55 protein-coding genes and 1 pseudogene (1 of these 56 cut by a window edge) are annotated in these 56,992 nt (G+C 65.6%); 26 read left to right on the top strand and 30 right to left on the bottom strand.

Annotated features, from left to right (window positions below; genetic code table 11):
* From ING98_04010 to ING98_03945, 14 genes are all read right to left on the bottom strand, one after another.
* Window positions 1-111, bottom strand: the 5' end (the start) of a protein-coding gene (locus ING98_04010) for a hypothetical protein (GenBank protein ID MCA3101014.1). Its footprint begins 414 nt before the window's first position; 111 of the gene's 525 nt are visible here — the first part of the coding sequence; it begins with the start codon at window positions 109-111; its stop codon lies off the left edge, out of view.
* A complete protein-coding gene (locus ING98_04005; protein ID MCA3101013.1) occupies window positions 108-1,595 on the bottom strand; it encodes an FAD-dependent oxidoreductase in 1,488 nt (495 codons plus the stop codon). The genes ING98_04010 and ING98_04005 overlap by 4 nt, the downstream gene beginning before the upstream one ends.
* Window positions 1,595-2,323, bottom strand: coding sequence for an aspartate/glutamate racemase family protein (locus ING98_04000; GenBank protein ID MCA3101012.1), 729 nt, complete (start codon window positions 2,321-2,323; stop codon window positions 1,595-1,597). The genes ING98_04005 and ING98_04000 overlap by 1 nt, the downstream gene beginning before the upstream one ends.
* Before the next feature lie 64 nt (window positions 2,324-2,387).
* Window positions 2,388-3,395, bottom strand: a complete 1,008-nt coding sequence (locus ING98_03995; protein MCA3101011.1) for an NADPH:quinone oxidoreductase family protein — start codon at window positions 3,393-3,395, stop codon at window positions 2,388-2,390.
* 10 nt (window positions 3,396-3,405) lie between these two features.
* Entirely contained in the window at window positions 3,406-4,536 is a 1,131-nt protein-coding gene (locus ING98_03990) for a CoA transferase (protein MCA3101010.1), read from the bottom strand.
* 19 nt (window positions 4,537-4,555) lie between these two features.
* Complete coding sequence (locus tag ING98_03985) at window positions 4,556-5,224, bottom strand: 3-hydroxyacyl-CoA dehydrogenase (protein ID MCA3101009.1); 669 nt, start codon at window positions 5,222-5,224, stop codon at window positions 4,556-4,558.
* Between the two features lie 6 nt (window positions 5,225-5,230).
* Window positions 5,231-6,106, bottom strand: coding sequence for a 3-hydroxyacyl-CoA dehydrogenase family protein (locus ING98_03980; GenBank protein MCA3101008.1), 876 nt, complete (start codon window positions 6,104-6,106; stop codon window positions 5,231-5,233).
* Window positions 6,107-6,137: 31 nt separating this feature from the next.
* Window positions 6,138-7,106: a tripartite tricarboxylate transporter substrate binding protein gene (locus ING98_03975; GenBank protein ID MCA3101007.1), complete on the bottom strand. Its 969-nt coding sequence runs from the start codon at window positions 7,104-7,106 to the stop codon at window positions 6,138-6,140.
* Between the two features lie 84 nt (window positions 7,107-7,190).
* Complete coding sequence (locus ING98_03970) at window positions 7,191-8,357, bottom strand: acyl-CoA dehydrogenase family protein (protein MCA3101006.1); 1,167 nt, start codon at window positions 8,355-8,357, stop codon at window positions 7,191-7,193.
* A gap of 1 nt (window position 8,358) precedes the next feature.
* Complete coding sequence (locus tag ING98_03965; GenBank protein MCA3101005.1) at window positions 8,359-9,105, bottom strand: SDR family oxidoreductase; 747 nt, start codon at window positions 9,103-9,105, stop codon at window positions 8,359-8,361.
* An 8-nt stretch (window positions 9,106-9,113) separates the two neighbouring features.
* Complete coding sequence (locus ING98_03960) at window positions 9,114-9,881, bottom strand: enoyl-CoA hydratase/isomerase family protein (protein ID MCA3101004.1); 768 nt, start codon at window positions 9,879-9,881, stop codon at window positions 9,114-9,116.
* A gap of 4 nt (window positions 9,882-9,885) precedes the next feature.
* Window positions 9,886-11,556 carry an acyl--CoA ligase gene (locus ING98_03955; GenBank protein MCA3101003.1) on the bottom strand — a complete coding sequence of 557 codons (1,671 nt, stop codon included), beginning with the start codon at window positions 11,554-11,556 and terminating at the stop codon, window positions 9,886-9,888.
* Between the two features lie 11 nt (window positions 11,557-11,567).
* Complete coding sequence (locus tag ING98_03950; protein MCA3101002.1) at window positions 11,568-12,347, bottom strand: enoyl-CoA hydratase/isomerase family protein; 780 nt, start codon at window positions 12,345-12,347, stop codon at window positions 11,568-11,570.
* Window positions 12,344-13,594, bottom strand: coding sequence for a CoA transferase (locus tag ING98_03945; GenBank protein MCA3101001.1), 1,251 nt, complete (start codon window positions 13,592-13,594; stop codon window positions 12,344-12,346). The genes ING98_03950 and ING98_03945 overlap by 4 nt, the downstream gene beginning before the upstream one ends.
* Window positions 13,595-13,746: 152 nt before the next feature.
* Here ING98_03945 and ING98_03940 point away from each other — a divergent pair, with 152 nt between their 5' ends.
* From ING98_03940 to ING98_03930, 3 genes are read left to right on the top strand one after another with little or no spacing between them, the layout of a single operon-like run.
* Entirely contained in the window at window positions 13,747-15,339 is a 1,593-nt protein-coding gene (locus ING98_03940; GenBank protein MCA3101000.1) for a sigma 54-interacting transcriptional regulator, read from the top strand.
* Window positions 15,336-17,408 carry a CoA transferase gene (locus ING98_03935; protein MCA3100999.1) on the top strand — a complete coding sequence of 691 codons (2,073 nt, stop codon included), beginning with the start codon at window positions 15,336-15,338 and terminating at the stop codon, window positions 17,406-17,408. The genes ING98_03940 and ING98_03935 overlap by 4 nt, the downstream gene beginning before the upstream one ends.
* A gap of 13 nt (window positions 17,409-17,421) precedes the next feature.
* Window positions 17,422-18,645: a CoA transferase gene (locus tag ING98_03930; GenBank protein MCA3100998.1), complete on the top strand. Its 1,224-nt coding sequence runs from the start codon at window positions 17,422-17,424 to the stop codon at window positions 18,643-18,645.
* A 30-nt stretch (window positions 18,646-18,675) separates the two neighbouring features.
* Here the strand turns inward: ING98_03930 and ING98_03925 are convergent, their stop codons facing one another.
* From ING98_03925 to ING98_03905, 5 genes are all read right to left on the bottom strand, one after another.
* A complete protein-coding gene (locus ING98_03925) occupies window positions 18,676-19,281 on the bottom strand; it encodes a CBS domain-containing protein (GenBank protein MCA3100997.1) in 606 nt (201 codons plus the stop codon).
* Window positions 19,282-19,428: 147 nt separating this feature from the next.
* Window positions 19,429-20,418, bottom strand: a complete 990-nt coding sequence (locus tag ING98_03920; protein MCA3100996.1) for a tripartite tricarboxylate transporter substrate binding protein — start codon at window positions 20,416-20,418, stop codon at window positions 19,429-19,431.
* 49 nt (window positions 20,419-20,467) lie between these two features.
* Window positions 20,468-21,367, bottom strand: coding sequence for an alpha/beta fold hydrolase (locus ING98_03915; GenBank protein ID MCA3100995.1), 900 nt, complete (start codon window positions 21,365-21,367; stop codon window positions 20,468-20,470).
* Window positions 21,368-21,424: 57 nt separating this feature from the next.
* Window positions 21,425-21,934 (bottom strand): hypothetical protein, encoded by a 510-nt coding sequence (locus ING98_03910; GenBank protein MCA3100994.1) that lies wholly within the window; start codon window positions 21,932-21,934, stop codon window positions 21,425-21,427.
* Window positions 21,935-21,954: 20 nt separating this feature from the next.
* Complete coding sequence (locus ING98_03905) at window positions 21,955-22,614, bottom strand: sigma-70 family RNA polymerase sigma factor (protein ID MCA3100993.1); 660 nt, start codon at window positions 22,612-22,614, stop codon at window positions 21,955-21,957.
* A gap of 138 nt (window positions 22,615-22,752) precedes the next feature.
* Between ING98_03905 and ING98_03900 the strand changes: the two genes are divergently transcribed.
* The 6 genes and pseudogenes from ING98_03900 (at window position 22,753) to ING98_03875 (ending at window position 26,798) form a co-directional block, all read left to right on the top strand.
* A complete protein-coding gene (locus tag ING98_03900; GenBank protein ID MCA3100992.1) occupies window positions 22,753-23,112 on the top strand; it encodes a nitrile hydratase subunit beta in 360 nt (119 codons plus the stop codon).
* On the top strand, window positions 23,109-23,462 hold the full coding sequence (locus ING98_03895; GenBank protein ID MCA3100991.1) for a nitrile hydratase subunit beta: 354 nt from the start codon (window positions 23,109-23,111) through the stop codon (window positions 23,460-23,462). The genes ING98_03900 and ING98_03895 overlap by 4 nt, the downstream gene beginning before the upstream one ends.
* 37 nt (window positions 23,463-23,499) lie before the next feature.
* Complete coding sequence (gene nthA, locus ING98_03890) at window positions 23,500-24,198, top strand: nitrile hydratase subunit alpha (GenBank protein MCA3100990.1); 699 nt, start codon at window positions 23,500-23,502, stop codon at window positions 24,196-24,198.
* A 65-nt stretch (window positions 24,199-24,263) separates the two neighbouring features.
* Window positions 24,264-25,211, top strand: a complete 948-nt coding sequence (locus ING98_03885; protein MCA3100989.1) for a GTPase — start codon at window positions 24,264-24,266, stop codon at window positions 25,209-25,211.
* 124 nt (window positions 25,212-25,335) lie between these two features.
* Window positions 25,336-26,226 carry an aminotransferase class IV gene (locus ING98_03880; protein MCA3100988.1) on the top strand — a complete coding sequence of 297 codons (891 nt, stop codon included), beginning with the start codon at window positions 25,336-25,338 and terminating at the stop codon, window positions 26,224-26,226.
* Between the two features lie 221 nt (window positions 26,227-26,447).
* Window positions 26,448-26,798: pseudogene (locus tag ING98_03875) on the top strand (type II toxin-antitoxin system VapC family toxin).
* Window positions 26,799-26,837: 39 nt separating this feature from the next.
* Here ING98_03875 and ING98_03870 read toward each other — a convergent pair.
* Genes ING98_03870 through ING98_03860 form a run of 3 tightly spaced genes read right to left on the bottom strand, consistent with a single transcriptional unit; the run spans window position 26,838 to window position 29,826 of the window.
* Window positions 26,838-27,818 carry a tripartite tricarboxylate transporter substrate binding protein gene (locus tag ING98_03870; GenBank protein ID MCA3100987.1) on the bottom strand — a complete coding sequence of 327 codons (981 nt, stop codon included), beginning with the start codon at window positions 27,816-27,818 and terminating at the stop codon, window positions 26,838-26,840.
* The gene (locus ING98_03865) at window positions 27,815-28,852 is read right to left on the bottom strand and encodes a tripartite tricarboxylate transporter substrate binding protein (GenBank protein ID MCA3100986.1); all 1,038 of its coding nucleotides are present in this window, start codon (window positions 28,850-28,852) and stop codon (window positions 27,815-27,817) included. Before ING98_03865 ends, ING98_03870 begins: the two co-directional genes overlap by 4 nt.
* Window positions 28,849-29,826: a tripartite tricarboxylate transporter substrate binding protein gene (locus ING98_03860; protein MCA3100985.1), complete on the bottom strand. Its 978-nt coding sequence runs from the start codon at window positions 29,824-29,826 to the stop codon at window positions 28,849-28,851. Before ING98_03860 ends, ING98_03865 begins: the two co-directional genes overlap by 4 nt.
* A 149-nt stretch (window positions 29,827-29,975) precedes the next feature.
* Between ING98_03860 and ING98_03855 the strand changes: the two genes are divergently transcribed.
* The 7 genes from ING98_03855 (at window position 29,976) to ING98_03825 (ending at window position 36,470) form a co-directional block, all read left to right on the top strand.
* Window positions 29,976-30,677 (top strand): 3-oxoacid CoA-transferase subunit A, encoded by a 702-nt coding sequence (locus ING98_03855; protein ID MCA3100984.1) that lies wholly within the window; start codon window positions 29,976-29,978, stop codon window positions 30,675-30,677.
* Window positions 30,674-31,366 carry a 3-oxoacid CoA-transferase subunit B gene (locus ING98_03850; GenBank protein MCA3100983.1) on the top strand — a complete coding sequence of 231 codons (693 nt, stop codon included), beginning with the start codon at window positions 30,674-30,676 and terminating at the stop codon, window positions 31,364-31,366. Before ING98_03855 ends, ING98_03850 begins: the two co-directional genes overlap by 4 nt.
* Before the next feature lie 12 nt (window positions 31,367-31,378).
* Window positions 31,379-31,915, top strand: coding sequence for an acetyl-CoA carboxylase biotin carboxyl carrier protein (accB, locus tag ING98_03845; protein ID MCA3100982.1), 537 nt, complete (start codon window positions 31,379-31,381; stop codon window positions 31,913-31,915).
* Entirely contained in the window at window positions 31,912-33,297 is a 1,386-nt protein-coding gene (locus ING98_03840; protein ID MCA3100981.1) for an acetyl-CoA carboxylase biotin carboxylase subunit, read from the top strand. The genes accB and ING98_03840 overlap by 4 nt, the downstream gene beginning before the upstream one ends.
* 29 nt (window positions 33,298-33,326) lie before the next feature.
* Window positions 33,327-34,808: a biotin carboxyl carrier protein gene (locus ING98_03835; protein MCA3100980.1), complete on the top strand. Its 1,482-nt coding sequence runs from the start codon at window positions 33,327-33,329 to the stop codon at window positions 34,806-34,808.
* Between the two features lie 67 nt (window positions 34,809-34,875).
* Window positions 34,876-36,027 (top strand): thiolase family protein, encoded by a 1,152-nt coding sequence (locus tag ING98_03830; GenBank protein MCA3100979.1) that lies wholly within the window; start codon window positions 34,876-34,878, stop codon window positions 36,025-36,027.
* A gap of 32 nt (window positions 36,028-36,059) precedes the next feature.
* Window positions 36,060-36,470, top strand: a complete 411-nt coding sequence (locus ING98_03825; protein ID MCA3100978.1) for a Zn-ribbon domain-containing OB-fold protein — start codon at window positions 36,060-36,062, stop codon at window positions 36,468-36,470.
* 204 nt (window positions 36,471-36,674) lie between these two features.
* Here the strand turns inward: ING98_03825 and ING98_03820 are convergent, their stop codons facing one another.
* From ING98_03820 to ING98_03810, 3 genes are all read right to left on the bottom strand, one after another.
* Window positions 36,675-38,141, bottom strand: a complete 1,467-nt coding sequence (locus ING98_03820) for a hypothetical protein (protein ID MCA3100977.1) — start codon at window positions 38,139-38,141, stop codon at window positions 36,675-36,677.
* Between the two features lie 89 nt (window positions 38,142-38,230).
* Complete coding sequence (locus ING98_03815) at window positions 38,231-39,616, bottom strand: amidohydrolase family protein (protein ID MCA3100976.1); 1,386 nt, start codon at window positions 39,614-39,616, stop codon at window positions 38,231-38,233.
* On the bottom strand, window positions 39,573-39,932 hold the full coding sequence (locus ING98_03810) for a hypothetical protein (GenBank protein MCA3100975.1): 360 nt from the start codon (window positions 39,930-39,932) through the stop codon (window positions 39,573-39,575). Before ING98_03810 ends, ING98_03815 begins: the two co-directional genes overlap by 44 nt.
* A gap of 276 nt (window positions 39,933-40,208) precedes the next feature.
* Here ING98_03810 and ING98_03805 point away from each other — a divergent pair, with 276 nt between their 5' ends.
* Together ING98_03805 and ING98_03800 are read left to right on the top strand one after the other, a co-directional pair.
* A complete protein-coding gene (locus ING98_03805) occupies window positions 40,209-40,460 on the top strand; it encodes a type II toxin-antitoxin system Phd/YefM family antitoxin (protein MCA3100974.1) in 252 nt (83 codons plus the stop codon).
* Window positions 40,457-40,879 (top strand): type II toxin-antitoxin system VapC family toxin, encoded by a 423-nt coding sequence (locus ING98_03800; GenBank protein ID MCA3100973.1) that lies wholly within the window; start codon window positions 40,457-40,459, stop codon window positions 40,877-40,879. The genes ING98_03805 and ING98_03800 overlap by 4 nt, the downstream gene beginning before the upstream one ends.
* 46 nt (window positions 40,880-40,925) lie before the next feature.
* On the opposite strand, the gene ING98_03795 is transcribed toward ING98_03800, so the two are convergent.
* The 3 genes from ING98_03795 to ING98_03785 are packed head-to-tail and all read right to left on the bottom strand — an operon-like array spanning window position 40,926 to window position 41,636.
* Complete coding sequence (locus ING98_03795; GenBank protein MCA3100972.1) at window positions 40,926-41,063, bottom strand: hypothetical protein; 138 nt, start codon at window positions 41,061-41,063, stop codon at window positions 40,926-40,928.
* Entirely contained in the window at window positions 41,060-41,353 is a 294-nt protein-coding gene (locus ING98_03790) for a type II toxin-antitoxin system prevent-host-death family antitoxin (protein MCA3100971.1), read from the bottom strand. The genes ING98_03795 and ING98_03790 overlap by 4 nt, the downstream gene beginning before the upstream one ends.
* Before the next feature lie 31 nt (window positions 41,354-41,384).
* Window positions 41,385-41,636 carry a hypothetical protein gene (locus ING98_03785; protein ID MCA3100970.1) on the bottom strand — a complete coding sequence of 84 codons (252 nt, stop codon included), beginning with the start codon at window positions 41,634-41,636 and terminating at the stop codon, window positions 41,385-41,387.
* 101 nt (window positions 41,637-41,737) lie between these two features.
* On the opposite strand from ING98_03785, the gene ING98_03780 reads away from it, so the two are divergent.
* Complete coding sequence (locus tag ING98_03780) at window positions 41,738-41,971, top strand: AbrB/MazE/SpoVT family DNA-binding domain-containing protein (protein ID MCA3100969.1); 234 nt, start codon at window positions 41,738-41,740, stop codon at window positions 41,969-41,971.
* Window positions 41,971-42,387: a type II toxin-antitoxin system VapC family toxin gene (locus ING98_03775; GenBank protein ID MCA3100968.1), complete on the top strand. Its 417-nt coding sequence runs from the start codon at window positions 41,971-41,973 to the stop codon at window positions 42,385-42,387. The genes ING98_03780 and ING98_03775 overlap by 1 nt, the downstream gene beginning before the upstream one ends.
* 50 nt (window positions 42,388-42,437) lie before the next feature.
* Here the strand turns inward: ING98_03775 and ING98_03770 are convergent, their stop codons facing one another.
* A complete protein-coding gene (locus ING98_03770) occupies window positions 42,438-42,959 on the bottom strand; it encodes a hypothetical protein (protein MCA3100967.1) in 522 nt (173 codons plus the stop codon).
* 19 nt (window positions 42,960-42,978) lie between these two features.
* A complete protein-coding gene (locus ING98_03765; protein MCA3100966.1) occupies window positions 42,979-43,596 on the bottom strand; it encodes a sigma-70 family RNA polymerase sigma factor in 618 nt (205 codons plus the stop codon).
* A gap of 809 nt (window positions 43,597-44,405) precedes the next feature.
* Here ING98_03765 and ING98_03760 point away from each other — a divergent pair.
* The 6 genes from ING98_03760 (at window position 44,406) to ING98_03735 (ending at window position 56,800) form a co-directional block, all read left to right on the top strand.
* Complete coding sequence (locus ING98_03760; protein ID MCA3100965.1) at window positions 44,406-46,157, top strand: N-6 DNA methylase; 1,752 nt, start codon at window positions 44,406-44,408, stop codon at window positions 46,155-46,157.
* Between the two features lie 269 nt (window positions 46,158-46,426).
* Window positions 46,427-49,207: a hypothetical protein gene (locus ING98_03755; protein ID MCA3100964.1), complete on the top strand. Its 2,781-nt coding sequence runs from the start codon at window positions 46,427-46,429 to the stop codon at window positions 49,205-49,207.
* 4 nt (window positions 49,208-49,211) lie between these two features.
* A complete protein-coding gene (locus ING98_03750; protein ID MCA3100963.1) occupies window positions 49,212-53,378 on the top strand; it encodes a helicase in 4,167 nt (1,388 codons plus the stop codon).
* Between the two features lies 1 nt (window position 53,379).
* Complete coding sequence (locus ING98_03745; protein MCA3100962.1) at window positions 53,380-55,602, top strand: hypothetical protein; 2,223 nt, start codon at window positions 53,380-53,382, stop codon at window positions 55,600-55,602.
* Complete coding sequence (locus tag ING98_03740) at window positions 55,583-56,437, top strand: hypothetical protein (GenBank protein ID MCA3100961.1); 855 nt, start codon at window positions 55,583-55,585, stop codon at window positions 56,435-56,437. The genes ING98_03745 and ING98_03740 overlap by 20 nt, the downstream gene beginning before the upstream one ends.
* A gap of 120 nt (window positions 56,438-56,557) precedes the next feature.
* Entirely contained in the window at window positions 56,558-56,800 is a 243-nt protein-coding gene (locus ING98_03735; GenBank protein ID MCA3100960.1) for a transposase domain-containing protein, read from the top strand.
* Window positions 56,801-56,992 lie beyond the last annotated feature (192 nt).

The raw sequence follows: 56,992 nt of genomic DNA, 5'->3' as shown, positions 1-56,992 counted from the left end.
GGAAAGGACGCCGGGCACAGTGGCCATGATCGCCAGGTGGTCGAGATACCACGCATCCCACTCGGCCTGGCGGCTGGCGTCGACCAGCCCGCTCTGACTCATGAAGATCATCGTGACTGCTCCGCTCTCTGTCCCGCATTGCGCCCTGCAATACGTCCGGAAATGAAGGCCCAGCCCAGGTGGTGTCCATGCCCCTCGAGCAGCAGTCCGCCCTGTCCGGTAGAGCCGGCCGCGTACAGGCCGGGGATCGGCTGCCCCGAGGCCCCGACCACCTCCAACTGCTCGGAGACCTGCAGGCCACCGTCGGTGAACACCACGTAACCCTTCACCGGACCGAGGGCATGGAACGGCGGCTGCACCAGGGCCGGGCGGCTGCCGCGCTCGCCCCCGTTGTATTGCGCGAGCGTCTCGACGAGGCCATCGCCGTCGATCCCCATCGAGCGGGCGAGTTGCTCGACCGTATCTGCACGATGGAAGATATCCGCGCGATTGCGCCGGTAGTCGTCGAGGTAGGCGTAGGCAACCCCGGGCGCCGTCGACACGAAGAAGGGCCAGGCGGTGAAGCGCTGCGCGAGCGCCTGGTCGAAGACGATCCACGCCTTGCGCTCGCCCTGGTGGACGATGTCCTGGGCGGGCTTGCCGAGTTCATCGGTGAAGCGGCGGCCGGCATCGTTGACGAGGATCGCTCCTTCCGTGAACAGATCAGTCGACGGACCGAGCGCGGTGGTGAGGAAGCTCATCAGGAAGGGGCGCAGGATCCATTGCGGCAGCACGTCCATCGACCACGCGATGAGCCGGGCGATCGGCCGGGCCGGCGGCAGGCGCTGGATCAGGTTCGGCCGCGTCGGCGGTATGAAGCGCATGATCGGGCCGCGAACGATGTCGCCATTGATCACCCGCGCGCCCACGGCCATGGCCATCCGGTGACCATCACCGGTGCTCGTTGCATTCACGGCATCGACGTCGGCGACTGCCTCCGAGGCGAAGCGCGCCTTGAGGTCGGTTGCGCCGCTGTAGTCGCCGCTCGCCAGCACCACGCCGCCCCGGGCCAGGAACCGATGCAGGGTGCCGTCGGCGGCGCGCGCCTCCACGCCGAGGACTGCACCATCATCGGTGATCAGACGCTCGGTCTTCATCGAGCAGCGAATATCGACGCCGAGGCGCTTGCAGTGGCGTGAGAGGTGATACGCAAAGGACTTCGAGTTCGGCACCACGTTGTGCATGCGGGCGACGCGGTGCGGCGGCTCCGGCATGGGGCCGACGAAGACCACGCCGAGCGAAATGAGCCACTCGAGCATCTCGGTCGTGTTGTCTGCCAAGAGGCGCCGCAGGGCGAGGTTGTCGCGCGGCGCGAGCGCCCCGGCATGGAGGCCGAGGTCCTCGAAGTGGGCCTGCGCAGAATCCTCGATGCCGGCACGCCGCTGCAGCGCCGTGGAGGTAGCCGTGACGGAACCCACGGACCATGATGTCGAGCCCCCGGGCGCGGCATTCTTTTCCAGCAGGATGACCCTGCGGCCGGCAGCTGCGGCCTCGGCCGCTGCCGCAAGGCCGGCGCCGCCACCGCCGATCACCAGGACATCGGTGTGCGCATCCATCACGCGGCCGGCGTCGAGGCAGCGCGTTCGGCACTCATGTTCATCAGGCGACCGAATCCGGCGCGTGGCTCCACGCCCAGCAGGCCGAGTGCCGCCCACAGCGTCGCCTGCGTCGTCGTGATCACAGGCTTGCCCGTGGTGGCCTCGATGCGCTCGATGACATCGAGCGTCATCCAGTTGGTGCACGCGAGCACGATCGCATCGGCGTCGGGCCGGGCGATCCTGCAGCCCAGTTCGTAGGCCGTCTCCGACGACAGCCGGCCGATCTGCAGGTTGTCTACGTAGCCGAGCGAAGCGGTTTGCAGGACCTCGAAACCGCTCGCCTGCAGGAAATTGCATGCCACGCCGTTCATCGTGTCGTCGTAGGCCGCACCCATCACCACACGCCGGACGTCCATGCGGTGCAAGGCCTTGACCAGCGCCGTGGTGGTCGTGGTCGCAGGCTTGCCGGTGGCCGCCTCGATCGTGCCGATCAACTGCTGGTCGTAGCCCAGGCCGTTGAGCAGGCTGGGCAGGGTCGCCCCGAGCACGATCAGGTCGACATCGGCCGAGGCCAGCAGCTTCGCCTGCCCCTCCATGTCGGCGACGATCCGGCGCACCGATTCCGGCGTGACCTGGGTGAGGAACAGTCGTCCCACGTGCAGCGTCACCGCGTCGGGAAGCGTGCGATGGAACTCGGTCTCTACCGAGGTGTTCGAAGAGGGAACAAGAAGCCCGAGTCGTGCCATCTGGAAGTACTCCTTCGAATTGGGATGGGCCCGCTTCACCTGTGCCGGGGAGCGGGCCGGTGACTCAATCTGCCGCCGGCCCGCACAGGTCGAGCACGACCTTTCCGAGGACGCTGCGGTCCTGTACCGTGCGCAGTGCGGCGCGATAATCCTGCAGCGGGAAACTGGCCATGATCGACGGGCTCAGGCTGCCACGCTCGAACAATCGATACAGTTCGTCCTGCACCTGATCCACCCTGTCCGGCGCCCGGTCTCGGTAGTCGCTGACCTGCAGCCCGATCAGCGAGATGTTCTTGACCAGCAGCAGTCCCGCCTTCACCTCGGGGATCCGGCCCTCTGCGAAGCCGACGATCACCAGCCTGCCGCACCAGGCCAGCGTGCGCAGGCTCGCATCGAACACATCGCCGCCTACCGGGTCGATGACCACGTCGACCCCGCGCTTGCCGACGGCGGCGTACACCTGCTCGCGCAGCGCGTCCCGCAGCGAGGGTCGGTCGGTACGCACGACGTGATGCGCGCCCTGCGCGGCGACGAACCTGGCCTTGGCCTCGGATCCGACTGCGGCAACCACGGTCGCACCGAGCACACGTGCCACCTGCACCGCTGCGAGCCCCACGCCGCCGGCTGCGCCGGTCACCATCACGATCTCGCCCGGCTGCGTCCGCGCGCGCTCGACCAGCGCGAAGTGGGCAGTCAGGTAGGTCAGGCCCATCGCGGCGCCTTGCCGGTAGCTCATGCTGGCAGGCAGCGGGTGGCACTGGCGTTCGGGTACCAGCACGCGCTGGGCGAACGCTCCATGCTCCACATGCGCCATGATGCGGTCACCGGATCGCAGTCGACGTACGCCAGGCCCGGTGGCCACTACCCGCCCCGCGAGGTCCTTGCCTGGCACGAACGGGCACTGCGGCAGGTTCTGATAGGTTCCCCCGATCACCATAAGGTCGGGGAAGTTGATGCTTGCGGCATGCACCTCTACAAGCACTTCGCCCGGGCCAGGCGCAGGTGGCTGCGCCCGGTCGCGCAACTGCAGGGTGTCGACGGGCCCGTGGCTCTCGACGACCAGGGCTAGCATCGCGACGCCCTCATGGGGAACCATGCCCGGGGGCAAGCAGGTAATTGCCTTCACCCAGGGCCGGGTAACCGGCGTCGAGCACCGGGGCACGGAACGCCTCGTCGACGGGTACCGGCAGGGCGGCAATGGCACGCCCATCGCCTTGCAGTGAACGCGAGAAGATGCCGCGCGCGGCGAAGTGCGAAGAAGCGAGGGCCTCGGCCAGCGTCGCCACCACCGAGCAGCACACTTCGCGCCCCTCGAACCGCGCACGCCAGCCGTCGGCCGTGTCGAGCGCGATCAGCGCGGCCACGCAGGCGCGCGTCGCCGCCGGATCGCGTGCGTCATCGCGGGCCTCGGTCGGAACGCCGACGACCTCGCAGAACGTCGCCCAGAACTTGTCTTCCAGGGGCGCGGCCCCGATGAATCGATCGTCGCGTGTGCGGTAGATGTTGTAGCGGGGGCTGCCGCCAGTCACGAGCTCGCCGCCCGGCTGCGGCCACTGGCCGGCGGCATGCGCATTGCCCAGCGCCCAGTACATGAACGTGAAGACATTGTCGGCCATGGCGATGTCCAGCCGGCTTCCCTTGCCGGTGCGGTCACGTTCCCGCAGCGCGAGGAGGATGTTGAGCACGGCGGGATAAGTCCCTCCCGCGATGTCCGCGATCAGCGCTGGAGGGAGGATCGGCGCACCGTCGGCACCGGCCGACAGTCCGAGCATGCCTGCCTCGGCGATGAAGTTCAGGTCGTGCGCTGCCACATCCACCCGCGGTCCGTGCTGGCCGTAGCCGGTGATCGCGCAGTAGATCAGGCGCGGATTGACGGCGCTCAGGGCGCTGTAGCCCAGGCCCAGGCGATCCATCACGCCGGGACGGAACTGCTCGAGCACGACATCGGCCGAGGCGATCAGCGGTGCCAGCCGATCGACCGCACCGGCGGCCTTGAGATCGATGGCGACGCTGCGCTTGCCGCGGTTGAGCAGCGCGAAGTTGACGCTGTCATCGCCGAAGCGCGGCACATACGAGCGCATCTCGTCGCCGCGGCCCGGACGCTCGATCTTGATCACCTCGGCGCCAGCCTCGGCGAGGATGAGGCTGGCGAGTGGTCCCGGAAGCAGCGTGCTGAAGTCGAGCACGCGCAGGCCTTTCAGTGGCTGGCTCATCGGAGGGGTCTCGAGTGCGTCATGCGGGCCCGTCCTGCGTCGAGCCGGCACGGCGGCGGTGGGCGACCGTCGCACGGCGCGCCGGCGCGTAGCCGGTGTCGCCCGTCTGCTCGAACAGGGCCTGCGAGACCTGCCAGTGCGCAGCCAGCCCGCTGTCTTCCAGCAACTTGATCGGACCCTGCGGATAGCCCAGCCCGAGCCGCAGCGTGGTGTCGAGGTCGTCGGCCGTGGCCAGGCCTTCATCGAGCCGGCGCAGCGCAGCGTTGTAATAGGGACGTACGAGGCGGTCGACGATACGACCGACGAAATCGCCGCACACGGCGACTTCGAGCCCGGCCGATTCGAGCACGCTGCGTGCAGCCTCGATGACTGCGTCAGGCGTGGCCGGCTGGCGCACCAGTTCGACCAGGTTGCTCGGCGGCAGGTCGCCAAGCCGGAAGCGGGAGAAGCCCACGACGCAGGATCCCTCCTGCCCACGCGACTCGCCGGTGTACTCGCCCAGGCATTCGGTGCAGAGTTCGACCAGCACCGCGACGCGGTCGCTGGCTGGGGCAAGGGCCATGGCCGCCGCGCCCGCGCCAGGCCCGAGAATGACAACCACCTCGCCTTGTGCAGCGCCGCCGGTCAGCAGTGGGTGGTCGGCCGCGAACGCGGGGCTGGGTCCGGTGGACAGGATGGTGTAGGGCATATCGGTTCAGCCTCCGAACATCGCGTTGGTCTCGTAGGTGTAGAACCCCTGGCCGGTCTTGCGCCCGAGGTGCCCGGCCGCGATCATCCTGCGCACCAGTGCAGGCACCGCGGCGCGCGGTTCATGGGTCGATGCGAACAGCGCTTCGGCAACCAGCAGATGCGTGTCGAGCCCGACCAGGTCGAGCAGTTCCAGCGGGCCCATCGGGTAGCCCAGTGCACGCTTGATGGCGAGGTCGATGTCGCGCGGCTGCGCCACCCCCGATTCGACCAGGCGTATCGCATCGTTGTTGAACGGCACCAGGAAGTAGTTGAGGATGAACCCGGGGTTGTCTCGGGTCCTGACCGGGGTCTGTCCCATCGCCTTGCAGAACGCCCAGGCGGCGTCGAACGTGTCGCTGCTGGTGCGGATGCCGGGCGACATCTCGACCAGCTTCATCAGTTGCGCTGGCAGGCAGAAGTGCATGCCGACGACGCGATCGGCGCGGCCTGAACCTGCCGCGATCTCGGTGATCGCGAGGGTCGACGTGTTCGACGCGAACAGCGTGCTGGCCGGACATACCGAATCGAGCTGTTGCAGCACCGCGTGCTTGGTCTGCAGGTCTTCGAACACGGCCTCGATGACGATATCGCATTCGGCCATGGCACCGATCTCGGTGGTGCCTTCCAGGCGGGCAAGGATGGCGTCGACCTCTGCCTGGGTCAGCTTGCCCCGCTGGACCGATTTCGCGAAGAAGCCTTCGGTCTGCTTGCGAGCGCGGTCCAGCGCCGCCTGGCGGGTGTCGTAGACGATCGTGCGAAAGCCTGCACGGGCGGCGACGATGGCGATGCCGGCACCCATCGTTCCGCTGCCGGCGATGCCGACGGTCCGGATGTCGCTCATTGCTGCGTCCTTTCCTCTTTCTGCGGCTCGGTCAGTCCGCGCTCAGCTGAAGCTCGCGGACGACTTTCGACCAGGTTGCAAGTTCGGTGCGGATGAAGGCGGCGAACTCCTCGGGTGTGCTGCCGACGCCCTCGGCGCCGACGGCCAGCAGGCGCTCCCTCATTTCCGGGGGAGCCAGGACTTTCGCGACCGCGTCACGAATACGCCGAACGACCGGCATCGGCGTGCCGGCCGGCACCATCACGCCATTCCACTCGATGGCTTCGTAACCGGGCACACCCGACTCGGCGACGGTCGCGACATCCGGCAGCATGGCCGCGCGGCGCGCACGGGTCACGCCGAGCGCGCGCAGCCGGCCGCTCTGAATGTGCTGGAGGGCTGCGGGGATCGTGGCAAACAGCAGCGAAGTCTCTCCCGCGAGCAGCGACACCACGGCCGGTCCGCCACCCTTGTAGGGCACATGGACCATGTCGGCGCCGGTCCGCTGCATGAACAGGCCAGCCGCGAGGTGGTTTGCCGTGGCGTTTCCCGCAGACCCGAACGTCAGTTGCGCGGGGCGCGCCTTGGCCAGGGCCAGCAGTTCCTTCACCGAGCGTACCGGCAGCGCCGAGTTGACCACCAGGACCATGCTCACCACGGACACCTGCGTGACCGGGATCAGGTCTTTCTCGGAATCGAACGGCATCTTCTTGATCATGCTGGGGTTGGCACCGAACGCGATGTTCGGCACGCCCCAGGTCAACCCGTCCGGCGCGGACTTTGCCGCAAGGTCAAGACCGATGGTCGAGGATGCGCCCGGCCGGTTGTCGACCACCACCTGCTGTCCGAAGTCGTCCGCCAGCCGCGGCGCGATGGTTCGCATGACGACGTCGGTCGAACCGCCGGGGGCGTACGGTACGATGATCCGCACCGGTTTTGAAGGGAATGCGGGCGCCTGGGCCAGACAACCGGTCGAAGCGATAAGCCCTGCAAACAGCAATGATGTCTTCAGATGATCCATCTGTGATCTCCTCCAGCGTTCGCGTGGACCGGCCAGGAGTCTGTTGCTCCCGTGGATGCTTTCTGGGCCGGCGTCGACCTGCAGCTACTTCTGCATGAAACTCCGCCCGATCAGCTGGCGGTGGACCTGGTTGGTTCCTTCCCAGATCTGGGTGATCTTTGCATCGCGCATCAAGCGTTCCACGCGATAGTCGCGGATGTATCCGTAGCCACCGAACAGTTGCACTGCATCGGTCGTGATACGCATGGCCAGGTCGGACGCCCGCAACTTGAGCATCGACGCTTCGATGCCGAAGTCGGTCGCTTCGGCGTCGACCAGCGCCGCGACATGCCACAGCCAGCGCTCGCACATGGCCAGGTCGGTGGCCATGTCGGCCAGCATGAACTGGATACCCTGGAATTCGACGATACGGCGCCCGGACTGCCGCCGCTCGTTGATGTAGGCGACTGCGTCCTCGAAGGCGGCGCGCGCGATGCCCAGGGCATGGGCCGCCACGCTCGGGCGCGACTTGTTGAGCGAGGCCAGCAGGATGCGCAGGCCGTCACCGGGCGCACCCAGCAGGTTTGCCTTCGGCACGCGGCACGACTCGAAGCTGAGGGCGGCGGTGCTCGAGGCGCGCAGGCCCATCTTGTCTTCCTCGCGGACCACCGACAGCCCTGGCGTACCTTTCTCGACGATCAACGCGGAGATGGCTGCCTTGCCGTCTTCGATCGTGCTCCATTTGCCGAAGACCAGATAGAGGTCGGCATGGGCGCCGTTCGTGATGAAGATCTTGGAACCGTCGACCACGATCTCGTCGCCATCTGGCGTGAACGACGTGCGCATGCCGGTGGCGTCGGAGCCCGCCGATGGCTCGGTGATCGTAAGGGAAGCAAGGCCACCCTCGACCATCACGGGCAGCAGCCGCTGCTTCTGCTCTTCGGTTCCGAAGTCGATCAATGGCTTGATCGCGTGGAAGTTGGTCGCCCAGATCACGCCCGTGGACGCACAGGCTCTGGACAGTTCTCGCACGCACTCGAGATAGGCGGTATACGACATCGGCGCACCGCCATAGGCCTCGGGGATGAACATGGCGTTCAGGCCCAGCGCGTTGATCGCGTCGACGTTGTCCTGGGGAAAGACGCCCGTTCGGTCGATCTGCTGCGCGTTCGGTGCGATCAGATCGCGTGCGAGCGCGCGCACGCTTTCGAGCAGCATCTGCTCGTCTTCGGAGAGATTGATCGTGCGATCGAGCCGGGTCAGCGCGTTCATGTCAGTGCGCGATGCCTTGTGCGCCGTCGAGATAGATCGTCTCGCCCGTCAGGAAGGGAATGTCTTCGGCCAGGAGCGCACCGATCAGCCGTGCCACGTCTTCTGCGGTACCGGACGCCCCCGCGGGGATGCGCCGCTTCAGGTATTCGTGGAGCGGACCGCTCTCGAGCGCTGCCCGGTTGAGGTCGGTCTGGATGTAGCCGGGCGCGATGTCGATCACACGGATACCCTTGCTGGCCCACTCGACGGCCAGGCAGCGGGTGATGGCACCAACCGCTGCCTTCGACGCGCAGTAGGCAAGGTTGCGCTTGACACCGATCCGGTCGAAGAAGGACCCGATGTTGACGATCATGCCTGAGCCGGCCTTCAGCAGGTGCGGATAGGCCAGCCGGCAGGCAGCGAACACCGCAGTGGTGTTGGTGGCCATCACCTGCTCGAAGCTTTCCGAAGTCATCTGGTTGCTGGGCGACTCGACATGGATGCCCGCATTGTTGACCAGTGCATGCAGCCCCCCGGCCTCACGGGCGACGCGCTCGAATGCTGCGGCGAGGCTTTGCTCATCGGTCACGTCGCATTGCACGCTGAGCAGGCGTCCGGCCAACCCCGCCGGCACCGGCGTTTCCACGCCCATCCCCTTGCGCGTGAGGCAGGCGACCGTGAAACCGCGGCGCGCCAGTTCGACGGCGATCGCTGCGCCGATGCCACGGCTCGCGCCGGTCACTGCAACCACCCGTTCATGCGTCGGCATATGCACGGCTATCGGTCCTTGAACTCGGGCTTGCGTTTCGCGCTGAATGCATCCATTCCCTCGGCCGCATCCTGCGTCTGGAAAGCCAGCGTCGACAGATCGGCCTCCAGCCTCAAGCCGTCCTGAAGCGGCAGGTCCATTCCTCGGGAGATCGCCGACCGGGCGAGCGCGAGTACCGGCAGGCTGAAGCCGGAAAACTCGCGTGCGAAGGCAATGCCCTCGGCGAGCGGATCGGCGCCGATGAGGCGGTTCACAAGACCGACCTGCAGCGCGTCGCTGGCGGTGAGCGTGCGCGCGGTGAGGATCATCTCCATCGCGCGCGACTCGCCGATCAGGCGCGACAGTCGCTGCGTGCCGCCATAGCCGGGGATGAGACCGAGCCGCACTTCGGGCAGCCCCATCTTCGCGTTGGCCGTTGCAAGCCGGAACGTGCATGCCATCGCCAGTTCCAGGCCGCCACCGAAGGCAAACCCGTTGATGACCGCGATCGATGGCATCGGAAGGCGATCGAGCCTGGCGAATGTCGTCTGGCCGAAGACCGCACCGTCATACTGGGCCTGCATCGACCGCCCGGTGAGCTCTTTGATGTCGGCACCCGCACAGAACGCCTTCGGGCCGCTGCCGGTGATGAGAAGCGCACGGGCATCGGTGACAGCGACCTTGTCGATCGCAGCGCCAAGGTCGGCGATCAGCGCGAACGACAGCGCGTTGAGCGCCTGCGGACGATTGATCGTGATCAGGGCGAACTCTTCAATGCGCGTCAGTTCGATCGACATGGCATCAGGCCTCGGTAGCAGCACGGACAGCAGCGCGCCGGATCGCCTGCGCGACGATGGCACCTGTGCGGGTCATCTCGATGAGTTCGCGCTTGAGCACCTTGCCACTGGCGGTCAGCGGAAAGGCTTCAAGGGTCACCCAGTACTCCGGCATGTCGTAGCGCGACAGGCCGGCGGCATCGAGGTGTTCGAGCATCGCCTGGGCGTCGATCTGCGCCCCGTTGCATGGAATCACTGCGAGGCAGACACGCTCACCCAGCCGGGCATCGGCGATCGGAAACGCCGCCGCCTTCAGCACGTCGGGGTGCTTCATGGCGAGGTTCTCGATGTGCGCGGGGTGGATGTTGTGGCCACCGCGAATGATCAGGTCTTTCTTGCGGCCGACGATCTGCAGGTTGCCATGCGCGTCGAGCCGGCCGAGATCGCCACTCATGAACCAGCCGCTCGCGTTGAACGAAGACTCGGTGGCGAACTGGTTGTCGAAATAGCCGAGCGTGAGCAGCGCGCCGCGCGTGCCGATTTCGCCGATCTCGCCGGGGGCGGCTTCGAGGTCGGGGTTCTCGGCATTCCACAGCCGCGTCTCGTACCCCGCGCAGGCCCGTCCGCAGGTACCGGTAACGACTTCGACCGGGTCGTCGGGCAGCGTGTACTGGTGCGAGCCGTTCTCGGTCATGCCGTACACGTTCAGGGTGGAAATGCCCATGTCGAGGAAGCCATGGCAAAGCTCCGGCGCAATGGGCGCGCCTGCCATGTAGAAGATGCGTACCGCACCCAGGTCTTGCAGGCCCCTGCGGCGCGCTTCGGCCAGGATGTCGATGCCGTGGGTCGGCACGCCCATCACGTAGGTCGAGCCGGTTTGCAGGATCCAGTCGAGTGGCTTGACGCCCGCGGGCGGATCGTTGATCACCAGCTCGAAACCGGCCACCAGCGACTGCAGTACGGCGACCGTGGCGATATGGTGCGACAGCGGGCTCAGCGAGCACAGGATCGTGGAAGGGTCGTGGCCCCAGTCGTGGACCATCGCGCGGGCATTGGCCAGAAGCGTGTTATCCGAGTGCATCACACCCTTCGGGGCACCGGTAGTTCCCGAGGTGAACGCGAGGTAGCAGACCTTGTCCGGGTTGGTGTCCACGGGCGGCGCATCGACGGCGTGGTCGCCGCCGGTCGATGGCAGTGGCGTCTCTGCATCCCGGTCTTTCGAGAAGCGGTAGAACCGCTTCATCTTCGGCAGGCCCTCGACGGCTGCGAAGATGTCGAAGCGCTCGCCATCGGCCCCGTACTCGGACTGCGCAAACAGGGCCGCGCAGCCCGTGCGTTCGAGCAGCGACATCACGTCGGCGCCGGTGTAGTTCTGGTGCAGCGACGGATTGCACACATATCCGTTGCGCGAGCAGGCGAGCATGATGACGACGCATTCGGCCCGGTTGGGCAACCAGATGGCCACCCGGTCGCCGCGGCGCAAGCCCGCGCCGTGCAGGTCGGCCGCCAGGCGGTCGACCTGAGCCAGCAGCGTGCGCCATGTGAGGCGGACGCGGCTGTCGCGCAGTGCGAAGGCGTCGGGGCGTTCGAGCGCATGCTTTTCCAGCAGCGAATAGAGCGTGTCGTCGCGCCAGTGGCCCGCTTCGTAGTACGCGCGCGCAACGGCAGGATCGTGCAGGGTCAGCAGCGTGGTCATGATGCGTTGCGTCAGTGGCCCATCTTGTCCGGATCGGGCTTGCGCTTGCCGCGGAACGCTTCGCCCAGTTCCTTCGATTCGTCCGTCTCGAGGTAGAGCCTCAGCAGCAGATCGTGGCTCACCCGTGCAAGCCCGCCGACCCCGCCATGCCTTGCGGTGAAGGCGGCCTTGACCGCTGCCAGCGCGAACGCGCCGCGTTCGCACATCTCCATGGCCATGCGCGTGGTTTCCTCGCGCAGCTGGTCGTCCGGGACGACCTTGTTGATCAGGCCCAGCGCGAGCGCTTCATGGGCCGACAGCCTGGGGTTGGTGAACCACATCTCCTTGGCCTTCTTCTTGCCGACGAGGTCTTCGAGATACCACGTTCCGTACCCCGCGTCGAAGCTGCCCATCATCGGCCCGACCTGCCGGAAGACGGCGCTTTCCTTGGCGATGGTAATGTCGCACATCACCTGCAGCACCTGGCCGCCACCGACCGCGAAGCCGTTGACCGAGGCAATGACAGGCTTCTGCAGCCGCTCGATGCTTTCGTAGATCTCCAGCGTCGGCAGCATTCCGGCGTAGAGGGTCGTGTCTTCCATTCCTTCCTTGCGGCCGCCGATGCAGAAGAATCGATCGCCTGCCCCCGTGATCACCAGCACGCGGGTTCGCGTCTCGCGGCGCATGTCGTCGATGCAGTCACGGATCTCGTGGCACATCTGCGCGGTGAACATGTTGCCGTCGTCCGGGCGGTTCAACGTCAGCCAGCCGATGGGACCCTGTTCTTCATAAAGTATGGTTTCGTAGCTCATATGACGTTGGCCTCGCGAAGTGCGGAGATTCTCTTGTCGTCGTAACCCAGCAGGTCTCCAAGCAGCGCGGCAGTGTGCTCGCCCAGCAGGGGCGGCGCGCTGCGGTAGGTCGAACGGTTGCCGTCGACGCCGATGCCCAGCCCCACCTGGGGAACGCGCCGGGCATCGGAAGCCGACGCGCTGTAGAACAGGCCGCGGGCCACCAGTTCTTCGTCGTGCACCAGCTCGTCGACACGGTTTACCGGGCCAGCCGGTACGCCGGCAGGCGCCAGCAGCGACAGCCAATGATCGCGCGGCCGAGTCTTCAGGATCTGCTGTATGTCGCTGACGATCTGCGACCGGTGCTCGAGTCGCCCGGCGTTGCTCGCATACGCTTCGTTGCCCGCATATTCAGGATGGCCGATCGCCTGCCAGAACCTTTTCCAGATGGCATCGTTGCCCAGGCCGAGCGTGAGCGGTTCGGTCGACGTGTCGAAAACCTGATACACGGCGATGACGCTGTCCCTGGCCCCGGAGCGCGCCGGCACGCGACCCGAGCCGAGGTAGGGGACGATGCGAGGCGACATGAAGCGGGTCATGCTCTCGACCATGGCGATGTCGATCTGATGGCCGCGGCCCGTTGCGCGCCGGTCGAACAGCGCGCTGGCGACGGCGAAGGCAGCGTCCATGCCCGACACCAGGTCGGCGGCCGGCGTACCAACCTTCTGCGGCGGATTATCGGCCTCGCCGGTGAGATCCATCACGCCACTGTAGCCCTCGGCAATGAGGTCGTAGCAGGCAAGATCGCCGCGCTGTCCAGACAGGCCGAACCCCGTGATCGACACATGCACGAGGTCGGCGCGCACTGCGGCGAGCGCGGCGTAATCGATGCCGAGCTTGCGCTGGACCCGTTCGACCAGGTTGACCACCACGACATCGACGTGCCGGACGAGGTCGTGCAGTACGGCCCGACCCGCCTCGGATGCATAGTCGAGGGTGAAACTCTGCTTGTTGCGGTTCACGCTGAGGAACCAGAGCGACTCACCATCGAGGAATGGCGGCCCCCATGCACGGGCGTCGTCACCGCGGCCCGGCCGCTCGACCTTGATGATCTCCGCACCCATGTCGCCCAGCATCATGGTCGCGTAGGGCCCCGCAACAGATGTTGTCAGGTCGAGTACGCGAACCCCCCGGAGCAGACCCTCGCCCGCCGGGGCAGGTGGCGGCAACGAGTCGAGCGGCAACGGCGAGGCAGTGGTCTTGGACATGGCTTGCGATAATGCAAGGCCCATGCCACCGGTGTCGCCGTACGCGCGCCCTAGGAACGGCTTGCGAACCGTGGCGTGTCCGTGTTCTCATTGAGGACACGGTGACATACAGTGTCCTCGATAAGGACGCGGGCGCCGGGGCGGAGGAAAGGATGTCTCATCGGCGGTCTGGCATCGGCGTGCTGGTCACGGATCGACAGGGCCTGGTCCTGCATGTGAGCGATCTCATGGAGAACCCGAGGGTACGCGAGGCCGCGCTTGCGTGGCAGCCCTCGCAGCCCGCGGACATGAACGTGGTCGAAGTGGACGGCCAGCGGTTGATACTCATGTACCGCGCCGGCCACGACACGTCGGTGCGCTTCGCCCACCAGGCAGGCGTGGAGGACGCGCTGTTCGACTTCGTTGCCAGTGTCGACTTCGCCTATGCGATTTTCGAGCATCTGTTGAGCAGCCCGTATGAAGCGATGACCGTGGTGGACGACCGCGGCTGCGTTCGCTACATCAGCCCCGTCCATGCGCGCTTCTTCGGGCTCGCACCGGGCGAAGGTTTCGGGCGCCACGTGACCGACATCATCGAAAACACGAGGCTGCATGAAGTAGTGCGCACCGGAAAGGCCGAGATCGGCCAGGTACAGAGCATGCGCGGCGTGGCCCGGGTCGTCAGCCGTATTCCGATCGTCTCGGGTTCGAAAACGGTGGGTGCGATCGGTCAGGTGATGTTCAAGGCCCCCGAGGCCGTGCATGACCTCTCGCGGGAAGTGACGAGGCTGCGCTCCGAGGTCGCGTACTACCGCCGGGAACTGTCCGACATGAGGCTTCGCGGCAGCATGGTCGACCAGATCGTGGGCACCAGCAGTGCCGTGCGCAAACTGAAGGCGGACATCGAGCGCGTGGCACCACTGGATGTCCCGGTCCTGCTGATCGGAGAGAGCGGCACGGGCAAGGAGCTCGCGGCGACCGCGATTCACGCGCTGAGCACGCGCCACGGCAAGCCCATGGTGTCGGTCAACGCAGCGGCGTTGCCCTCGGGGCTGGTCGAGAGCGAGCTGTTCGGGTACGAACCGGGCGCGTTCTCGGGGGCCGACCGCAAGGGTCGCCACGGCCGCTTCGAGATGGCGCATCGCTCGACGCTGTTCCTCGACGAGATCGGCGACATGCCGATCGAGGTGCAGGTCAAGCTGCTGCGGGTGCTCCAGGACGGACAGTTCGAACGCGTCGGCGGATCGACCAGCACCCAGTCCAACTTCAGGCTGATCAGTGCCACCCACTGCGACCTCGAACAACTGGTCGGCACCGGTCGTTTCCGGCTCGATCTGTTCTACCGGATCAGCACGGTCGTGCTGCGGCTGCCGCCACTGCGCGAGCGGCTGGAGGACATCCCGCTGCTCGCCGGGCATTTCCTCAAGGCCTTCGCGCAGCGCAACGAGCGCATGGCCAAGGACATTTCGCCCGAGGCGTGTGCCGTGCTTCGAACCTTGCCCTGGCCAGGCAACATTCGCCAGCTCCAGCATGATCTCGAGCAGGCGGCTATCTTCAGCGAGGGCAATGTCATCGGTGCCGACGACCTGCCGCGCCGCGCACCGATCCACTCCGGAACCATGTCGCACGTACGCGAGACCCTCGAGGATGTCGAGTTGAAGATGATCGAGGACGCATTGATCCGCTGCGCCGGAAACAAGAAGCAGGCCGCCAGTGAACTGGGCATCTCGCGCTCGCATCTCTACAAGCGGCTGGCACGGCGTTGAAGGCCACTATGATCGAGCGCCCCGATGGCCCGCTGACCGGCCTGGTCGTCGTGGAACGCGCCGGCAGGCTGTCGGTCAGTGCCTGCGGCTTCCTGCTTGCCAGCCTGGGGGCGCGAGTGATCCGGGTCGAACAGGCTGCCGATGAGGCGACGGTCGCATCGGCACCCACCGCGCTCGAGCGATTGCTGATCGGAGGCAAGACACGCGTCAAGGCCGACGACTTCCAGTGGTCCGAGGCGCTTTCGATCGCGCGCGTCGTCCTGCTCTCGGGCGGAGATTCGGATCCACTGCTTGGCATGCTGCGCGCAACCATCGACCGCCTGAATGATCCTGCCGCCCCGCCGTCGGCCGCTCGCGGCCATGTCCCCTCGTCGGTCGTCTGCTGTATTTCCGCGCAAGGCCTGGGGCACCCGGACCTTCCCGAAGAAGCCACCGATGCCCTGATACAGGCATTGGGCGGGCTGATGGCCGTGACCGGCGAGCCCGAGGGCGAGCCGGAGTTTGCACGCGTGCCGATCGGCGAATCGAGCGCCGCGGTGATCGCCAGCATCTCGGTGGTGGCGTCGCTCCTTTCACCTCAGTCGCAGATGATCGACCTGAGCCTGGTCGAGATTGTCGCCGACCAGCTCAGGTCGCATGTATCGCTGCTGCAAGGCGGGCAGGACAGCGGATTCCGCTCCGGCTGTGGTCATCCTCTGTGCTGTCCGTGGAATGCCTATCGCGCGCTCGATGGCTGGATACTGATCTGTTCGGCCACCGACGAGCACTGGACCGCGATCGTCGAGTCGATCGGTGAGGGCGCGCTCGCCCGCGATCCACGCTATGCGACGCGTTCGGCGCGCCTTGCGAACCGGGCTGACGTCGACCGGCTGCTGCAAGACCGCACACAAAGCCGGACCGTCCGGGACCTGCTGGAGGCACTTGGCGCGTCTGGCGTGCCGGTGGGGCCGGTCGTCCCTCTAGGGGAGGTCGCCTCGGACCGCGTGCTGCAGGCCAGCGGCAGCGTCGAGCGCTATCGCTCGGAGGCGGTGTCGCGGGTACCCGTGCGCATCCGGCCAGTCGGCCTGGATCCGGCAAGGCCGCGGCGGCCCGAACCGGCCTGCGCCGAGCAGCCCGGCGCGCAACGGCATGCGCTCTCGGGCACTCGAGTGGTAGAGCTGACCGTGTATGCGGCCGGGCCCCTGGCCGGTTTCGGACTCGCCAGCCTCGGCGCAGAAGTGACGAAGATCGAATCGCCGGATGGCGAAGCATGCAGGCAGTGGCAACCCCAGTTCGACGGTGTGAGCGGCTATTTCGCCAACTACAATGCCGGCAAGCGCTCGCTCTGCCTCGACCTGCGCAACGAGCAGGACCGCCAGCGACTCTGGGCCCTCCTCGATCGGGCCGATGTATTCCTGCACAACCTGCGGCCGGGCGCGGTCGAGCGGCTCGGATTCGGCATCGACCCGGTCGTGCGGCGAAACCCGCGCATCGTGTACTGCGCCATTTCGGGATACGGCAGCGACGGCCCTTCCTTGCCGGCGCTCGATACCGTGATCCAGGGCCACGGAGGGCTGGCGTCGGCGGTGGGCGACGGGTCGGTACCACTTCGCATCGGCTATTCGATCGCCGACCAGCTGACCGGCCACTTCGCCGCCACCGGGATCATCGCGGCATTGCACGCCGTTGCCCGTACGGGACAGGCGCAGCATGTCGACATCGCGATGGTCGATGCCATCGCCTGGCTCACGCACCTGGCCTGGGCCGACGGGGACGCGTTACCACCGACCCGCATGGTGCGCGCGCGCGATGGCTGGGTAGTGGCCGCCTCGGCAGAGGTGCCCGCCGAGTCGCTCCTCACGCGGGCTGCACTCGTACAGGCGCTGACAGGGTCGGGCATCGCAGCAGTGCCGGTGCTCGAAGCCGGCGAAGTACTCAAGCAGCCGCCACTGGCTGCCCGCGGTTCGCTGCACTCGGTGCAGGCACCGCTCGGACATTGCATGATCGACGTGTTCGCAGCCCCGTTCGGCATCCCGGTATCGGTACCGACCCGAATGGCCCGGCTCGGAGAAGACCATTCAACGACATGAAAGACCTGGAAACATGAACGGCAACCTTCCGCTCTCCGGCGTGCGCATCGCCGACTTCAGCCGGCTGCTGCCGGGGCCCTTCGCCACACAGATGCTCGGCGCACTGGGGGCAGACATCATCAAGGTCGAAGAGCCGGTCACGGGTGACCCCAGCCGCCACAGCTATCCTCGTTACCGGGAGAACAGTGTCTATTTCCATGCGGTCAACACGAACAAGCGCAGCATCGAGATCGACCTGCGCAGCGAACAGGGCAAGGAACAGGCGCGCCGGCTGATCGGACACTGCGACGTCGTCGTCGAGTCGTTCCGGCCGGGGCTGATGCGCAAGCTGGGCCTCGACTACGGCAACGCGAAGGCGATCAATCCGGGCATCATCTACTGCTCGATCAGCGGCTTCGGACAGACCGGGCCGCTGTCCCACGTAGCCGGCCATGACCTTGTGATCCAGGCGATGACCGGCCTGATGGGCTGCGCCCCCGACGGATCGGCGCCAGTGCCCGGCCTGCAGGCGGCCGACTTCGCCGGAGGTCTCTACGCGGTGATCGGCATCCAGGCCGCTCTCGCCCGCCGTGCCAGGAGCGGCGAGGGCTGCGAAGTCGATCTGGCGATGTTCGAAGCCCTGCTCGACCTGTGCCTCATTCCGCTCAGTTCGGCGTTTTCCAGGGCAGCCAGCGGGTCGGGTGAGCCGCGGATGGAAGCCTTCGGGGGCAATCCGAGGTACTCGACCTACCGGACGAAGGATGGGCGATACGCCGCGGTGACGCTGCTTGAAACGAAGATATGGAAGGAGTTCTGCACCGCCATCGGTCGCCTGGACCTCGTCCACGCCGACGAGTCGCCGGCCGATCGCCTGAGCACGCACGGCGAGCGCGGGCTTGCGTACCGCGCTGCACTGGCAGAGTACTGCGCGTCGTATACATGGGCCGAGATCCTGTCGCACATGGAGCGTACCGGCATCGCGATCTGCCCGGTGTGCAGCCCGCAGGATACGATGGATCTCGCGCACGTCAGCGCACGCGGATCGATCGACTACTTCAACCACCCACAGGAGGGACGGATACCGCATCTGGTCAGTCCGTTCGCCACGGCAGGGCTTGCCCTGCGGCATCCGGTACCCGCGCCCTCGCTAGGACAGCACACCGCGGAGATCCTGCGCGAGCTGGGATACTCGGAAGATCAGATCGCATCCCGGGCGGCACGATCCGTACCTGCGGCTGGCTCGATCACGACGGCGTAACGTATCGAGCACCTCGCACTGACCTCGCGGTCAGTGCGCCAGCGAAGCCTCGATCTCGGCAAAGGTCCGCGCGACCTCCAGCGGCTGGGGCTGCACGCGGCCTGTCGGGCCGAGCTGGCGTTCGATCTGGGTGGCGGAGAACACGCCGCGCACCGCCTGTGCGCCATCGGCAAGCGACTCCACCACGAGCGCATGCTGGCGGCCCGAACCACGCAGGCTGGCGAGCACATGGCCTACGCGCGCATGCAGTACGTCCTCGACGCGGAACGCCTCCAGCCGCGTACGCGGCGTCATGATGTCGCGCACCAGCAACTCGGATACCGGCACGCCGTTCTGGCTGGCGGCCAGAACCGGCCGCTCGCCGAGCATGTCGTTGAGCGTCACCAATCCTTCAATGTGGCCGGTGATATCGACGCAGAAAAGCATGCGTACGCCGCGGTTGCGCATGCGCTCGCGGGCGTGTGCGACCGAATCGCCGGCACGCACCACGACCGCAGCATTACGGCGCAGGTCGGTCATCGAATCCAGGGCAGGGCTCTCGAGCGTGACACGATCGGGAAGCGCCTGCGCCGGTTGCAGGATGCCGGCACCGGCGAGGACCGTGACCACCGGCAGGGGGTTGAACTCGTCGAACATCGCGATCTCCCTAGGCAATGGGCGCCAGGGCGGTGGCGCCGGGACCACGGCCGCGGGTGCGCGACCGTGAGACAACAGCGACATGCTGCGCCCTGGAGGCTTACGACGGCCTTTCCGTGACGCAGATCGTCGCTCCCGGTCGGGCAACTACTGCGGCCGTATCCCCGCCGCCTTCATCACCTTGCGCCACCTGGCCAGCTCGCTGCGCAGGTAGTCGCCGAACTGCTCGGGCGTGCTGCCGACGACCTTGCCACCGGCCGCCTCCAGCGCGGCACGCAGGTCGGGCGCATCGCGCAGCATCGTCACGATCTCGGCATTGAGCCGCTGTACGATCTCGCGCGGCGTGCCGCTGCGTACCACCACCGCATGCCAGGATTCGGCGGCAAAGCCCGGATAACCCTGTTCCGCGACCGTCGGCACGTCGGGCAGCGGCGCGAAGCGGCCCGGCGAGGACACCGCGAGCGCACGCAGCCGCCCGGCCTTCACCTGCTGCACCATGATGATCGGGGTCAGCATGCCCATCGACACATGGCCGGCCATGATGTCGCTCGCAGCGGGGTTGTCTCCCTTGTAGGGCACGTGGGTGAGCTTCATGCCGGCGGTCAGGCTCAGGTACTCGGCTACCAGATGCGTCGCCGTGCCCTGGCCAGTGGTCGCATTGGTGAGTTCGAGCGGCTTCGATCTCGCCAGCCGCACCAGTTCCGCCAGCGAACGCACCGGCAACGAGGGATTCACCACCAGCACGAACGGAAAGGTCGCGACCAGCGTGACCGGCGCCACGTCCTGCAACGGATCGTAGACCGGCTTCTCCTGGCCGGCCGGGGTGGTGGCGAGCACACCGGCCGCGCCGACGAACAACGTGTATCCGTCAGCGGGCGCCTTGAGCAGCGCCTCGACGCCGATCATGCCCGCAGCGCCGGGCCGGTTCTCGACCAGCACCGGCCGGCCGAGCGCGTCACCAAGCCGCACGGCGATCATGCGACCGGTGGTGTCGACTGCGCCGCCTGCGGCGAACGGAACGATCATCCGCAACGGCTTTGCGGGCCACACTGCCGCAGGTGCCTCGGCGGCGGGCGCGACCGACGGGAGTCCTGCAACCGCCAGAAGGCCGATCGACACCAGCGTACTTCGTTTCATCTTCTTCCTCCCCGAGCGACGGTGCTTCGGACGGCACCGCGCGCCACCCTCAAAGGTACTGCCGGTACCAGTCGACCGTCTCTTTCATGACGACCTCGAACACCTCGGCGTTGATCTCCTGGTAGACCTCCTTGTGGTCCATGCCCGGGATGATCACCAGCTTCTTCGGCTCGCCCGCCTTCGCATGCAGCGTGCGCCCTTCCTCCACCGGCACCATCGTGTCGCGCTCGGTGTGGATGAACAGTGCGGCACGCGGCGAGATCCGGTGCACCACATCCTCGGGACGGAAGGTCATCGCGGCGTCCACGCTCTCCAGCGGATAGCCTTCCGGGTACTGGCCCTCGTAGCGCTGCCCTTCGGCATAGGCATCGGCCTGGCGCTGGGTGATTCCCGGGCCCTGCGGGAACAGTACCTGGTAGGGGAGCCGCTTCGACTGCCCGGTCATGACCCGGCGGATGCGGTCCTCCTTCAGCTCGTCCATCAGCCTGAGCATCTCCCAGGTCGGGCGCTTGCTGCGCGTCCAGCGCTCACCGTTTGCCGGGCCCGCGACCTCCACCACGCAGCGCACCCGCTCGTCGATGGCCGCTGCATAGGTCACCGTCGCGCCGCCGAAGCTGACCCCGAACAGGCCGACCCGCGCCGGATCGACCTCCGGCCGCTGCTGCATGAAGGTGACCGCGTTGACGATGTCGCTCACCTGTTCCATCGGGATGTTCCGGGTGCGTACGCCTTCGCTGTCGCCGAAGCCACGGTGATAGAAGATCAGCGCCACGTAGCCGTGCGCGATCAGGTAGCGGGCGAAGGCCGGCATGTAGACATCCCGGCGGCCCGAGTTGCCGTGGACGCAGATCACGGCGGGGCGCCGCTCGCCCGGCGCGAGGCCATCGGGCACGTAGATCCGGGCCGAGATCTTCAGGCAATCGCTGTAGTAGAACAGGTCTTCCTGCATGGCAGCTCCTCCAGTGTCGATGGGGAAGATACGACAACTGGCTGGTGCGGCGGAACGTCACTCCTCCGGACGGGGCGGCCCCTTCCCTGTCGCCTCCAGGATGGCGGACAGCAGATGCGCCGGCGGGGCGAAGCGTTCCGACAGGCGCAGGGTGCGCGCGAGGCACTGGTCGCAGCGGGAGACGTGGCGAACATCGACGAAGAAGTCGGCCGGCGTACGCAAGCGCTCGTCGAGCGCGCAGGCGAGCAGCGCATGCAGCGCATCGTCGGCCGGATGGCGCGGAAGGGAATCCCGGGGGCTGACGCATCCGGTCACACGCTGGTAATCGACTGCTGCTGCAAGCGGCGCCTCGGGCTCTTCTGCGTCGAGTTCGTGGACGATGTCCAGATCCGGCTGCAGCGGCAGACCGCGGAACAGGCCAACCATCAGCGCGAGTTCGAGCAGCGCCTCTCGGCATGCCCGACATCCCTGGACGTGGAAACTTTCAACGGTCACGCCGCTGCCCTGCGTGTCGTCGAACAGCAGCGCGTCCAGCTCGGCGGCATCCAGGTGGCCGCGCGTCTGCATACGCTATCCCTGCCGCGCGCTCATGCCAGCAGCCACGGACGCTCGCCCAGCCGGGACGACAGGCAGTCGCGCAGCGCCTGTGTACCCCGCGATACCCGCTGCGCCGCGCTGGCCTGCGACAGACCGAAGATGGCGGCGATCGACCGCTGGTCCAGTGCATACTGGTATCGGCCAGCGATTGCCTTTTGCTGCCGGGGCGGCAGCTTGTCGTAACTTTGAACGATGAAGTCCCGCAGTTCGGCGAGCAGCGGGTCGGCCTGGGGATCGCGGTCGGAAGGGGGAATGCTAGCGCTGGCGTCCTCGCGCTCGGCATCGTTCGCAGGGAAAAGGTCATGGACCGGACGGGGTCGGCCACGCGCGAACGACAGTGCTTCGTTGTTCACGATTTCGCGCAGGAATCGCTCGAAGGCCGTACCGTGCCACAGGCGCAGCCGCCAGCAGTCATTCTCGCGCAGCCGCACGAAGACCCTCCGGGTCACGTCGACGGCATCATGGTGCCCGAGGCGGGCGTCGCGGCAGGCGCTGCAGTAGATGAAGCGGACGTACTGGCGAACGAAACGATCGATGCTGTCGGGATCGCTGGCAATGACGGCTTCGATGAGGGTGCGGTCAGCGTCTAGATCAGAATGGATAGTCATTCGGCCGGGGACGAAATTTTTAGCAACCGTGACATAATGCACTGTTTTCGGCTCGAATGTGTGATTGGTGTTCCGGTTGGCTGCAAATATCCCGCTGATCAGGCGCGATCGCGGCCCACGATCGCGGCCCGCGGTGCTATTGGACTATGCTTTCTGCCCGAGCCTAGTGAAGGGACGACCATGAGCGATACAGACCACAAGCGCCTGGCGGCCGACATCGGCGGCGACCGGGCCGGCCCGGTGGACACCGCAGACCACGGCATGAAGTTCTGGGAGAAGCAGGCGAACGCGATGCGTTCGACGCTGAGCCGCAAGGGCATCACGCGCACCGACGAGCTGCGCCGCGCGGCGGAAGAGCTCGGCGAGCGCTACGCCGGGCTGGCCTACTTCGAGCGCACGACCAGCGCGCTGCGCACCATCCTCATCGAGAAGGGCCTCATCACCGAGGACGAGCTCGCTGCGAAGATGGCTGAAGTACGGGCGCGCTTCGACGTACCGCGCGCTACGCAGTCCCCACCTGCGCAGCCGGGTGGTCAATGAGCGCGGCATCCGCGCCCTCCGCCTCCGGTGCGCCGGTCGACGCCCTGTCGGCCTACACGCCCGCGCCCGGGCATCTCTACAACGTGGGCGACCGGGTACGGATCCGGCGCAGCTATCCGCCAGGCCATCGCCGCACGCCCGATTACATCAAGGGCAAGACCGGCGTGATCGAGCGCATCTGCGGTGCCTTCCCCAACCCGGAAGAACTCGCCTACGGGTTCGCGGGCGAGCCGAAGAAGGTCCTCTACCGTGTGCGCTTCATGCAGAACGCTGTCTGGCCCGACTACCAGGGGCCGACGCACGATCTCATCGAGATGGAAATCTTCGAGCACTGGCTCGAGCCGGCCTGAAGCGGTCCGCAACCCTACCCGCCCGGGGAGTCACGACATGCACGATCATCCGTTCGACCACTACGCCAACCGCCGCCCCGGTCGTGGCCATGGACATGACCATGACCACGATGCGCACCATCCGATAGAAGAGCACGACGACGGCCCTCCTTCGGAATACGAGATCATGAGCCGCGCCATGCAGGAGCTGCTCGAGGCGAAAGGCATCATCACCGCCGATGAAGTGCGCGAGCGCATGGAGATCTTCGACGAAGAGTTTCCGTACCGCGGCGCGATGGTGGTGGCGCACGCATGGAGCGATCCGGCATTCAAGCAGCGCCTGCTCGCCGACGGCAAGGCTGCCATCTCGGAACTGGGCATCGGCATGGAGGCCGAGCGCCTGATCGCGGTCGAGAACACCCCCGAGGTGCACAATGTCATCGTGTGCACGCTGTGTTCGTGCTATCCGCGAACCCTGCTCGGCATGCCGCCGACCTGGTACAAGAGCGACAACTACCGCGCACGGGTCGTCTACGAACCACGCGCAGTCCTGAAGGAATTCGGCACTGAACTGCCCGACGACGTGACGATGCGCGTGCACGATTCGAACGCCGACATGCGCTACATCGTGGTGCCCATGCGTCCGGCCGGCACCGAAGGCTGGAGCGAGGAAAAGCTCGCCGAGATGTTGACCCGGGACACGCTGGTGGGCGTGACCGTGCCGCGCGTTCGCAAGGATTCGCCTGGCAGTGCGTGACTATCCGCTGCACGCGGTGATTGATGCCCCTGATTTCCAGGCGCCACCACCCCGCAGGAGACAAAATGACCGCTGAAGAACAACGCGCGCTGCTCGCCATTGCACTGCTGGCTGCATTCTCCGACGGCGACAAGTCCGACGCCGAGCGTGATGAAGTGAAGCGGATCGTGCGCAATCTCAGTGGCCAGGCCGCCGGGCTCGACGTTTCGGCGCTGATGCAGGACGTGCTGCTCAAGCGCCTGGGCGTGCCCGACGCCTTGGCTGCGCTGAAGGCCCCGGAGCATCGCCAGCTGGCCTACGAACTGGCGGTGTGCGTCTGCGATGCCGACGGCTTGCAGTCGCCGGCCGAGCGCCACTTCCTTGTCGGCCTCAAGGCAGCGCTGGGTGGCAACGTCGACACGGCGTTCGTCACCCAGGCCGACGGCCTGGCACGCGAGACCGATGCGCTGGTCGCGGTCAGCGCGGATGCAGCGCCTGCCAGCCCCATCGATCGCGCGGCGCTCGACCAGCGCATCTTCAACCGGGCCGTGCTCTGCGGTGCGCTGGAACTGCTGCCGCAAAGCTGGGCCAGCATGGCGATCATCCCGCTGCAGGTGAAGCTGGTACACAGCGTCGCGCAGGCCCACGGCGTCACGTCCATCGACGCCGGCATGGTGAAGGAGTTCATCGCCACGGCCGGTGTCGGCCTGACCGGACAGTACCTGGAACAGATCGGCCGGAAGCTGGTGGGCGGCCTGCTCGGCAAGGTGATGGGTGGGCTCGGCCGCGGCGTGGGCAGCGCAGGCACCGGCATGGCGATGAGCTTCGCGACCACCTACGCCCTTGGGCAACTGGCCGTGCGCTACTACGGCGGTGGCCGGCAGATGAGCACGGCGCTGCTCAAGCAGACGTATCAGGATCTGCTGGTGAGCGCGAAGCAGATGAAGACAAAGGCGCTACCGCAGATCCAGCATCAGGCGCGCACGCTGGACGCGAGCAAGGTGCTGCAGATGGTGCGCCAGCCCCTGGCGTGAAGCGGGGTCGCGCACCAGCAAACCGGATACCGGAGCGGCGGCGCGCCCCTGACCGGTCCCCTATACTGGGCCCGCCCGCACGCGCCCGTCCCCGGGCCAGCCCGAAACCCAGCCGAGGCCCCGCATGGCGAACGCGCCCGAGGTGTATGTAAACGGCCGCTACCTGCCGGCCGACCAGCCGCAGGTCTCCTTCTTCGACTGGGGCTTCCAGTTCGGCGACGGCGTGTACGAGGTGATCTCCACCTGGCAGGGGACAATGTTCCGGCTCGACGACTACCTCGACCGGCTCGACGCATCGATGCACGCCGCCTGGCTGGATCCCGGCATGAGCCGCGCGCAGTGGCGCGAGGCCGTGCTTGAGGTCACGCGGCGCAGCGGACTGCGCGATGCGGGAACGAAGATCATCGTCAGTCGTGGCGCGCAACCGCCGGGCACGAACGACCTGCGCCTCTGTCAGCCCAACGTGTTCATCGCCGCCTCGCCCTACATGTTCCTCGGCACCGATGAGCAGCGCGAGCAAGGCATCCGCTTGATGATCGCGCACCAGCGCGGGATGCCGGCCGACACGCTCGATCCGCGCTACAAGCACATCTCGCGGCTGCAGTACAACCTCGCGCGGATCGAGGCGGCCGAGGCAGGCTATGACGATCTCGTCTGGCTGTCGCACGAGGGCCATGTGCAGGAGGCGCCCCGCTCGAACCTGTTCGCCGCGCGCGACGGCGTGCTCTACACTCCGGCCGCCGGCGTGCTCCATGGCATCACGCGCATGACCTTCTGCGAACTGGCACGTGAGCTCGACATCCCGGTCGAGGTGCGCCCGCTCACCGCCTTCGACCTGTTCGTCGCCGACGAGGTGTTCACCTGCAGCACCTCCGGCGCGGCGCTGGCGGTACGAGAGGTCTCAGGGCGTCCGGTGCGCCAGGCGGTGCCGGGGCCGATCACGCGCAGGCTGCAGGAAGCCTACTGGCGGATTCGTGCCGAGGGGCGACATGGGACGCAGGTGTATCCGGGCTGAGGTAGCGAGCCTGATCGGTTCCCAGGCATGCCGGGTTTCCGGCCCGAACCGGTGCGTACGGGCGTTGGCGGCGCGAGACCCTCAGCCCATAACCTGACCTTTCAGGTCAGAATGGGCAAACCCGTGGGTACGTGGCAAATGCAGGCGGCGAAGGCGCCCCTGGCCGAGACCGAAGACATCGAGTTCCCGCGCGACCGCAGCCCTGGCCGCGAGGTGCCGCTCTGAGCTACCTGATCGCCACGAACGCGCTGTCGGAACTGCGGCGCCGTTCGCCCGATCCCGGCGTGCCTGCATGGTTCGAAGGTCGCCGGACCCTGACCCTTTACCTCTCGGTGTCGACGATTGGAGCACTGCGAAAGGGTATCGACGGGCTGGCGGATGACCCGCGCAAGCACACCCTGCCGGACTGGCTGCAGGCGGACCTGCCGCAGTTCTTCGCGGGGCGGGTGCTCCCGATCGACGCGCGCGTTGTCGACCGCTGGGGCCAGTTGGCCGCTCGCGCAGGACGGCCGCTGCCGGCAATCGACAGCCTGCTCACCGCGACCGCTCTCACCCACGGACTGACGCTGGTCGCCTCGAATCCGGGCACCCCGGATTCGGACTACGTGCGCCTACTCGAGCGTGGCGCCGGCGAACTTCACCGCATCGCCCCACTTCGTCCACTCGGACCTCAACATGTCGGCGAACTCCTGCGGCGTGCTGCACCACGCATTCGCATCCATCGCATCGAACTTCGCGTTGAAGCCCGCGTCCCTGCACGCCGGGCGAATGGCGTTGTAGAGGACGGACAGCACCTCCTTGGGCGTGCCTGCCGGGGCGACGAGCCCGTTCCATGTCGATACGAAATAGCCCGGGAAACCCTGCTCGGCCACGGTGGGCACCTCGGGCATCTGGTCGAGCCTCTTCTCGCTCGACACGCCGAGCACGCGCAGCTTGCCGCCCTTGTAGTAGCGCAGTACCTCGGACACGCTGCCGAAAACCATGGGCACGTGACCGCCCATCAGGTCGGCGATCGCCGGAGCGACGCCCTTGTAGGGCACGTGCACCATCTTCAGTCCCGCGCGCTGCAGGAACAGCGCCATCGTCAGATGTGCGGCCGACCCGTTGCCCGACGAGCCGTAGACGAGCTGGCCCGGCCTTGCCTTCGCGAGCGCGACCAATTGCTGCACGTTCTTCGCCGGCAGGCTCGGATGCACGGCGAGCGCGAAGAAGCTGGTCGAGATCACCGAAATCGGCACGAAGCTCTTGAACGGGTCGTAACGGACCTTGCCCATGTGCGGCACGATCGACATCTGCGCGAGCGAGGCCATGAACAGGGTATGGCCGTCGGGCGGGGCCTGAGCGACGAACTCGGCGGCGATCGTTCCGCTCGCCCCGGTGCGGTTCTCGACGGTGACCGGCTGCCCGAGCGCCCGGGCAAGCCACTCGGCCGAAAGGCGTGCGACGCTGTCGGTGCTGCCGCCGGGGGCGAAAGGCACCACGATGCGGATCGGCTTGTCGGGCCAGCCAGCATGCGCGGCGGGTGACCCGCCGATGGCGGCGAGGATGGCGACCGCCGCAGTCGTCGTGGCAGCGCGTCTCGCTGCGCTCATCGGCCCAGCCCAGCCGCCTTGACCGCTTCGGCGTAGACCGGCTGCTCGGCCTTGATGATCGCGGCCATCTGTTCCGCGGTGGAGCCGATGGGTTCGACGCCGAGCTGTTCAAGCCGCTCGGCGATCGCGGGTTCGCGCACCAGCGACTGTATCGCTGCCGATACCGTCTCGATGACCGCACGCGGCGTCTTCGCTGGCGCGAGCATGCCCTGCCATGCAGTGATCTCGAAGCCGGGAAGCACCTCGCCCACCGACGGGATGCCAGGCAACTGCTTCAACCGCTGCGGCGTCGACACCCCGATGACGCGGATGCGCTCGTTCTTCGCGTGGCTCATCACCTCGCCGGAATTGCCGAACAGCATCGGAACCTGTCCGCCGATGAGGTCCGCGATCGCCGGGCCGCCGCCCTTGTAGGGAATGTGCACCATGTTCAGGCCCGCACGCGCGAGGAACAGCGCACCGGCCAGGTGCCCGACCGAGCTCTCGCCCGGGGATGCGAAGTTGAGCTTGCCCTGGTTCGCCTTCACGTACTCGATGAACTCGCGCAACGTCTTCGCCGGCACGCCGGCGTGGATGGCGAGCACCAGCGCACCGCGGCCGAACACGCTGACCGGGGCGAGGTCTTCCAGCTTGTAGTTGACCTTCTCGGTCATCGGCACGCTTGTCGTCTGCGCCGACGAGGCGAACAGCAGCGTGTAGCCGTCCGGCGCGGCGCGCGCGACGTATTCAGTGGCGATGGCGCCGGTCGCGCCGGGCATGTTGCGCGGCAGGAACGGCTGGCCGAGCCTGCGCGACAGCCCTTCGGAGACGATCCGCGCCTGGATGTCGGTGGTGCCGCCCGGCGCGAACGGAATGATCACCGTGACCGGCTTCACCGGCCACGCCTGCGCAGGCTGTGCGTGTGCGGAGTCCGCCGCGAGCAGGAGCGTCCCGGTGGCGGCGGCAACGAGGCCGGCAGCCGATGCGTGCAGCAAGCCGCGACGGAAGGGACGGAAAGGACGTGAAGGGTCGAGGAAGCGCGTACGCAGGCTCATTTCAGCAACCCGGCTGCCTTGACCGCTTCGGTGTAGACCGGGAGCTCTGCCTTGATGATCGCAGCCATCTGCTCCGGCGTGGTCGTGGTGGATTCGATGCCGAACGACTCAAGCCGTTCGATGATCGTCGCGTCCTTCGACAGCCCCTGGATCGCGGCGGACAACTGGTCGATGATCGCGCGAGGCGTCTTCGCAGGTACGAGCGTGCCCTGCCAGGCGGTCAGCTCGAAGCCGGGTATCGCCTCGCCGACGGTGGGCACGTTCGGCAACGCGCGAAGGCGCTGGCGCGTCGACACCGCCAGGATGCGCAGCCGCTCGTTCTTCGCGTTCGCGAGAACCTCGCCCGAGTTGCCGAACAGCAGCGGGATCTGTCCTGCCATGACGTCCGTGACCGCGAGTCCGCCGCTCTTGTACGGAATATGCACCATGCTGATGCCAGCGCGCGCGGCGAACAGCGCGCCTGCGAGGTGCGACACCGACGCCTCGCCCGACGAGCCGTAGCTCAGCTTGCCAGGATTCGCACGGGCGAAGTCGACGAACTCCTGCAGCGTCTTCGCCGGCACGTTCGCGTTGACCGCGAGGATCAGCGAACTGCGCCCCGATGCGCTCACCGGGGCGAGGTCTTCCAGGCGGTAGCTCACCTTTTCGACGAGCGGCACGCTGGTCGTCTGAGCCGAGGAGGCGAACAGCAGCGTGTAGCCATCGGGAGCCGCGCGGGCCACGTACTCGGTGGCGATCGCGCCGGTCGCACCCGGCATGTTGCGTACGATGAACGGCTGGCCGAGCTTTCGCGAAAGCCCGTCGGCAATCAGTCGACCGAAGATGTCGATCAGGCCGCCCGCGCCGAACGGTAGAACCATCGTCACCGGCTTGACCGGATACGCGGCTGCAGGCTGGGCGGCTACGGGCAGCGCAGTCATCGACAGCAGTAGCGCGCCTGCCATGGCAAGCGCGGATCGGCGAGTTCGACTCATCGGCTCTCCTTCGCGATGTGGCCGCGTTCCGGTGTGATCACATCGGCGATCCGCGGCCAACAGCATTTTGCTATCCTAGCATTTTGGTCGCGACGCGCATGCATGCCGTGCATGCATCGTCGCCTATAGAAGAATTGCCGGGAGATGGCGTGATCGACAAGACCGTGGCCGACTGCCGCGCCGCAGTGGCCGATGTGCGCGACGGCGCGACGATCATGCTAGGCGGCTTCGGCAACGCCGGCATGCCGGCACGGCTGATCGAGGCGTTGCGCGAGACGGGCGCACGCGACCTGGTGATTGTCAGCAACGGTGCAGGCACAGGGCCGTTCGCGCTCGGTGCGCTCTTCGGTGATGGTCGCGTGCGCAAGCTGATTGCCTCGTTCCCGGCGCCCTCGTCGACGCAGTTCAGAGAGCGCTACCTGAAGGGCGAGGTCGAGCTCGAGCTCGTGCCGCAGGGCTCGCTGGTCGAACGCATCCGTTGCGCAGGCGCAGGCCTCGGCGGGTTCTACACGCCGGTGGGCGTCGGCACCGAGCTGGCGCGTGGAAAGGAAGTCCGTACCCTGGACGGGCGTGACTACCTGTTCGAGCGCGCGCTGCGTGCAGACTTCGCCTTCCTCAAGGGACACCTCGGCGATCGCCTCGGCAACGTGATGTACCGCGGCACGATGCGCAACTTCAACATGATCATGGCAACGGCGGCGGACCAGGTCGTGGCCGAAGTCGACCGCCTCGTCGGGGTCGGGGAGATTCCGCCCGAGCAGGTACACACGCCCGGCATCTTCGTCGACCGACTGGTGCAGGCTGACCGCCATCCGAACCTGCTTGAACAGCCGAAGGAGGGCGGCGCATGAGTCTCACCCGCGACGGCATCGCCTGGCGCATCGCGCACGACCTGCCCGAGGGTGCCTACGTCAACCTCGGCGTCGGCATGCCGGTGCTGGTGGCGAACTTCCTCGATCGCAGCCGCGAGGTGTTCCTGCACAGCGAAAACGGCATCCTGGGTGTCGGGCCTCGCCCGGCGAAGGGCGAGGTCGACCTCGACCTGATCAGCGCGGGCAAGGGCTTCTGCACGCTCGCGCCCGGCGCGGCGCTCTTCGACCAGCCGATCTCCTTCGCGATGATGCGCGGCGGGCACCTCACGCACGCGATCCTCGGCGCGATCGAGGTCGCAGCCAACGGCGACTTCGCGAACTGGAAAGTGCCCGGCGAGGCGGTGCCGGGCGTCGGCGGGGCGATGGATCTGGCCGTGGGCGCGAAGCGTGTCTGGGTCGCGATGACGCACGTCACCAACAAGGGCGCGCCGAAGATCGTCGAGTGCTGCGCGGCGCCGCTCACGGCGCGCGCCTGCGTGAAGCGCATCTACACCGACCTGGCCGTCATCGACGTGACGCCGGACGGCTTCGTGCTGCGCGAGACCGCACCCGGCTGCGACATCGAGTCGATCCGCGCCAGGACCGGCGCGGCGCTCGCGGTCGCGAGCGACTGCCGGACGATGGAAATCCCCGAGGTCGCTGCCGACGGCACGCGCCTCGCGAACTGAGGAGCAAGGCACGTGGGCGAACCGGAAGTTCCCTTGACCGAGGACGAGGTACGGCGCATCGGTCGCATCATCGAGACGCTCGAACAATCCACGTTCGACTACCTGCAGCTCGAACTGGGCGCGCTGAAGCTCACGGTGGCGAAGGGCAACGCGGCGATGGCGCTGCCGACGGCGGCCCCCGCGGTCGCGGCCCCTGCGCCTGCACCCACGCCCGCCGCACCGCCGCCCGCGCCGTCCGTCGCATCGCCTGCCCCGGCCGGCACCGCATCGGCGCCAGCGGCTGCGGCAGCGTCCGCCGCGGGCTCCGGCCTCGTCGACATCGTGTCGCCGATGATCGGCCGTTTCTATTCGCAGCCCGAGCCCGGCGCGGCGCCGTTCGTGACGCCGGGATCGAAGGTAGGTCCCGAGACGACGGTCGGCCTCGTCGAGGCGATGAAGATGTTCAACGCCGTGCACGCGGGCACGACCGGCACGATCGCCGAGGTGTGCGTGCAGGATGCGACGATCGTCGAGTACGGCCAGGTGCTGTTCCGCGTGCGTCCGTCGTGACCGCTCGACCGCTGCGCCGCGTGCTGGTCGCCAACCGCGGCGAGATCGCGGTGCGAATCATCCACGCCTGCCGCGCGCTCGGCATCGAGACCGTGCTGGCTGCCTCCGAGGCCGATCGCGACAGCCTGCCGGCGCGCATGGCCGACCGGGCACTGTGCATCGGGCCGGCAGCTTCGCAGGCGAGCTACCTGCGGATCGACGCGCTGCTTGCGGCCGCGCTGGGCACGGAGTGCGACGCGCTGCACCCGGGCTACGGTTTCCTGGCCGAGTCCCGGGCGCTCGCCCAGGCCTGCGCGGACGAGGGCATCGTGTTCGTCGGGCCCACGCCCGACCAGATCCATGACATGGGCAACAAGCTGGCCGCGCGGGCACTCGCGCGGGCCGCGAACGTGCCGCTGCTGCCGGGGTCGGAGGAAGTCACCGACGCTGCCCAGGCCGCGACGATCGCCGGCACCATCGGCTATCCGGTGCTGCTCAAGGCCGCCGCGGGCGGGGGTGGCCGAGGGATGAAGGTCGTCGAGCGCGCCGAGGACATCGCGCGCGCCTTCGCCGCCGCCTCGCACGAGGCGCGCAACGCATTCGGCGACGACACGCTCTACCTCGAGCGCTACATCCGCAACGCGCGCCACGTCGAGGTGCAGGTGCTGGGCGATGCCCACGGCAACCTGGTCCACGTGGGCGAGCGCGATTGCTCGCTGCAGCGGCGCCACCAGAAGGTGGTCGAGGAGTCTCCGGCGCCGAACCTGCCAGTGGCCACGCGCGACGGCATCCGCGCCGCGGCGGTGGCGCTCGCCCGCGCGATCGAATACCGCAACGCAGGTACGGTCGAGTTCATCGTCGACGGTGACACCGGCGAGTTCTTCTTCCTCGAGATGAACACCCGCATCCAGGTCGAGCACCCGGTGAGCGAGGCGGTGTCGGGCATCGACCTCGTGCAGGAACAGCTGCGCGTGGCCGCAGGAGAGCGGCTGCGCTACCGGCAGCGCGGCGTCGTGCTGCGCGGGCACGCGATCGAGTGCCGCATCAACGCCGAGGTGCCCACCGAGAACTTCCGCCCCAGCCCCGGCCGCATCACCACATGGCGGCCGCCCGAAGGGCCGAACATCCGGCTCGACACGCACTGCCATGAAGGCTACGTGGTGCCGATCCACTATGACTCGATGCTCGCCAAGCTGATCGTCTACGGCATCGACCGCGACGAGGCGATCCTGCGCATGCGCCGGGCGCTCGCGCAGTTCACGATAGAAGGCATCGACACCACGCTGCCGTTCCTGCGGCATGCGATACCGCACCCGGATTTCGTGTCCGGTCGCGTCAACACGGCGCTGGTCGGGCGGATGATCGACGAGATGAACGGCGCCGTACCGGCGCACGCCGGGTAAACGACCCGGCATCGAGGACGGAGCAGAGGATGGAACGGATCGAATTCGTCGACGTCACGCTGCGCGATGGTCACCAGAGTCTCTGGGCCGAGCGGATGACGACTGGCATGATGCTACCGGTAATCGACCGCCTCGATCGCGCCGGCTTCGATGCGCTCGAAGTGCTCGCCCCGTCATTCATCGGCAAGTGCGTGCGCGACCTGCGCGAGGATCCGTTCGAGCGCATCCGGCTGCTGAAGGCGCACGGCGGACGCACGCCGCTGCGGCTGAACGGCGGCGGACTCAACCTGTTCGGCACCGACCAGCAGTCGATGGTCGAACTTTTCTGGCGCGTGATGAAGCGCGCGGGCATCGACGAGGTGCGGGTGTCGGATTCCTGGAACGACCCCGCGGTCTGGGCGAAGCGTGCGGGCGCGGCCGCGAAGGCGGGCGTGAAGCCAATCATCAACCTCACCTACTCGGTCTCGCCCCGGCACACCGACGAGTACTTCATCGAGCGCACGCGCGCCGCAGCGGCGCTCAAGCCCTATCGCATCTGCCTGAAAGACCCGGGCGGCCTGCTCACGCCCGAGCGCACCGGCATGCTGGTGCCTGCGATGATGGACGCCGCGCCTGGCATCCCGATCGAGATGCACGGCCACTGCTCGACCGGCCTCGGGCCGCTGAACGCGCTGGAGGCCGTGCGCAAGGGCGTGCGCATCGTGAACATTGCCATTCCGCCGCTGGCCGACGACGCCTCGCTGCCTTCGCTGTTCAACGTGGCGGCGAACCTGCGTGCGCTCGGCTACGAGACGGCCGTCGACGAAGACCTCGTGCGCCCGGTGCAGGCACACTTCGAGGAAGTGGCGCGGCGCGAGGGTTTCCCTGTCGGTCGTCCGGTCGAGTACGACTACGCGCAGTACGTGCACCAGGTGCCCGGCGGCATGATCTCCAACCTGCGCAACCAGCTGAAGGAGGTGGGCGCGGAAGACCGCCTGCCGGCGGCGCTCGAGGAAGCAGTACGCGTGCGCGCCGAGTTCGGCTACCCGATCATGGTGACGCCGCTGTCGCAGTACGTCGGCAGCCAGGCCGCGGTGAACGTGATGACCGGCGGGCGCTATGTGCAGGTCACCGACCAGTCGATCCGCTACGCGCTCGGCCACTTCGGGGGCGATGTCGAACGGCTGATGGACCCCGAAATCCGCGCGAAGATCCTCGATCGTCCGCGGGCGCGCGAGCTTGCGGCGATGGACATGACGCAGCACGACGAGGCGACGATCCGGAAAGAACTCGACGCGGTCGACCTGCCGGAAGAGGAAGTGCTGCTGCGCTACCTGCTGCGGCGCGACGACATCGCCCGCATGCGTGCGAGCGCCACCGCGCCGCGCGAGTACGTCACCGGAGCGGGCGATTCGCTGGTGTCGCTGATCGCCGAGCTTTCGCGCCGCGCATCGGCAACGCGCGTACACGTGTCGCGACCCGGCTTCAGCCTCACGCTCGGGCGCACGCCCGCGGACGGTGCCGGATCATGAATCGCGCCGTATGGCACGCCACAACGGTTGCCGGCCTCAGCGCCGGCCTGGACACAGGGAGCATCGGATGAGTCAACCCTACGGAAACATCGCGCTGGCCGGCGTGGGCGAAGCGGCGATCTCGACCACGCAGGTACGCAGCGCGCAGGAACTCGCGGTCGAGGCAGGGCTTGCCGCGATGGCCGACGCGGGACTGACGTCGCGCGACATCGACGGCGTCATCACCGCAAGCCCTGCGGGCGATCCGCACTTCATGTTCAGCACGCTGGTGGCCGAGGCGCTGAACGTGCGCGCGCGCGTGAACATGGCGGTACAGGCCGCCGGCGCCTCACCCGGCATGGGCGTGCTCTACGCCGCACGCGCGATCGCCGCGGGCGACGCGCACACCGTGCTCGTCTGCGAGAGCGACAGCCGGGGCGCCAAGTTCAAGGGCGACAAGATCCAGGCGATGCGCGCGGCGCGCCCTTGGATCGACGACTGGGAAGACCCGTTCGGGCTCACCGTCCCGGGCAAGTACGCGCTGATCGCGCAACGCTGGATGCACCGCCATGGCCGTGGCCGTGAAGACCTCGCAGCCGTCGCGGTTGCCGCGCGCGCGCACGCGATGCGCCAGCCGCACGCGCCGCGCAAGGAGCCGCTCGCGATGGAGAAGGTGCTCGGTTCGGCGCCGATCGCCGCGCCGCTGCACGCATTCGACTGCTGCCCGGTGGCCGACTGGGGCGGTGCGGTCCTCGTCACCTCGGTCGAACGCGCGCGCGACCTGCGCCAGCCGGTCGTACGCCTGCTCGGTGCGGGCGAGGGCCACTGCGCGTACCACGTCGCCGACATCGACGACCTTCCGCCCTCGGCGACCCGACAGTCCGCGGAGGCAGCGTTCGGCATCGCAGGCGTCAAGCCCGACGACATCGACACCGCGCAGGTGTTCGACGCGTTCACCATCGCCGCCCTGGTCGCGATGGAAGAGCTCGGCTTCTGCGAACCCGGTGCTGCGGGTTCGCTGTTCGCCGGAGGCCACACCGCACTCGGCGGCTCGATTCCGACGAACACGACCGGCGGCATGCTCACCTGGGGCAATGCGCATGTGATCGTGCTGCCCGAGGCGGTGCGACAAGTGCGCGGCGATGCAGGCGTCAACCAGGTGGCCGGTGCGAAGCTCGCGCTCGCGCACGGCATCGGCGGGCCGATGTCGCTCGCCGTAACGATGATCCTCGGCCGCTGAGGCCGCTTTTTTCCGCGCAAGGCGAAACTCCGATGAGCGAAGCGACCAAGCCGATCCCCGCCCCCACCGACAACACCGCGCCCTTCTGGTCCGGCTGTGCCGCGGGAGAACTGAGGCTGCGCAAGTGCGCCGCGTGCGGCGTGTTCCGCTCCCCCACGCGCATGGTCTGCGCGTGCGGCGCGACCGCTGCCGAATGGACCGCGGTGTCCGGCCGCGGCACCGTGTTCTCCTACACCGTCGTGCACCGCGCGCCCGATCCGGCGTTCAAGGCCGAGCTGCCCTACGTGATCGCGATCGTTGCGCTGGACGAAGGCGGCCGGTTGATGAGCAACCTCGTCGGCACCGAGCCAGACTCGGTACGGATCGGCATGCCGGTACAGGCCATGTTCGAGACGGTGGCGGAAGGCATCGGCGTGCCGAAGTTCCGCGCGGCGCAGGCCTGACGAGCGGCCGCCGGCAGCGGCGGCCACCCTCGGGCATCGCCACTACCGCGCCGGGTTCTGGGCGGCTTTGCGGAATCCGAAAGGAGTGATCGCGAGCCGGTGCTGCACCGTAGTCTCGACGAACTCGGTCAAGGTCTCGCTCTGCCTGAGGACGGACTCGAGTTCGGCGCGTAACTCGGGCTCGACGCAGTCATGCCCGCGCCGTCAGAAGCGCAGTTCGGAGGACAGCATCAGCGCATACCCGTTGGCGTCGAGCCCGCTGCCGTACACCGTGCGCCGGTGGGTCAGCTCGACCGCCAGCGTCGTCATCGGCGAAGGATCCCAGAACAGGTTGACGAAGGTCGTGCGGTTGCTCGCGAACCCGGTGCCGGCGAGGTCGGCGGCGTTGGCACGATCGATGCCGAATCCAGCATGCGAGTGCAGGGTACGCGTCCACCACCACGCGGCCTCGCCCCAGCCGCCGCGGCTGCGGATCGCCTGACGGGTCGGTCCGACGGTCTGGAACACCGCGCCGAGATAGGGCCCGAGCGCGCTGCCCTCATACAGCTCGCCCTGCAGTCCGAACTGCCGGCCGATCCGCAGGGCGCCCTCGAGCGCGACCCCCGAGAGCCGTGTTTCGTACGGGACGAAGGCGCCGCCGGTGCTGAAGGTTCGGAACTGTCCGCTCGCCGTCGACAGTCCGAGTTCCCAGGCCGGCCAGGGCACCCACGCGCCATTGCCGCGCGGCTGTCCGCTCGCGTACGCGATGCGGGCCTCGATGTTGGGAACGCCAGTGTTCTCGGTCGACGCCAGGGTTGCCGGCTTGATGTTGCTCGGCAACGCATCGGCCAGCGCGGCCTGCAGCCTCAGGCGATCGGATCCGATGGGCACCAGCCGCTCGACGCGCAGCTGCGGCTTGAACGAGTTGCCCGGGTTGCCGCTGCCGGCGAACGCCGACATCGAGTCGACCATCGTCGGGATGCGGGGGCTGAACACGTCCATCAGCAGCCCCGCCGCAAACCGCCAGCGACCGTCTGTCGCATCGACGTAGGCCATGCCCGGATAGACGCCGTACTTCCCGGAGAACAGGTTGCCGTCGAACAGATAGGCGAAGACACCCGCACCGAGCTGGAAGTCGCCGAGCCTGGCGCCCTGCACGTTGATCACCAGCGATGAAAGCCGGGCATCGAGCTTGGTGGTGCCCTCGCGCACCCCGGGTACCGACGGCAACACGATGAACGGTGTAGCGTCCGGCTGCATCCGCGCGGTGGTGGTGGTCATCGTCGTGCGCACGCTGCCGCCCACGGTGATGCGAACGCCTTCGAAGCGTGCGCGAATCGGCTCGCGTTCGCTACCCGGCGCAGCGTCAACCGCTGCAACCGGCGCGGCAGGCTCTTTCGCAGCGGCAGCCGCAGAAGCCACCGGGGCAGCCGCCGCAGGCGAAGCCGCAGTCGGTGCCCCGGCGGTCCGCCGCGCGAGATCGTCGAGCAGGCGCTCCTGCTCGGCCAACCGCGACTGCTGCTCGCGCAGCTGCCGTTCCTGCGCGTCGAGCCGCGCACGCTGCTCAACGATACGCGCCCGCAGTACCTCGATCTCCTCGGCCGGCGACGCGGCGCGCGCGAGCGGCGTGCACGCGGCGAGGATCCCCGCCCATGCAACTGCGCGCAGCATCGCAGCCCTGGACGGGATCATCGGCTCACCGTCGAGACGAAAGGTCGCGGCATGACGAACGACGCCTGGATCGGGAATCGGATGAACTTTCTGTTCCGACAATGCCGGTCTCACTCGGAAGCGCGGAACAGTCGGGCCAGCACCCGCTCCTGATCGACCGACAGTGGGCGCCCGCGCGCGCCGTCCGGGCCATGGACGAGCCGGTCGATCTCGTCGGATCGGGCGAACAATGCTGCGTGGTTGCAGTCCGGACCATGGACGTGCTGGTCGATCGGGCCGGCTCGGAAGCCCGGGGCGACCATTGCCGTGGCAGCCGGTTTCCGGTTGTAGACCAGCACCCCTTCCTTGAGGGTCTGGACGACCTGGATATCCTTGATGGACATCGGGTGGACCTTGAGCGGATTGCGATCGAGCACAACCAGATCCGCCAGCTTGCCGACCTCGAGCGTGCCCTTGGTCTTTTCTTCCTTGTACTGATAGGCAGCATTGATGGTCAGGCTGCGCATGGCATCGTAGGCCGAGACACGCTCGTGCGGCGCAAACGGTTTGCCGGAGCGGGTCACGCGGTTGACGACGTTCCAGGCGGCATACATCAGGCTCGGACTCACGCCTGCCGGCCAGTCGGTGTTGAGCGTCCAGTTCACGCCCTGGCGCTGGACCGAGCCGGCGACACCCACCCAGTCGATCCGATCGGGCACCAGGCTCGCGATGTAGTCGCCCATCGGAAAGAGGCCGCCAGCGGTGAAGCTGGTCGTGCCGTCGACTGCCTTGATGCGCGCGATCTGGTCCGGGCGCAGGAACTGGGCGTGCTGGAAGATCGGACGCCCGTCGCCCTTGCCCTTGCGGCGAATGACGTCCTCCAGCGCCAGCAGGAACTGTTCATTGGCTTCGTCGCCGATGGCGTGGGCAGCGATCTGGCGGTTGCTGTTCCAGTACTTGTCGAGAAAGGCGACGAGCTGCTCCTGCGGATCGACCCTCACACCGCGATAGTCGGCGGTCGTGACCCCGGGCGGGTTCGTGGTGAAAGGCCGCGACATGAACATGGTGTCGATGCTGCCGTCGAGCCAGAACTTGATGCCGGCGAGGCGGACACGATTGATGTAGCGCTTGTCCAGATCGGGGCGCGCAGCGAGCATCGCAGTGCTGGTGTCGACGTCTGGCGCGGTACGGCTCTTGTGGATCTGATAAGCCGCGGTGATGATCCGATCGGCCGAGGCCGCCTTGGCGAACAGCACCAGGTCGATCGGCATCAGCTGTTCGTCGACGATCGTCTGCACGATCGAAATGTCGTCGCCACTCAGACCGAGCCCCATCTCGCTGGCGGTAGTGATGCCATTCTGCGTCCACAGCGCCACCGCCCGGGCGACGCCCTTTCGCGTCTGGGCCGCAGTCAAGGGCGCGCGCGTCGCCAGCACGCTCATCCATGCAGACTCGGCTGCATGGCCGGTGAGCTCACGCGAGCCGGGCTGGCGCGAAAAGAAACCACCCTCCGGCATCGATGAACCCGGGCATCAGGGTCGCGCCTGCCAGGTCGACGCGGGTGGCATCCGGACCGGCAGCCCGCTGCACCTGCGTCAGCGATCCGACCGCCGCGATCCGGCCGTTCCTTACCAGCAACGCCTCGGCGTAGCGTGGCGTGTCGCCAACCATCGTGAGGATATCGCCGCCGGTGTAGTAGAAGGCGCCAGACGCGGCGGGCGTACGGGCAGCATCGGCGGCCGTCGGAGTGTTCGTGACGCATCCGGCCAGTGCTGCCAGACAGGAGAAACCGATCACTGCGGCCCGGCATCGAAGGGCGAGGGAAATGGTCATCGCATGAACGCTCGAGAGTTTTCTGCTGCCTCGATCTTGGCCGGTTCAAAACAGCCCTTTATTCGCCTGACGTAAGGAAATGAGGGGTCCTGTTTTCCATTGTTTGCTGCGCGCAACACCACCACCGGCAGCAGAGAATGCAGGCCGTCGTCCGACTCGATCGCCTCGTTCGCCTGCGATAGCCGAGTTTCCGGCCTGAACCGGTACGCACCGGCGTTGGCGACATCAGGCTGCTCAGCCTATAATCTGACCAATCTAGTCAGAATAGGCAAAGCCATGGGTACGTGGCAGATGCAGACAGCGAAGGCGCGCCTGGCCGAGGTCGTCAAGGATGCGCAGCAAAGCGGGCCGCAGGAAATCACTGTGCACGGGCGCCCGGTGGCGGTGGTGCTCTCGCGTACGGACTACGACCGCCTGGTGGAAACGGGCGAGTCGCTGCCGGATTTCATGCGGCGCTCGCCCTTGGCCGAGGCCGAAGACATCGAGTTCCCGCGCGACCGCAGTCCTGGCCGCGAGGTGCCACTCTGAGCTACCTGATCGACACGAACGTCGTTTCGGAACTGCGGCGCCGTTCGCCCGATCCCGGCGTGGTGGCCTGGTTCGAAGGCCGCCGGAGCCAGACGCTGTACCTGTCGGTCCTGACGCTGGGAGAACTCCGGAAGGGTATCGACGGGCTGACGGATGACCCGCGCAAGCACGCCCTGCTGGACTGGTTGCAGGTGGACCTGCCGCGGTTCTTCCTGGGGCGGGTGCTACCGATCGATGCGCGCATTGCCGACCACTGGGGCCAGTTGGCCGCTCGCGCAGGACGGCCGTTGCCGGCCGTCGACAGCCTGCTCGCCGCAACCGCGCTTAGCCACGGACTGACGCTGGTGACGCGCAACCTGCGCGACTTCCAGTTCCCGGGGCTCGAGGTCGTCGATCCGTGGTCGACGGGCGCGGCGTAACTCGATCACCTCGCGAATGTCTCGCTCGACGTCCTCGACGTTGCTCCTAACCGGGTAGCGCCGGCAGTTCGGCACGCACCACGCCAGTGGCGGTCATCGCCTTGAGCAGCGCAGCGTCGAACGTGGCCAGCGGCAGGTTCCGGCGCAGAGCCAGTTCGAGGTAGGCCGCGCCGGGTGCGCTCAACGGCGGTCTTCATTGATGAGATCACGCACTTTAAGGCCGCGCAGGCTGACCCCCTCGCGTGCGGCGCGCAGCTCAGCCACAGCATCCTGGGCGCGGCCACTGCTGTCATGGGTGCCGGGCAAGCCCAGTTGTGCAACGACCTTCCCGCGACGGGTGATCGCGATGACTTCGCCTTGCTGCACGCGGTCGATCAATTCGGACAGGCGGTTCTTGGCTTCGAACAGGGCGACTTCGGTCGCGGGCACGCTACATGTAGGGCGAAGCACGATTGTGGCCAGACAGATAGCCATGTGCAGCAGGAGAGCGAGGCGTTTCCTCACATCATGCTGGTTGGCGCGGCGGACGTCCCGGCCGGAAAACGTGCGATGCCGCGCGAAGCGCCCCGTCAGACCCCGCCACCCCCACCCGCATCCCCGCCGCGATCGCGTCCAGCTTCGCGCCCAGGTAGACGAACTCCCAGCCGTACACGTCGGACTGGTGGCGGATGCGCTGGAACACCTGCTCGCGGGTGTACTCGCGGCTGGCGTTTTCCAGGCCGTCGGTGAGCCGGGGCGGCGGAATGCCGGCCCTCACTCAAAGGACGCAGCGAGTCGGGGGGTTTGTGACAACGCCTTGTCTCAGCGTCAACGGCGGCATATGCTTGCGCCATATGTCAAGTCATCACGAAGGCTCCCATGACCGAACGGCACGCTTCATTGTTCCGCAACGGCCGCAATCAGGCGGTACGCATCCCGCGCGAGTTCGAGATGGATGGCACCGAGGTGCTGATGCGCAAGGAGGGTGACCGCCTGATCATCACACCCATCCGCAGGAACCGCCTGCTGGAATTGCTGGCTTCCTGGGAGCCGCTGGACGACGGCTTGCCGCCGGTCGAAGACTGCCCGCCCCAGACCCGCGAAGCGTTCTGATGGCCGAGCCCACCTGGATGCTTGACACCAACACGCTGTCCGACCTGATCCGCAACCCCCAGGGAGCACTTGTCCAGCGCCTGAGCAGCGTCGAACCTGATGCGGTTGCCACCAGCATCGTCGTGGCCTGCGAGCTGCGTTTCGGTGCCAGGCGCAAGGGCTCGGATGCGCTGACAAGTCGGGTCGAGCAACTGCTTGGCGCCTTGACGGTACTTCCGTTCGACGAGCCTGCCGACCAGCACTATGCGGACATTCGCGCGGCGCTGGAGCGTGCAGGCACTCCGATCGGCAGCCACGACCTGTTCATCGCCGCGCATGCGCGCTCTCGCGGCATGACGCTGGTGACGCACAACACGCGTGAGTTCGAGCGGGTGCCAGGGCTGAACGTGGAAGATTGGATGACATCAGCGACCTGAGACGAGCGTGCGCTCGCACACGAGCACGACGGCGATTTTGCAAAAAGCGCTCAGCCCTTGCCGGGCCCCTTCGCCAGCGCCTGCAGGATGGACTGCACCCGCCCCGCCGACGGCGACTGCGGTTCGGCCAGGCGCAGGACCCGGGCCAGGCACTGGTCGCAACGGGATACGTGGCGGACATCTTGGAGGAAGCCATCGGGCTGCCGCACGCGCTCGTCGGACGCACTGGCGAGCAGCGCCTGCAGGGTGGCGTCGTCCGGATGCGCGGGCGCGAAGCGCTTGCGGCTGAACCGCGGCATCGCTGCCCGCGCCGCGCGAGGCTCCTCGACGGCTGGCGCCGCCGTGTCCATCTCAGCGTCGATCATCATGCCTGAGGCCTGGAAGCGGTCGGGCGGCGGCCGCATCGGCACGCGGCGCAGCAGGCCGGCCATCAGCGCGCGGTCGAGCAGCGCCTGGCGGCAGGTGCGGCAGGTCTGCAGGTGGAAGCGCTCGACCGTCACGGCGTCGCCGCTGTCGGTGCCGAGCAGCATCGCATCCAGCTCGGCCGGCTCGAGGTGTCCGCGGGTGATCATCGGCGTTTCCCCCGCGGCCTCATGCCAGCACCCACGGGCGCTCGCCCAGTTTCGAGGACAGGCAATCGCGCAGCGCCCGGGTGCCCCGGGGCACCCGCTGCGCCGCGTTCGCCTGCGACAGCCCGAGGACGGCTGCGATCGACCGCTGGTCGAGCTCGTCCTGGTAGCGGCAGGCGACCGCCTGCTGATGCTCGAGGCTCAGCGCGCCGTAGCACTCGGCGAGGAAGGCGCGGACCTCGGCGAGCAGGGCCTCGCCTTCCGGGTCGTCGTGCGCCGGCGGAAGGTCGATCGCGGTGGCGGTGGGTGCCTCGTCGTCGTCCGGGAAGGGGTCATGCTCCGGACGGAACTGGGCGCGTGCGAACGAGAGGGCTTCGTTGCGCACGACCTCGCGCAGGAGGGGTTCGAACTTCGTTCCGTGCCAGGTGCGCAAGCGACGGCCGTCGTCCTCGAGCAGCTTCACGAAGACGCGCTGGGTGATGTCGTCGGCGTCGTGGTGGTTGAGGCGGGTGTAGCGGCGGGCGGTGTAGTAGATGAAGCGGGTGTAGCGGCGGACGAAACGATCGATGGCGTCCGGATCGCCGGTTGTGACGGCTTCGATAAGAGCGCGGTCTGCGTCAAGGTCGGGACGGGTAGGCATTCAGCGGTGGGTGGACGATGGTCAGCAGTGACATGATGCACGGTTTCCCTGGCGGCAAGCCGGGTTGGCTGGTTACGGCAGTCCACCGGGCTCACTCTAACCCTCCCTCGGTCTCGTCCACCGTATGCCCATCTGGCGCGCCAGGCTACGGAGGGTTGGGGTGACTTCGATCGTGTCTGCGTGCGGCGCGCGTACGAGCATGATCGCTTCGCGCCGCAGCGTGCCGGTATTGACCACAATGCGGGCGGCGACGGTACCGGCTCGCAGAGTCTACGGCGGCCGGGTACAACGGCGCGCCCGCCCTGAAGCAGCTTGTCGCAGATCTCCACGCCGACCTTCGCCTAGCGCTATTCGAAGCGGGTATCGGGTAGCCATGTGTCGGTTATGGGTTGGTGATTCCGTTCGATGCCTCGACGCGTCACGCTTACGCACAACCTCTGAGAAGCGGCGCATCGCGGCGTCCTCGATCAGCGCTTCTTCCATCCCGGGATAGTTCAACCCGAACCCGTTCTGTATCAGATGCACCCGCAGCATCTTCTCCAACCCCAGCAGCGGACGGAAATCTCCTTGGATCGGGTAGCGCGGTGAAATGAACCCGAGAAGCTTTCATCACGGCGCGACCTGTTCCATCTCCTCCAGAAACTCCTAGCGCCGGGTCTTCTTGTGCTTGCCTGAGTACTCCTCATCGCCGAAACTTAGTGGCTTCAACGATCTCTCCGCTTTCCGGTTATGCCCGTTCTCCCTTGGACAGCTGTTTCGACGACTTGTTCAGAGTCTCCATAACAGGTACGGCCTGTCATCACCGACGTATGAATCCCAAGTCAAGACTCAGCCTTTTCCGTGCCATCAAGGAGTTGCGGAAGCTCCTTGTCGAACACGATGTGTCGGCTAAACGTTTCGTCGGCACGGTACTGACCTCGTGGTGTCGCCAGGCTTACAAGGCGATTGGGCCGCACGGACTGCCAGTATCCAAGGCTCTACGCCGAGAGCCGCAGTTGGTTGCCTTTGTTGACTTTCTATGCACCGCGGATTTCCTAGAGTCGACGTACTGGCTAAGCTCTGCCTACGCCATGCTGGCCGACGATGCACATCGAAAGAAACTGGCGCTGTTCTTCACTCCGCCGTCACTTGTTCGGGGACTGCTCGACGATTTAGGTAGTCAGGGCGCCAAGTTTGAGGAGCACACCTTCTATGACCCAGCCTGTGGCGGTGCTGCGTTCCTGGCGCCAATCGCCCTGCGAATGCGTGACCGATTGCGTGAGAAGGGCAAGACTTCGCTTCAGATACTTAGGCATATCGAGGAACACCTCCGGGGCACGGATGTCGAACCGACTCTTTGCGCGCTGTCTCGTCACTTCTTGAGGATGGCCCTGCATGCGGAGATTCAGCAGACAGGTGTTAACCCGTGTTTCAAAGTCGGCATCGGTGATTCGTTGCGATCTTCGAAGGGCGTACCAAAGGCGCGCCGAGTTGTGGTGTGCAACCCGCCATACAGAAAGATGACGGCGGAGGAAGTGGCCCCACTTCGGAAATCGTTCAAGCACATCATTGAAGCCCAGCCCAACATTTACGCCCTGTTTATCGCGCGCTGCGTCGAGCTCGCGGGAAACTCTGGTCTAGTTGGCCTAGTCACACCGACCAGCTTCTTGTCCGGCCGATACTTCCACAAACTCCGGTCCTATCTCATGGCCAACACGGACTTGGTCCATATCGGCATGGTCAGTTCTAGACTTGGCGTGTTTATCGACGTCGAGCAAGAGACCGCTCTTTGCATCTTGCGAAAGTGGCCGGTGCATCAGTCGCACGCATCTAACGTCAAGGTCTCTGTCGTGTCCGGTAACGGCGTCTACACACACGTCGGAGAGTGTGCATTGCCCAACTCTGGCGCGGCATGGCCCATCCCCAGGACTCCCGAAGACGTGAAGCTGTTGGCTGTTGCGAGCCGCATAAAGTTTCGCCTGGTCGACTACGGCTACCGTGTACGCATCGGGCTGTTCGTCTGGAACCGCGACGTGCGCCCATGCTTCGCATCCAGGAAGCTTGCAAGAAGGGGTAAGGCGCGACATGCGCTGCCCTTGGTCTGGTCAAAAGACATCGTCGTTACGGGCGACGAAGCCAAGTTGGTGTTCGAGCCCGATAGCAGAGGCGACGACAAGGATGCCTTCGTTGACTTGGGTGGCCTTAACTTGCGGGGCGTTATTCGGCGCCCCAGCGTTGTTCTGCAACGCGTTACCTCAAACGACCAGCCTCTTCGCCTGGTCGCCGCGGCGGTTCCAGAAAAGTTCCGGGCGAAATACAAGGGGTTTGTCGGAGAGAACCACATCGTTGTCCTTGAGCAGTTCCGCGATGACCCTGCGATCGCGCCTCAGCATTTAGCAGCCCTACTGAGGAGCAAACCCATCGATAGGTACTTCCGCTGCATCTCGGGCGCGACAAACGTCTCGGCATTCGAGCTGAATCAGCTCGTACTTCCAGATCCGGCCAGGCTTCAGGCCGCGCTGGCCAAAAGCGAATCAATGGACCTTGCAGTACTACGTGCATTCGGGGTTGAAGCAATCTAGGGACTAGCGGAAGGTCTGATCAAGCCGAAGTAAGCTGAGTCCTTGATCTAACACGGGGCGGCAAAAGCGGGATCGTGCATGTTTCGAAGCCTGTGCGGTATTGGCCCAATAGAGGGGGCAATGCAGCTGACCACACGATCCACTCAGCTCGCACAGAGGCCTGCTCCTCCGTTTTTTTGCTCCGCGCACTTCCTGCGGCGGATATGATTCGGACGATCAATTCAAGTCCGACGGGATCTGAGACGCCTTGACCTTTCCGAAGCCCACGAATGGCCGAGTTCAGAACACTTGCTGACAGACAAGCTGACCGCGTCAAGGCTCTTGAGAAGAAGGTCGCTCAGGCTCGCTTGCGCGCTGCCCGCCCCGTCAAGCCGAAACCTGTTTCCGCGAAACAGGCTCCCACTGAGAAGCTACCGAGCACGCCGGCCCTCAACCATGCGGTTGTACCTATTCGAAGTCGGTTCGGCGTTGCCGGCATAAGCGTTTTCAGGGACGACGAAGACCTTGCGAGTAAGCCGTCGCCTGCGTTGCGAAAGCTGGTGAACCTGTACCTGCACGCCGCAGATCACAGGAGCCGCCATATCGCGATGTTGTGGCCGGCCAGTCCTCGAACACTTGTGCTGGTACACGCACTGGCCACCCTGGAGCGCTGGGCAGATGGAGACAAGCAAGGAGTCAGGGGGCTGACTTTTCCGGTCAAGACAAATGTGTTTCACCCTCTAAACCACTTGCACTTGGAGCGCAGCGCAGCGCTGAAGCATGCAATTGCCTTGGTGGAGACCGAGAAGAATGAACGGGTGAAGCGGTCTTGTCCCGCCAAGGATGCCTACCTAACAACGCTGAACAATAGCGCCATCAAGTCATTGAACCTTCAGCCGACCGTAGGGGAGTTGCTTCCTCATTTCCTAGCAGCGCCAGGATTTCAGCGCTGGGACAGCTGCGAGGACCAGTTGTTGTCGAATATCAGCGCCAGGCTCACTCGACGGGCTCACGCAAAGGCCCTCCGCAGCAACTGTGCGTTCATCGGGAATCCGACGACGGCCCCGGACGCACTGTTTGCGCTCGATAGCCGAGTCTCTGACACTGAGCGGCTGAGGGCATTGGAGCTCTTGAAAAAGCACGGCGGCCCGGAAGTCGTCATCGTGAACGCCACGCGCGAGATTCGTCTGAAGACGAAAGGCTGGAGGAGCCTCCTAAGCAAGTTTTGCTTACTGCTTGAGCGAGTCTTTGGCGACCATGCTCCGGGCGTAGTCGTGGTCACGGACGAGCCGCACGCCGCCTACCGAATCAAAGAAGAGCTCTGGGAGCTTAATGAGAAGCGTGTACCGTCCTTGCGTTGGAAGCCCGGCGCGGGCTTCGACATCGTCGGCATCCCGAGCTCTATACGGCATGATGGCTTGCTGCCCCCGGGCGTCGAGGACCCGGCCTTGCCGGCCCCTCGAGAGCTCGATACACAGATCGTGGACGCGGAAGCGGCAAAGGTCATCAACAAGCTCTTCCGTATCGCCGCGGATACGCCTGGAGGTCGAGAGGCAGCAAAGCCGGTTATCGATGCGGCGGTATACATGACGCGGCTTGCCGCTTTGCCGTGCGGCGTGGACACACTTATGGAGTGGCTAGGTGCCGCGGAGACCTCTGACCGAACAAGGGCGGCCTTCAGCTGGTCTACACACTACGCAGCACTTGCGCAGTTCGAGCGGTCGGGAGGCGCAGGCATCAACCGGGCCGCGCTCGTTGAGTCAATGCGTGTCGGCGAAAAGCTCTACAACAACTACGCAGCAGCTACCCCCTTCGCTCTCTTGCTGGCTAAGTACGTAGAGAGCATTGCCAGCCACAAGAAGCAGCAGCTGCTGGTTGTGTTCACCAACGCTCTGTATCGGCGACTCGCCCAGCGATTCCTCGAAGGTTTCAAGGAATTCGACGGCGGTGTCACTTTCGATCGATTCAGGGACCGGGTCCACCTTATCCCGTCAGCGCAGCTCGAAGATAGCCTGACCGGGCTTGAACAAGCCCAGGTCGTCTTCGCTGGGCTCGACGACGAGGGACTGCGAGTCCTCATGACGGACAACTGCATTCCTGCACATACCGCGGTTCTGCTGACGCAACGAGGTGGCCAGTACCTGCGGGCAGCGCTCCGACCACTTGTCGACGAGAGATTCCCCGAGTTCAAGCCCTACAAGCCGCGGATAGAGGCCATCCTACGCAAGCTTGCGCATCTCCCAGAAGATGCAGGCATTTTAACGACGGCTGATTTGGTCTTGCCGACCTTCAGAACTGAACTGAACAGCGATAGTTCTGAGTCCGAGTCTGGCGAAGACCCTGAGGCGTGGAGCATCCGGCTGGACAACGGCGCCGTCTTGTACCGGCGCCCAACGCATCGCGTCTATGTCTACGACCCGTCAAGTGCAGAGGCATCTGAGCGTGGCTTTCGAAGTTGCGAGGTGAAGTCGCTCCAACCGGGCCACAAGTTGTTTGTGATGGCGGCCGAGCTGCGTGAAATGGTTGAAGCTGTCCTCAAGGAGGCGGGCATCCCGATTGAGCACGACAAGACGTTCGAGAGTGCTCTTCGCGACTATCACAAGCACATCCTCGGCCGTCTCGGGATCGTATGGCCCGACGGAACGCTCTCCGAAAAAGTACGCTCACTGCGCACGGCAATCCTTGCTGCGAACCCCAAGTGGAAGGACGAGTTCCCGGCGGAGCAATCGGTACGCCAGTGGGTAAACCTTGGTCAATCCGAGGACACTGCGTTTGACAAGCTTAGGCCCCAGGCACCGATGAAGGAGGCGAACTTTGCAGCGTTCGCAGAGGCGCTTGGGCTATCGAAGCTTGAGGCAGCCTACTATTGGCAGCGGGTCATCATGCCGGTGAGGAACGCGCGGCGCCTGGATGGCAGGCATGTGTCTGACATCTACACGCACATGCTGCTTCAGCCAGAGTCTGTCATGGTGCATTCGGGCATCAAGAGGCAGACCATGAAGATGCTGTTCGAAAAGGCCCGCGAGAGCGTCGCAACTGTCGAGGAAGTCGTTCCCACCGCAGGAGGGTAACCAAATGCCGGAAAGTGAAGTCTGTCGCGTCGATCCGGGCAAGCTGCCGACCTCGATGAAGGAGGCCGTTGTCGACTCCCTGGTGAACCTCGTCTACGCCCATGTCTCAGGCACTGGCTCCGTTGGTAAGTTTCTCTTTGGCGCCCGGCCCAGGACGGTGTTGAACTCCGGCTTCATCCTGCCTCAGCAGTCGCCAGGCGGCGATGACGAGGTGACCTCACCGATATGGATCTCTTCGCACGGAATGCAGTTGCAGATTGCCAGAGGCGTCGCGGCCGTCATCCGTGCGCAACCAAGAGTGAGCGTCTACGTTCGGATCCTCCCGACGGCAGACGACCTCAAGCGCCCCAACTGCGCGGCTGCCTTTCGACTACGAAGCGCCATTGCGGACGAGGTAAAGGCGCTGCGAAACGCTCGCCTAGACGAGGAGTGGGCGAAGGTAAAGGGTGCCTTGACGTCGCGGGCCAAGCACCCTGGCTGGAAGGTCATCAGGGAGCGCATCGTTGCGGAAGTCTACGCAGCGAAAGGAATACCGACAGACCTTACGGCGCTCGAATCAGAGGAGCCTGTCGCAGTAGAGGCTGAACCCGGAGACCCCGCGGAATCGCCACCTGTTGGAATCACAACCACCGGCGGAGCGATGCCGGCGATCCAAGACATACACTTTGAGCCGATGACGGTCCCGCACAAGTGGCTGCGCTTGGACATCGCTATACCACCGCTGCTGCTCGACACTGGGAAGTCATACGTCGACATGCAAGCCGCGGTTCGCGACCACGCGGCCCAGGTGAAGACGGCCATTGATGCCACGCTCAAGAATTGGGTTGAAAGCAGCGACCCCGACACTGGCGGCAAGCTCTGGGGCTATCGGCGCGGCTTAGAGATTCCAGCAAGCAAATATCGAAAGTGGAGCGACTTTCTTGAGGAGGTCAGAAAATCGAACCTCCCGATTGCATTGCCTGCTATCGACCTCCAGTGGAACCTGCACATTGCTGATGATTGGCTTGACAACACCAAGACGAGCCTGCTTCTGGCACTTGAGAACCGGAGCGTATCGCCGCATCAGCACAAGGATGAGACCGATGAGGCCGTCTTTCAGGTTGCCGTAGCGGTCAAGGTACCGAATGTACTGCATCGCCCGCTGCTCCTGGAGCGGATTGATCCGTCGTATCGATACAACCAATACCTGCGGTACGCAGCCTTGGGCCACAATTGCGGCGTCAGCTCGACCGCGGCGGGCGACCACGTCGAGCTTCAAACAACGTGGGCGCCCAGATACGTGCAGCCGCGTATCGTGCCGACAGCTGTAAAGGGCGTAATCAGCAGCATCAAGGCGCTAAGCGAACCAAACAGTCTGGATGGTCTGTTCCCGCTGCTTCCGGCATTAGAAGACTGGCTCTCAGACCTACCCAAGCGCATCGACCCCTTGAAGGGCCTGAGCCCTGGTGACGTTGAAGGCAGGGAGCGTGAAAAGGATGCGTTTGCTCGCGATAAGCTGAAGTGGCGCGGCGAGTACGAGGCCATCAAGGCCGGACTTGAGATTCTCCGAGAGTCCAAACAGGCTTGGAAAGCGCGCGGTGCGCAGAGCGATCCAAAGGCAACAGTCTTCGAGGCCTGGCTAGGCATGAATGAAGCCATGGCCAACTTCATGAAGGCCCGGTTCAAGCGCGACGACAGCCAATGGCGTCTGTTCCAGCTTGCTTTTATCGTGGCTAACGTTCCGACCCTGGCATCGCGCATCCCGGAGTTCAAGCATCACTACCAGGAGCTCCGTGACGACTGCGTCACGCTTCTCTATTTCGCGACTGGCGGTGGTAAGTCAGAAGCCTTCTTCGGCCTGCTGCTGTTCAACCTGCTGTTGGACAGGCTCCGCGGGAAGGCCTTTGGCGTGACCGCTATGCTGCGGTACCCGCTGCGGCTTCTGACTATCCAGCAGGCCCAACGCTGCTCGCGAGTCCTGGCGTACGCCGAGCTTGTTAGGCGCGACCGCGACTACGGAGGCCAGCCGTTCTCGCTTGGCTTTTGGGTGGGAAGCACGGGCTCACCGAATCACCATCGCGCACCCGGCGTCAAAAGCATCCCCGAAATCACCGAGTTGCCAGCTGACCCTGCCACCGAAAAGAAGCTGCAGGACGAGGACCAGCGCTACATGACGGCGTTCCGTGCCTGGAACAAGATTCCCAAATGCCCGTTCTGCGGGGAGGGGACCGCCCTTCGCCTGTTCGACGCATTGGGCGGCACCATCGCTCACGTCTGCACAGACATCAAGTGTCGATCCAACACAGGGAACTGGACTCCGCTCCCCTTCTTCATCTGCGACGCGGACATTTACGACCTCGCACCGTCAGTGCTTCTGGGGACGGTCGACAAGTTGGCATTGATAGGCCATTCTCCAAATACCATTCGGCGCATCTACGGCATGTTCGGTTGCGCCCCTTGGCAGGACAAGACCACGGGCCGGCTCGTCGTCCCCAATTCTCCGGACATGAAGGATGGCCCTGCGGCAAAGGGCATGGAGGGACTTTTCCCAGCCTACCCAAAAGGGAAGAGGCTTTTCCATGACCCCTTTCCGACCCTGCTCATACAGGACGAGGCGCACTTGCTCGACGAGTCGCTCGGCGCCTTTGCTGGCCTGTTCGAGTCCACACTTGATGCGGTCTTTGAGCACCTCGCGAAGTCGCTCGGAACGGTCGTAGCGCGAGACCTGGAGGGCAAACGCCGGCGTGCCAAGGTGATTGCCGCGTCTGCCACGGTGTCGGAACCCGAACGGCAACTTGAGCATCTTTACCAACGTTCCATCCCGGCGGTTCAGTTTCCTCACCCCGGGCCTACGTTGTACGAGTCCTTTTACGCAGAGCCGCAACTTGCCGATGAGCAGGCACGGCGGACATGGCCAGACATCGAGCTCGCAGCCAAGCAGGCGCGGCTTTACTGCGCATTTATGACGAACGGAAAGCCGCACACCGCCACCAGCGTGGAGGTGTTGTCGAACTTCCATCTTTGTATTTCCCGACTGTTCCAAGACTTCACGAGTGGTGACGAGCTGCAAGTTGCAGCTTCGCGCAACCTCCTGCTGGAGTTCGTCAGTTCTGGCCCCCTAGCTGCTATCCACCAGCAGGCGTTGACCGCGGCCAGTGCAGCTGAACTCGCGACCGCGATTGACCTGCACAGAATTGCACTGACTTATGTCACCAACAAGAAGGGTGGCGACCAAATCATGGCCGCCGAATCCGAAGAGACCCGCAAGCGGCACATTAACGCCTCAGTGGAAATGGAGGCGCTAGACACGCGGCTCATTACGGGCTCCGTGGAACAGGGCGAAATACAAGCAGTCGTTCAAGCAGCACAGACCCGCGATGATCCCGACACGCCTTTCACGCCGCTGTCGAAGGTCTTGCGCTCGGTCATTGCGACGTCAGCCATATCCCACGGAGTGGACGTTGAAGAGCTCAACTCGATGTTCTTCGCCGGCATGCCTTCTGACATTGCGGAGTACATCCAAGCCTCTTCGCGGGTGGGTCGTACACATGTTGGCTTCGTCATCCTGGTGCCGACCCCTCAGCGCCGCAGAGACAGGCACATCGTTGAGGTCTTCGACATCTTTCATCGCTTTCTGGAGCGCATGGTGGCTCCCGCGGCCATTGACAGATGGGCCGAGCGCGCGGTCGAGCGCGTCTACCCAAGTCTCTTTCAGGCGTTTCTCACTGGCATCGTGCCGACCCGAAGGGTCATCGACCTCGACGAGTCCGAAAAGCAAAACGCCGTGTCGTATTCATACATCCCGGACATCAGACGCGCATACCGAGACAGGGGTGGTGCGCTCATAAATGAAATCAATGCGTTTGTCGAGCTCGCGATAGGACTGAAGGACGGGTTTGCGCCGGAGGGCGCCGAGCACTACCGACAGACGATTGATACCAAGACGCGATGGTTTCTCGATACGTGGGCGTCCAGCAAGATGTGGGGCGATGGGCGCCTGCGCGACTACTTCGACGGTCAATCTGACCCCATGAAGAGGCCGATGACCTCGCTGCGCGACGTCGACCAAGGGGGTCTCATTCACATGTCGTATCGGGACCCGTTTGGGCACAAGCAAAGCGGTGCCGACATCCTGCAGGTGATGGACATTGTCCGAAACGGCGTCGCCGACAACTCTGATTCGGGAGCGTGACATGGCGACGAGACAACAGCGGCACAACGACGATGACGACAAGAAACTCAGCACGCCCACCATGAGCCGGTCGCGGAACCAGCTTGCAGCGGCCTACGCCCCCGGCGCGTTTTTCACCTTCGAGGGCGGACTGGGCTCGTGCATTGCCGTGCCAGACCAGTCCGACCAGGTTGACCAAGCCCCAATCCAGGATCCGACGAAGGAGCAAATCGTCCTCCGCTTACGAGAGGTCTGGCAGAGCTGGTTCACGAGGGCATACAGCCTCAACGGGAACGGGCGCGACATCGACCCTCGGCAATGCATCGACGAAATGCTTCTGCGTGGTTCAGTGCTGCACCCGTTGTCCGGGAGCAGCCTTGAGTTTGTTAACCCAGTCAAGATGGGGTACGCGCCAGCGCCGTTGACCTTCGTCTGCAACTCCTGCGGGCTCTTCAAGGCGTTCGACTCTGCGCACGAGGCAGCTCAGGCCGCCGACTTCTTTCGCACGTCGAAGTGCCTGAACCCCAAGGGCAAGGGCAAGTGCCAGTGGCGACAACTCGACGTCATCTTTGTGCATTGGTCAGGCGAGTGGCAGGCCGCCACGCCTGGCATGTGGGAATGGTCAGACCGCGACAAGCGGACGCGCCTATTCGGAGAAGTCTGCTCGCTTTGTCACGGTGACAGGTTCATCTTGAAGACAGAGTCACCTCGCATCGGTGAGTGGTACTTCCAGTGCGCCAATCCGACGTGCATTGACCGGCGGCGCACTTGGCTCCAGAACGACCCGTTCACCACCGAGGTCTTCCAGGACAAGGGCAACAAGCGCGTTGGCGAGCGCCGTATGGAGCCCGTGTCGTATCGAGCGTCCTCTGCCTTCTACGCGCACCACGAGCAATTCGTGATGTTCTCGGAAAAGGACCAAGGGCTGCTCAAGCTTCTCGAGGAAGGACAAGAGACCGAACTGGGCAGCTTCATTGCCGGCCTCTTTGGCTTTGCGGGTGCTATGCCCACCATCGAGGAGATGAAGGTCGTACTTCTCAACGGCGGCCACGACGCCGAATGGGAGTCCTACGAACGGCAGCAAAAGATGCTTGCCATGGCTCAAAAGTTCAAGGATGCGGGCTTGGCAGCTGAAGTTGAAGCGGAGTTGAAGAAACTGGTGAACCGTTGGCTTACGTCGGACCCCCCGTTAGTGCCGGTGTCGGCGGCCCTTCCGGGCGCTTTGAAGACTCAAATTTTGCGACGGTCCGAGTTCTCTAGCCGTTACGACCCATTCGGCCTGGCCGTTGAGCATGAGGCGCTGAAACGAAGCAAGCTTTCAAAAACCAGTCTGTCCGGCGAAAGAGCACCCTTCGTCAGGTTTCGCCGCCTCGACAAGGACCTGGCGCCGAAAGACCCAGCAGTACAGGCAAGGCAGGAAGCCAAAACCGCTGAACTGATGACCCGCCTCGGCTTTGCCGAGTTCGGCCTCATCCGGGATTTCGAACTTTGCAGATTCACTCACGGATACACCCGAGTGTTTTCCGTGCCTGTCGAGCAGAAGCGCAACCAAGACGTTCCGGTTCGGTTGAGGCTCTTCGAGCCCCTCAGAAACGGAAGGCGTCCCATTTATGTCGTTACGCAGGCGAACGAGGCCCTCTACATCCAGCTCGACCCAGCTAACGTATTCGAGTGGCTTGCTGCAATAGGCGTCAGGGATTTGCCAGATTGGACTCCAGAGGGCCCGATTCGGTTCGGCGGCAGATTGCTGGAGCGTGCTGAACCCTTTGGGCGGTACTTTTCGTTGCTGCAACGTGCGGAAGCCTCCACCTATCGATACATCTACACTCTGTTGCACACCTACGCCCATCTGTTCATGAAGTCGATTTCCGAGTTCTCTGGGCTTGACGTCGGCTCGCTAGGTGAATACCTCTTCCCCGCAGACCTCGCGTTCGTTGTCTATCGCAACGGCACCACGATGGACCTTGGGAACCTCTCCTCGCTGTGGCGAAACGAGAACAACCGATTCTTGACGCACCTACTTCGCCCGGCGACGCATAGCTGCAATTCTGGGAGTCTCTGCGACTTTAATGGCGGAGCGTGCCCCGACTGCATCATGGTCCCGGAGACCTCCTGCGTGGCCCAGAATCGGCTTCTGTCCAGAGCTGTCCTGCAAGGCGGTCCTGCGCCAAGAGAAGACCTAACACACGAAGACAAGCGCATCCCTGGCTTTCTTGAGGTTGCCAATGCGGCCGCCCTCGTTTGAAGTAAGGGAGGCCTTCAAGTCCCTCGCGCGGCACGGCGACATTGCAGCTGCCGTGTGTGCGGCCGTGGTGGAAGGTCTCGTCTCCGGTTCTGCGGATGTCAGAGCTATCTGCACCGCTTCAGGCATAGCGCTGGCGCGGAGCGCGGAAATGGAGGCGTTCCTTTTGGCAGCGGAACGGCTACGCCTCTTCGAAAGGAGGGCCTCAGACTGGCGTCCTGCGCGACAAGAGCTCCACTGCCAACTCGCGCAGTTGCTGGCTGGCGCCGCGCTTTACCGCGCTGAAGTTCACGGGGATGCCGATGTCGTCCGAGTTGTGATGACATTGCCTCCCGCGCCTAGCGCGGTGGCACAGGAGCTGAACAGCTTGGCGGCGGGTCTGTGGGGCATGGTTGATACCAAGGAGGTCTTGCCGTCACTAGCCGAACAAGCCAGCCATCGCTTCTGTGTCATGACACCCTTCATCGACGAGGTTGGTGTGCCCGTTGTGATGAACTTGTTCCAGCGGAGTCGGAAGTGCGCTCGCAGGTCGCTCATCATCCGAGCAACGCCGGAGGGTGGGCTACCGCCTGCGGTGCACAGCGTCCAAGCGGAACTCAGCACGCAGGGCGTGCAGATCAGAAGTCTCCGCATCGACCGACCCGAGTCGCCGGGCTACGAGACTTTCCATGCAAAGGTCGTGCTTGCGGATGATAGTGAGGCATACGTCGGCTCCGCGAATATGACCAAGTGGTCTTTCGAACAATCACTCGAGCTTGGCGTTCTGGTCAGGGGGCGCGCTGCAAGGACGCTTGCCAGAGTGGTCGATGCAGTCGAGTCTGTCTCGACAATCGTTTAGGCTGGGCTCGAACCGGTCCACCTTCAGTTCGATGGCCACACCGACGAACCATCCGTGCCTTAGCTAGGCACACACAAAAACGCCGCCGAGCGGGCGCTGCGCGCTGTCGCGCTCGGGCGCATGAACACCTGTTCTGACAGCTCGGACCCCAGAGGCGAGCGCGCAGCCTCGGTATACAGCCTGGTCGGCACCGCGAAGCTCCATAGGCTGGACTCGCAGTCTTACCTGCGCCACGTGCTCGAGCGTGTTGCCGACCATCCGTCCAACGGTTTGAATGAACTGCTACCCTGGGCTGTCGCCGATGCGATCGGTGCAGACCGACCGCACATCAATCGAATGAGCTTCAGACCGTCACGACAGTAGGCACTGGACACTTACGTTCTCGCGACCGTTTCCGCAGGACGCGCTGGCGGATGCGTATTCCGGCGAACGTGACCGACGATTCCGGTGATCGTGACCGATGCCGTTTTTCCGGCACTGCGTGTGCCGGATTGTAGGGCGGTCGGTCACGATGCGCGTCGGGAAGGCGCCTATCCCGAGGCTTTTCGCGATTGA

This window comes from Rhodocyclaceae bacterium, assembly GCA_020248265.1.
GTDB lineage: Bacteria > Pseudomonadota > Gammaproteobacteria > Burkholderiales > CAIKXV01 > CAIKXV01.
This window is presented reverse-complemented; position numbering and strand designations above follow the sequence as displayed.

Bases quoted from the DNA above. Each gene is read 5' to 3' on its own strand.
- ING98_03925 (MCA3100997.1), bottom strand. From the start codon at position 19,281: ATGTTCGACGAGTTCAACCCCCTGCCGGTGGTCACGGTCCTCGCCGGT.
- ING98_03830 (MCA3100979.1), top strand. From the start codon at position 34,876: ATGAGTCAACCCTACGGAAACATCGCGCTGGCCGGCGTGGGCGAAGCG.
- ING98_03770 (MCA3100967.1), bottom strand. From the start codon at position 42,959: ATGATCACCCGCGGACACCTCGAGCCGGCCGAGCTGGATGCGATGCTG.
- nthA (MCA3100990.1), top strand. From the start codon at position 23,500: ATGCACGATCATCCGTTCGACCACTACGCCAACCGCCGCCCCGGTCGT.
- ING98_03850 (MCA3100983.1), top strand. From the start codon at position 30,674: ATGAGTCTCACCCGCGACGGCATCGCCTGGCGCATCGCGCACGACCTG.
- ING98_03870 (MCA3100987.1), bottom strand. From the start codon at position 27,818: ATGAGCGCAGCGAGACGCGCTGCCACGACGACTGCGGCGGTCGCCATC.
- ING98_03755 (MCA3100964.1), top strand. From the start codon at position 46,427: ATGGCCGAGTTCAGAACACTTGCTGACAGACAAGCTGACCGCGTCAAG.
- ING98_03955 (MCA3101003.1), bottom strand. From the start codon at position 11,556: ATGACCACGCTGCTGACCCTGCACGATCCTGCCGTTGCGCGCGCGTAC.
- ING98_03970 (MCA3101006.1), bottom strand. From the start codon at position 8,357: ATGAACGCGCTGACCCGGCTCGATCGCACGATCAATCTCTCCGAAGAC.
- ING98_03765 (MCA3100966.1), bottom strand. From the start codon at position 43,596: ATGCCTACCCGTCCCGACCTTGACGCAGACCGCGCTCTTATCGAAGCC.
- ING98_03820 (MCA3100977.1), bottom strand. From the start codon at position 38,141: ATGATCCCGTCCAGGGCTGCGATGCTGCGCGCAGTTGCATGGGCGGGG.
- ING98_03995 (MCA3101011.1), bottom strand. From the start codon at position 3,395: ATGCTAGCCCTGGTCGTCGAGAGCCACGGGCCCGTCGACACCCTGCAG.
- ING98_03815 (MCA3100976.1), bottom strand. From the start codon at position 39,616: ATGCCGGAGGGTGGTTTCTTTTCGCGCCAGCCCGGCTCGCGTGAGCTC.
- ING98_03790 (MCA3100971.1), bottom strand. From the start codon at position 41,353: ATGGCTATCTGTCTGGCCACAATCGTGCTTCGCCCTACATGTAGCGTG.
- ING98_03990 (MCA3101010.1), bottom strand. From the start codon at position 4,536: ATGAGCCAGCCACTGAAAGGCCTGCGCGTGCTCGACTTCAGCACGCTG.
- ING98_03910 (MCA3100994.1), bottom strand. From the start codon at position 21,934: ATGCAGACGCGCGGCCACCTGGATGCCGCCGAGCTGGACGCGCTGCTG.
- ING98_03805 (MCA3100974.1), top strand. From the start codon at position 40,209: ATGGGTACGTGGCAGATGCAGACAGCGAAGGCGCGCCTGGCCGAGGTC.
- ING98_03960 (MCA3101004.1), bottom strand. From the start codon at position 9,881: ATGTCGATCGAACTGACGCGCATTGAAGAGTTCGCCCTGATCACGATC.
- ING98_03985 (MCA3101009.1), bottom strand. From the start codon at position 5,224: ATGCCCTACACCATCCTGTCCACCGGACCCAGCCCCGCGTTCGCGGCC.
- ING98_03880 (MCA3100988.1), top strand. From the start codon at position 25,336: ATGGCGAACGCGCCCGAGGTGTATGTAAACGGCCGCTACCTGCCGGCC.
- ING98_03775 (MCA3100968.1), top strand. From the start codon at position 41,971: ATGGCCGAGCCCACCTGGATGCTTGACACCAACACGCTGTCCGACCTG.
- ING98_03885 (MCA3100989.1), top strand. From the start codon at position 24,264: ATGACCGCTGAAGAACAACGCGCGCTGCTCGCCATTGCACTGCTGGCT.
- ING98_03965 (MCA3101005.1), bottom strand. From the start codon at position 9,105: ATGCCGACGCATGAACGGGTGGTTGCAGTGACCGGCGCGAGCCGTGGC.
- ING98_03895 (MCA3100991.1), top strand. From the start codon at position 23,109: ATGAGCGCGGCATCCGCGCCCTCCGCCTCCGGTGCGCCGGTCGACGCC.
- ING98_04000 (MCA3101012.1), bottom strand. From the start codon at position 2,323: ATGGCACGACTCGGGCTTCTTGTTCCCTCTTCGAACACCTCGGTAGAG.
- ING98_03920 (MCA3100996.1), bottom strand. From the start codon at position 20,418: ATGAAACGAAGTACGCTGGTGTCGATCGGCCTTCTGGCGGTTGCAGGA.
- ING98_03865 (MCA3100986.1), bottom strand. From the start codon at position 28,852: ATGAGCCTGCGTACGCGCTTCCTCGACCCTTCACGTCCTTTCCGTCCC.
- ING98_03745 (MCA3100962.1), top strand. From the start codon at position 53,380: ATGGCGACGAGACAACAGCGGCACAACGACGATGACGACAAGAAACTC.
- ING98_03810 (MCA3100975.1), bottom strand. From the start codon at position 39,932: ATGACCATTTCCCTCGCCCTTCGATGCCGGGCCGCAGTGATCGGTTTC.
- ING98_04005 (MCA3101013.1), bottom strand. From the start codon at position 1,595: ATGGATGCGCACACCGATGTCCTGGTGATCGGCGGTGGCGGCGCCGGC.
- ING98_03915 (MCA3100995.1), bottom strand. From the start codon at position 21,367: ATGCAGGAAGACCTGTTCTACTACAGCGATTGCCTGAAGATCTCGGCC.
- ING98_03750 (MCA3100963.1), top strand. From the start codon at position 49,212: ATGCCGGAAAGTGAAGTCTGTCGCGTCGATCCGGGCAAGCTGCCGACC.
- ING98_03930 (MCA3100998.1), top strand. From the start codon at position 17,422: ATGAACGGCAACCTTCCGCTCTCCGGCGTGCGCATCGCCGACTTCAGC.
- ING98_03975 (MCA3101007.1), bottom strand. From the start codon at position 7,106: ATGGATCATCTGAAGACATCATTGCTGTTTGCAGGGCTTATCGCTTCG.
- ING98_03950 (MCA3101002.1), bottom strand. From the start codon at position 12,347: ATGAGCTACGAAACCATACTTTATGAAGAACAGGGTCCCATCGGCTGG.
- ING98_03940 (MCA3101000.1), top strand. From the start codon at position 13,747: ATGTCTCATCGGCGGTCTGGCATCGGCGTGCTGGTCACGGATCGACAG.
- ING98_03860 (MCA3100985.1), bottom strand. From the start codon at position 29,826: ATGAGTCGAACTCGCCGATCCGCGCTTGCCATGGCAGGCGCGCTACTG.
- ING98_03740 (MCA3100961.1), top strand. From the start codon at position 55,583: ATGCGGCCGCCCTCGTTTGAAGTAAGGGAGGCCTTCAAGTCCCTCGCG.
- ING98_03825 (MCA3100978.1), top strand. From the start codon at position 36,060: ATGAGCGAAGCGACCAAGCCGATCCCCGCCCCCACCGACAACACCGCG.
- ING98_03735 (MCA3100960.1), top strand. From the start codon at position 56,558: ATGAACACCTGTTCTGACAGCTCGGACCCCAGAGGCGAGCGCGCAGCC.
- ING98_03900 (MCA3100992.1), top strand. From the start codon at position 22,753: ATGAGCGATACAGACCACAAGCGCCTGGCGGCCGACATCGGCGGCGAC.
- ING98_03835 (MCA3100980.1), top strand. From the start codon at position 33,327: ATGGAACGGATCGAATTCGTCGACGTCACGCTGCGCGATGGTCACCAG.
- ING98_03945 (MCA3101001.1), bottom strand. From the start codon at position 13,594: ATGTCCAAGACCACTGCCTCGCCGTTGCCGCTCGACTCGTTGCCGCCA.
- ING98_03780 (MCA3100969.1), top strand. From the start codon at position 41,738: ATGACCGAACGGCACGCTTCATTGTTCCGCAACGGCCGCAATCAGGCG.
- ING98_03980 (MCA3101008.1), bottom strand. From the start codon at position 6,106: ATGAGCGACATCCGGACCGTCGGCATCGCCGGCAGCGGAACGATGGGT.
- ING98_03760 (MCA3100965.1), top strand. From the start codon at position 44,406: ATGAATCCCAAGTCAAGACTCAGCCTTTTCCGTGCCATCAAGGAGTTG.